We start from the raw sequence: 55,437 nt of genomic DNA, 5'->3' as shown, positions 1-55,437 counted from the left end.
CGACGGCGCGTTACGCGGCCGGGTCACCCGGGTCGCGGTGCTGGTGAGCTTCGCCCCGTCCGACGCGTCGCAGCTGGACTGGTTCGCCGGGATGAACAGCGACAACGTGCGCGGCTTCGGCGGTGACGGCGACCGCGGCACCGCCTCGGTGATCGAGCAGATCCGGCGCCGGGCCGCGCGCGCGGTCGAGGATCCCCGGTTCCTGCTGGAAGAGCTGATGGTGGAGATGAGTGCGGCGGACCGACGGGTGGTCAACGACGCGGCGCTGCGGCGGCTCATCACCGACACCTACGAGGAGGCGCTGCGCGCCGGCCCGTACGGGTGGATCGACGACGTGCTGGCGCTGCGGCGGAGCTGGAAGTTCGACCTCGGCGCGATCGACACCACGGTGACGCCGGTGCGGCTGTGGCACGGCGCGGAGGACACCTTCGCCCCGGCCAGCCACGCACGGTGGCTGGCCGGGCAGATTCCGGGCGCCGAGGTGGAGGTCCAGCCCGGCGCGGCGCACTTCGACGCCGTGGAGGAGCTGCCGCGCATGCTGCGCTGGCTCACCGACGTCGGCGCGCCGGTGGGCCGGGACGTGCTGATCGGCAGCCGCCCCGATCAGTAGGGGTGCGGGTCGACGACCCGGCGCACCAGCCGGCCGTCGCGCAGCACCAGCACGCTCGGGTGCCGCTGGCCGATCCGGTCGGCCAGCCGGTCGGCGATCCGGGTCCGCCCGATGCTCACCAGTCCGCCCGAGGCCAGCTGGTGGACGACCTCGAGGTTGCCCAGGCCACGCAGGGTGTCGGGGTGATCGGGGCCGAGCACCTCGGTCATCCGGTCGACGACCGCCCGCAGCCGCGCCCGGCCCTCCTCCAGCTCCCCGGAGTAGATGTCGAAGACCGCCACGTTGTTCGCCGCCGCCAGCACGAACGGGTGCCGCTCGTCCAGCGCCGCGCGCAGCGCCTCCGCGGCCGACTCGGCGAGCGTCCGGGCCGTGCCGGTCTCCCCCGCGTCCCAGGTCGCCACCGCCAGGTTGTTGCGGCAGACCAGCGCGTACGGGTGGTCGGCGCCGAACACCTGAGCGAACGTCTGGCCCACCTCGGCCAGCTCGGCGCGGGCCCGGCCGCCCTGGCCCTGCAGCATGAGGTTGGCCGTCCGGCTCAACCAGCTGAACAGGGTGTCCGGGTTGGCCGGGCCGAAGCTGGTCCGCAGCCGCTCGTAGGCGACGTCGAGCAGCTCGGCCGCCTCGTCGATCTCCCCGGTGCTGCGCAGCGATACGGCGAGGTTGGCCTGGGCGACGAGCGCGTCGCGGGAGTGTTCACCGAAGAGCCGGCGGTAGCCCTCCACCACGCCGCGCAGCAGCGACACCGACCGCTCGTACTCGCCGACCTCGCGCAGGTCCCGGGCCAGGTTGCTGGCGGAGAAGAGGGTCCGCGGGTGGTCGGTGCCGAGCACCAGCCGCAGCCGGCGGTAGGTGCTCTCGTCCAGCTCCCGGGACCGGGTGAACTGCCCCATCAGCTGGTACGAGGCGGCCAGGTTGTTGGCGGCGGCCAGGGTGCGGCGGTTGTCCTCGCCGAACACCTCCACCGAGGCCGCGTAGGTGCGCAGGTCCCGCTCCAGCGCCTCCCGGTAGCGGCCGAGGGCGCGCAGATCGCCGGCGTAGCTGCCGGCCGTCATCAGCGTGTACGGGTGACTGGCGCCGATCAGCTCCTCCTGCTGGCGCAGGGTGTCCTCGTCGAGCCGGCGGGCCTCCTCGAAGCGGCCCAGGCCACGCAGCAGGTTCGCCCAGTTGAACCGCAGGTGCAGCAGCTGCACCCGCAGCGCCCGGTGCGGCGGTGAGTCGGGTGAGAGCTCCTCCAGCCGCGTCGACCAGGTCTTGTCGGCCTGGCGCGCGTACTGCTCGCCCTGCTCGAAGCCGCCGTTGAGGTAGATGTACCGGATCCGGTCGATGACCAGCTGGCGGACGTTGTCGTCCTGACAGGAGACGGCGTCGGAGCCGTCCAGGTGCGGCCAGAGGATGCGGAACCGGTCCTGCACGGCCGGGTCCTCCACCTCGCCCGAGGGGCGGGAACCGGCGAGGATCCGGTGCACGTCGTGCTTGATCTCGTTCAGCTCGGTGTCGGACATGCGCACCCGCAGCGCGGCCTGGAGCAGGCGGTGCACCTGCACTCGCTGGGCGTGCAGGTCCACCTTGATCAACGCGAGCCGGTTGATCCGCTGCACCAGCGCCGCCGCGATGTCCCGCTCGGAGACCCGGTCGGCGACCCGGGCCGCCACCACCGGGTCGTGCGGGGCGATGACCCGGGCCACCTGGTCGCCGTAGAGCAGGTCGAGGGAGATCTCCGGGGCCAGCACCGAGGAGAGCTGGAGCAGCCGGTACGCCCCGGCGGACTGCTCCTTGAGCCGTTGCAGCGAGTGCCCCCAGACGTCGGTCTCCGGGCCGGTGCGTTCCAGCCCGGCCAGGTAGTCGACCACCGGGGTGCCGGTGTCGGCCAGCCAGGCGCCGGCCATCGCGACCAGGATCGGGATGTTCTCCACCGCCTCGGCGACCTGCTCGGCCTCGGCGACGCTCATCAGCTGCTCACCGATGCGGGCACGCAGGTGCGACACGCTCTCGCCCCGCTGGAACGCCTCCACGTCCACCGCCCGGGCCAGGTCCCCCCAGTCCGGGTTCCGGGTGGTCACCAGCACGTGCCCGTTGCCCTGCGGCAGGAAGTCCTTGACGTGCTCGTACTGGTCGGCGTTGTCGAACACCAGCAGCCAGCGCGGCGGCTGGCCGCCGTCCTCGTGGCGCTCGGCGCGGCTGAGCCACTGCCGCACGGCCCGGGTCTTCTCCGGAATGGTCGGCAGCTCCGGCAGGCCCAGCTCGCGGCCGAGGTCGGCCACCTGCACGTCGACGAACTGCGGCGGGTCCGCGTCGATCCACCAGACGATGTCGTACGCACCCCGGAAGCGGTGGGCGTACTCGATGGCCAGCTGGGTCTTGCCGATGCCGGCGCCGCCGAGCAGCGCCACCGGGGTGCGCTCGCCGCCGCCGGCCTTCAGCTCCTCGCGCAGCCGGCGCAGCAACTGCTCCCGGCCGGTGAAGCGGACGTTGCGGCCCGGCGGGTTGAACACCTCCGCGTCGACGGCCGGGAAGCGCGCGCCCGGCAGGCCCCGCCCGCCGTCGCCGGTCGGCCGCCCGACGAGCTTGAGCAGTTGCTCGGTGGCAGCCTCCACGCCCCGGTTGTGCACCGAGGTCCAGCTGCCGACGGGGACGTCCGGGGCGGGCGCGGTGTCGTCGAGGTGCACGGCGAGGGTGGTGCCGCCCCGACCGGCGGCGTCCGGGCCGAGCCGGTCCTGCGCGGCCACGTACGCCCGGGAGACCAGCCGCAGCTCGCGGGAGGCGGTGTCGGCCTTCACCGGCGCCACTGCGCCCGGCGGAACGGTCAGCACCCGCAGGTCCGCGCCGGTGAGCACCGCCTGCACCCACTCCGCCCAGGCCTGGTCCTCGGCGGCGTGCCGCAGCACGATCAGCTCGTCGGGGACGGCCGGCTTGCGCTCGAAGCGCTGCACGGTCTGCCGGCGCAGCGCCTCGTCGAGCCGGGGCAGGGCGGCGATCCGGCCGTTGGTGATGTGGCTGGTCAACGTCTCGTACGCGGACAGCAGGGTGGTACGGCCCCCCGGCTCGTCGCCGAAGGTCGCCAGCGTCTCCTCGTAGGCGTAGTACGCCCGGTAGGGCACCTCGACGGTCAGCCAGTACTCCTGGCGCTCGGCCTCGGTCATCCCGCTGGGCAGGCCGGCGAAGCGCTGCATGGCCAGCGTCCGGCCGGCGTCCCGCTTGCCCTTCTCCCCGTCGTCGACCCGCATCGGCACCGGCAGCACCCGCCGCGCGCGGCGGCCCTCGTAGCCGCGGACCCGGCGGGCAACCGCGGAGGCGCCGTCGATGCCCTGGTCGCTGAGGGTGAAGCAGTCCACCAGCACGTCCGGCAGGTGGATGGTGCAGATCTCGGCGACGTCGCTGATGCCGGTGCGGCTGTCGATCAGCGTGTAGTCGTAGTGCCGCTTCATGTCCTCGCGCAGCGCGTCGAAGAACTGCGCGCCGCCGAGCCGGTTGTAGAAGTTGTCCCAGTTCAGGCCGGTGACGCTGGTGGCGTAGTCGGGGTTGTGCCGGCCGGCGAGCAGCAGGTCGAGGCTGCCGCCGCCGGGGAACTCCCAGTTCACCGAGAAGGCGTACTTGTGCACCCGGGCGAACTGGCGGTGCCAGTCGGCGGGGCGGGCGACGGCGTCGGACTCCGTGCGCCGCCGCGCGTTCTCCCACTCGTACTCCAGGATCAGGTCCATCACCCCGCCGGTGGAGGCGACCTGCTCGGGGTCGAGGAACGGCGCGTAGAACCGGTGCAGGCCGGGCGATTCCAGGTCCCAGTCGGCGACGAGCACCCGCTGCCCGTTGGCGGCCAGGATCCAGGCCGTGTTGGCCAGCGCCATGGTGCGGCCGGTGCCACCCTTGTATGAGTAGAAGGTGACGACCTGGCCCTCGCGCGGTCGCGTCATCGGTCTTCCTTCCCTCGCCCTACGTCTGATGCCCCGGCCGGACGCAGGCTCGGCCGGGGCACGGCCGGACCCTCGGGCGGATCGACCGGGCCGTGCCGGAGGAACTGCTTGCGGGCCTCGATCACCAGCTGCGGCGCGCAGCGCTCGAACTCCGCGATGTCGCGCACCGGCAGCACCTGCGGAAAGCGCGCGTCCTGCAACGTACCGGCGATCGCCTCGGGCGTCGTCTCGCCACGCGCACCGTCGGCGGCGATGACCAGCGGCACCGCCCAGCGGGGCAGCCCGTCGACCGCGTCGCGCGCCGCCTCGGCCCCGATGGCGGCGTCCACCAGCACCACGGTGGGACAGTGCGGCGCCTGGGCGCGGGCGTCGGCGAAGGCGACCACCCGGGTGGAGAGGCCCAGCCGCTCGGCGGTGGCCGCGACGTAGTCGGCGACGGCCAGCTCGTGCTGGTCGCCGTACGGCCGCCAGCCCGGCGCGTGCGGGGTGAGCGTGGTGACCACCAGCGCGGTCTCGCCGCTGTCGGCGACCGGGCTGCTGGTCACCGTCGCGGCCCGGGACGGGGCGAGCGGCTCGCTCTCCGCCACCGCGATGATCCGGTCGGCGAGCACCGCCAGGATGTTCTCGTACTGCCGGCGGTAGGCGCTGAGCTTGCACAGGGCCCGCAGCCCGTTCTCGGCGTAGTCGGCGCGTTCGGCGGCGTCGCCGACCAGCGCCAGCGCCTGCGCCGTCTCGGGCCGCTCCTCCCAGGGCGACAGGGGCAGCCAGAGCACCGGCAGGATGTGCCGGGCGGCCCGGCCGGGCGCCAGCCGGGCGAGCCGGCTGCGGAAGGAGTCGCGCTCGCCGACCGCCCAGGCGTTGCTGAAGTACTTGGGCGAGTAGAGCGGCACGAAGACGTGGGCGAGGCTGAGCGCGTCGGTGAGCGTCTGCTTGAGGTCGGCACCCGGACTGACCAGCCCGTCGAAGAACCCCACGTCGAGCTCGCCGGTGCGGCGGGCGCCGCGCCGCACGGCGGCGCCGAGGTCGTGGAAGAACCGGTTGACCCAGAAGTCGGTGTCGGGGCGGGCCGCCGCGGACAGCGGCACGGAGTGGGCGTAGCTGAGGAAGAAGTAGGTCTGCCGGCCGGGCGGCGCCGCGGTCGAGGACGTGTCAGACCAGGTCATGCCCGACCTCCTCGAACGTCGCGCGCAACTGCTGCATGTCGGCCGGGACCTGCGCCTGCACCCAGTGCGTGTGGTACGCCCGGGCGACGCGCTGCGCCAGGCGCCACACCACCGCGTCGTAGGCGTCCTTGCCGTTCTTGCCCAGGCTGAGCAGGCCGTAGATGCCCTCGTCGTGGTACTGCGGGGCGATGTCCGAGGGTAACCGGGTGGGGGTGAACATCTGCCGCTGCGACACGACCGGCGGCACCCGGTGCCGCTCCACCACCGACCAGTTCACCGGGATGATCGGGGTCTCCCCCGGCGAGGCCACCGCGCCCGGGCGCAGCCTGAACGGGCGGCGGGCGAAGGCGTCCCACTCGCGGGCGCACCAGGCGCTGTTGAGGTACTGCGGCGAGATCAGCGGGATGAAGACCTGGCTGTGACCGGTGGCGAAGGCCAGGTCCTCCGTCCAGAGCTGCCCACCGTCGATCACTCGGTCCATGAAGCCGGCGGGGCGCCCCGGCGGCAGGCCGAGCAGCTCGACCACGTGGTCGGAGAGGTCGACGAAGAGCTGGAAGACCCGATGGTTGGTGTCCCGCGGGGGCGCGGCGACCCGGTTCTTCGTGCGGGCGTAGCTGAGGAAGAAGACGGGCGCCGACGGGTCGACCCGGAACTCTTCCTCGCTCACCTGCCGCTCCCGCCCGCCGTGGGACATCCTCGACCGTCCACAGTATCGGCGTACGCAATACCGGGGCGTCCCCGTCAGCCGCGCCGGAGCCGGTCGGTCCGTCCGGCGGCGAGCTCGGCGGCATCGGGGGTCACGACCAGCTGTCCAGCGTGTCGCGCATCCGGTGCGCGAACCGCTCGCCCGCGGCGGTCAGCGCGCCGAGGCCGAGCAGCGCGTCGAGGGCGCCGTCGGTCCAGTCGCGGTAGCGGCGGTAGGCGGCCGCCGCCACGCCTCCGGGCCGGCGGCGCCAGACGTCGGCCACGGCCAGGTGCGCGTACGTGCCGTGCAGGACGCCCTCCACCGGCCGGGGGTCCGCCCGCCACGGCACGCGCAGCCGGCGCCGGTCCTGGCGGTCGAACAGGTCGCACACGTCCAGCACCGCGTGCATCTTGAGATGCTGCACCTCGTGCACCAGCAGCACCGCGAGCGCCGCGTCGTCGGGGGCCGGGGCGACGGCGACCGCCCCGAAGGCCGCCCCGGCGGCGGCGCTGCGCTGCATCCCGCCCTCGTCGGGGCGCAGCGGCACCACCGCGCGCAGCAGCGTCCGCAGCCCCGGCGAGTAGCCGCCGGCCTCGACGTCGACGCGGCACAGCGCCCGGGCCAGCTGCCGGGTCCACCCGTCGGCGGCGACGGCCGGCAGCCGGGCCGCGACGGGCAGGTCGAAGCAGTCCCGGTACGGGTCGGTGTCCTCCAGCAGGACGTGGTACCCGTCGGCGGTGGCCGCCCGCACCGGCCACCAGCCGTCCGGGGCGCCCGGCCGGTCGGGCCGCACGGTGAGCCGACGCCGGCCGAGGCGGGTCGTGAAACCGCCGTCGCGAACGGCCAGCGTGGCCGTCCGGTCGTCGGCGTCGCCGGTCAGCGCGCCGAGCGTGGGCAGGCTGATCGTCCCGTCGCGCACCGGCACGGCGAGCTCGGCGTCCACTCCGGCGCGGATCGCGGCGGCAGCCGCCACGCACGCCAGGTACGACAGGTCGGCCGTCGCGTCGTCGCGGCAGCGCTGCGCCCACCGGCGGACGAACGGGTGCTCCAGCACGGCGCACACCGCCTCGGGCGCGGTGAGGTCGAGGTCGACCAGCAGCTGCCAGCCGGCGGCGGCCGCCTCGTCCTGCGCCACCCGCGGGCTGAGGTCGACCAGCAGCGCGCGCACCAGCCCGAGGTGGACCGAGGCGAGGTGGCGGGCGGACTCCACGGTGCCGTAGCCGGAGCCGAGGTCGTCGAGGACCGCAGGGCTCAGCGAGTCGGTGGGCTGCCGCTGGGCCGGCACGTCGGTGGGGGTCATCGCGTGGATCAGTTCCTTCAGGTCCGCGCAGTACGCCGAGGGGTTGTCGAAACCGGTGCCGGGCCGGTACCGGTGGGCGAACAGCCCGCCGCCGCACTGCCGCACCACCGGGCAGGCGCGGCAGGTGGCGCAGAGGCCGGCCAGCCCAGTCTGCCGGATGGCGATCATCGGGTGGGCGGCGGCGTCGTCGACCCGGTGGCGGAAGACGTCCAGGCCGGTGGCGGGGGCGCCGTCGTACGCCGACTTGAGGGAGTCGACCTGCTCGAAGGTGCCGTCCGTCTCGATGACCACCAGGTCGGCGAAGCCCAGCCCGACCGCCTCGGTGCGGCTGGCACCGCCGGTGGCGGTGGCGAGCAGGGACTCCAGCAGCCGGATCGGCACCGGCCGGCCGTCGGCCAGCCAGCGGCGGTGGACCGCCAGCAGCCAGTCGGCGTACGGGGTGGGCACCCCGTCGGGACGGGCCGGGGGGCGCTCCCAGTTGGCGTGCGGGAGCAGGAAGTCGATCTGCGGCGGCTCCTGGGCCAGCAGCGCCTGGTAGACGGCGACCGGGTCGTTGGCCAGGTCGATGGTGCAGAGCAGGCCCGCGTAGCTGGACCGGTATTCGGGGCTGCGCAGCAGCGCCAGCCCGCGCAGCACGGCGGCGTGGCTGCTCTGGCCGCTGGCGTAGCGCCGGTGCAGGTCGTTGGCGGCCAGGTCGCCGTCGAGGGAGATGCCGACCTTCACGTCGTACGCGACGAGCACGTCGCAGATCCGCGGGGTGAGCAGCACGCCGTTGGACTGCATCCGCAGGTCGAGCCGGGCCACCGGCTCGATCCGCCGGCGCAGCTCGGCGGCGGCGGCCAGGCCGTCCGCGCCGGCCAGCAGCGGCTCGCCGCCGTGCAGCACGACGCGGACGGTGTCGAGCCCGTGCGCGGCGGCGTGCTCCGCGATCCGGCGCGCCGCCTGCTCCAACGTGGACGCCGCCATCACGTGCGGCTGGCGACGCCAGGACTGGTCGGGATGCTGGTAGACGTAGCAGTGGTCGCAGGCGAGGTCGCAGCGGCTGGTCAGCTTGAGCACGTACTGACTCAGCGGGCTGACCTGCCCGGTCGGCTTCCGGCCCGGCCCGCCGGCGTCAGATCGAAGAGCCGAAGCCTGCGACATCGACGCCGGTAGGGCGGTCCACCCTGCGGTCGTGGGTGCGGGCGACGGCGCGCGCCCGGGAGAGGGAGATCTGGCCGAGCGGCGTGTGCCGCAGGTCGTGAAGTGGTGGTGAGTTCGGGGTCGGGGTCGGTTCGGGACGGACTGCGATGCGATCCACGTCGGTTCCCCCAGTTACGTTGATGGGCGGTCGACATCCACGGCAGTGACGGTCAACGAGACGCCATCGAAGATAATATATTGCACAGGCTGTGATGTCACTGCTGCGCTGCGCCATCTTCTTCGATCATCTTCGCCATCCAGCCCTCGTTGCAGACCGAGATGATCCGCTCGGCCTCGGCGACGAACGCGTCGTCGTCGGTCCAGCCGTGACCGGTCTCGCGGGTCAGGCAGAGCCGGGTGAGCTGGTCGGCGGTCCGGGCGAACTCGATCTGCTGGGCCTCGTACTGCTGCGCCGCGCCGTAGCCGACGAGGGCGGTCGTCGTGGTCGCCGCGACGCCGAGCCACGCGGTCAGGCCCAGCCCGTCGCCGAGCACCCCGACGGTCGCGGCGAGCAGGGCGCTGGCCACCGTCACCGCCGTCGCGGCCCACCGGATCCGCGACGCCAGCCGCCCCATCCGCTCCGCCATCGGTGCGTAGTAGCCGGCCACCTGCCCCCGGACCCGGGCGGCGAGATAGCTGGGCACGTCGCGCACGTCGGGCAGCGGCCGGGCGACCGGCGCGACGCCGAGGGTGCGCGCGGCCAGGTCACCGGCGTCGTCCAGCACGGTGTCGGCGCGGCGCAGCAGCACCTGGTCACGGTCGGCGCCGGCGAACGGCGCCACCCCGGCCAGGTAGCGGTGGACGTCGGCCTTCAGCGCCTCGGAGACCGACCGCAGCCGGGTCCACGCGTGCACCGATTCCCGCGAGGTCCACCGCGCCGCGACCGGCACCAGCAGCAGCGCGGCGCCGGCGAGGATCGCCAGGCACCGGCCGGCCGTCCGGTGCGGGTCGCCGAGCTGGGTCGCCAGCGAGCCGGCGACGGCGGCGCCGACGGTGAGGGCCGCGACGGTGCGGCGGGCGCGCACGACCCGGCGCTTCTCCGCCGTCGCGACCTGCGACCAGACACCCTGCCGCTGCCAGACCGTGGTGACCGCCGCCGACGCATCGAAGTTCGCCACGCCCGCATGGTAGGTCAGTGGCGCCCGCGCCCCGGCGCCTCGGCGCGGCGGGCAGTGGGCTAGCCGCGGGCCAGCCGGCCGAGGTGCTCCGCCTCGTGGGCCGACGGCTCGTCCGGGCCGCTGTGCCGCAGCCGCCACCGGGTCGTCGCGCCGCCGGGGCCGCGCAGCTCGCCACGCGCCAGCGCCCGGTCGATGCACTGCCGGACCTCCGCCTCCCGGTGCGGTTCGGTGGCGAAGAGGATGCGCAGCCGCACCTGGTCGCCGGACCGGTCGGCGTGGGTGTGGTGGGCCGCGACCGGGCAGGGCGGCGGGTGGTCCCAGTGGCCGCACAGGGCGGTGGTGACGGCCGCGCCCGGCGCGCCGGCGTCGGCGTCCGGCGCCATGTCGAGTACCGCGTGGTGAGCGAACCCCTGCCGCATGCCGCCATTGTGTCCCGGCCCGGCGGTCACGCGCGTCGGCCACGGGCCGGTTCGCGCGGAGGTCCCGGGCGAGATCACCACACCCGCCCGGCCGACCGGTACCACCGGCGGTCGGTCGCCACGTCCCGCGGCGGCGCCCGCCGGGCGCGCCGCCGCACCCGCAGATGCGGCCGTCCATCCGCCACCACCCTCGGGTACGCGAGGGAAGTCGCCGCTTCCGCCACGCAGACGCGAGCGGCTAGGGTGAGCCGGTGACCGTGTTCCGCATCAGCGAGGCCGCCGAGCTGCTGGGCGTCAGCACCGACACCGTGCGGCGCTGGGTGGACGCCGGGCGCCTCGCCGCGACCCGGGACGAGCACGGCCACCGGCTGGTCGACGGCGTCGAGCTGGCCGGCTTCGTACGGGCCCAGGCAGCCGAGCCGGACGGACGCGCCGAGTTCTCCTCGGCCCGCAACCGGCTGCGCGGCATCGTCACCGCCGTCGTCCGGGACACGGTGATGGCCCAGGTCGACATCCAGGCCGGCCCGTTCCGGGTGGTCTCGCTGATGAGCCGGGAGGCGGTCGACGAGCTGGGCCTGACGGTCGGCTCGACCGCGGTGGCCGTGATCAAGTCGACCACGGTCGTGGTGGAACGGTCCGCGCCGCCGGGCCCCCGGGGGAGGAACAGCTGATGACGAGGATCCGCGCGGCCCTGGCCGTCCTGCCGCTGGTGGCCGCCCTGGGGATCGCGGGCTGCGGCGACGACAACGACGACGGCGGCTCCGGCGGGATCACCGGGACGGTGACCGTCTTCGCCGCGGCGTCCCTGACCGAGTCCTTCACCACCCTCGGCCGGCAGTTCGAGAACGCCCACCCCGGCGTGCGGGTCACCTTCAACTTCGCGGGCAGCTCGCAGCTGGCCACCCAGCTCACCCAGGGCGCCCCGGCGGACGTGTTCGCCTCGGCCAGCCCGAGGAACATGGCCACCGTCACCGACGCGGGCGCCGCCGCCGGCTCCCCCACCGTCTTCGCCCGCAACCAGCTCGTCATCGCCGTGCCGAAGGGCAACCCCGACGGGGTCACCGGGCTGGCCGACCTGACCCGGCCCGGCGCCAAGGTGGCGCTCTGCGCCGAGCAGGTGCCCTGCGGGGCGGCCGCCACCCGGGCACTCGCCGAGGCCGGCGTGACGCTGACCCCGGTGACCCTGGAGCAGGACGTCAAGGGCGCGCTGTCCAAGGTGACGCTCGGCGAGGTCGACGCGGCGCTGGTCTACCGCACCGACGTCCGGTCCGCCGCCGCCAAGGTGGACGGGGTCGAGTTCCCCGAGTCCGCCCGCGCGGTCAACGACTACCCGCTGGTGGTGCTCAAGGACGCGCCGAACCCGGCCGCCGCCCGCGCCTTCGTCGCGCACGTCCGCTCCGACCAGGGCCGGGCCGTGCTCACCGACGCCGGCTTCCAGCCGCCCGCCGGGTCGTGACCGCCGCGCCGGACGGCCCGGCACCGCGTACCCGGCGACGGCCCGGCCGGCGCGTGCCGGTCGCGCTGCTCGTACCGGCCGGGCTGGGGCTGCTCTTCCTGGTGCTGCCGCTGGCCGGGCTGCTGGCGCGGACCCCGTGGGCCACGCTGCCGCAGCGGCTGACCGCACCGGGCGTGCTGACCGCGCTGCGGCTGTCGGTGCAGTGCGCCACCCTGGCCACCCTGCTCTGCCTGGCCTGCGGCGTACCCCTCGCCTGGCTGCTGGCCCGGGTGCCGTTTCCCGGCCGGCGGGTGGTGCGCGCGCTGGTCACCGTGCCGCTGGTGCTGCCACCGGTGGTCGGCGGCGTGGCGTTGCTGCTGGTCTTCGGCCGCAACGGGCAGCTCGGACGGTGGCTGGACGACGCCTTCGGCCTCACCCTGCCGTTCACCACCACCGGCGTGGTGCTCGCCGAGGCGTTCGTGGCGATGCCGTTCCTCATCATCGCCGTCGAGGGCGCGCTGCGCGGCGCGGACAGCCGCTACGAGGAGGCCGCGGCCACCCTCGGCGCCGGCCGGTGGACCACCTTCACCCACGTGACCCTGCCGCTGATCGCCCCCGGCGTCGCCGCCGGGGCGGTGCTCTGCTGGGCCCGGGCGCTCGGCGAGTTCGGCGCGACCATCACCTTCGCCGGCAACTATCCCGGCCGCACCCAGACCATGCCGCTGGCGGTCTACCTGGCCCTGGAGACCGACCTGGACGCCGCGATCGTGCTCAGCCTGATCCTGCTCACCGTCTCGGTGGCGATCCTCGCCGGCCTGCGCGACCGCTGGATCACCAGCCCGTGACCGGTCCGCTGCTGGACGGCCACCTGGTCGTCGACCGGGGCGCCTTCCGCCTGGACGTCCGGGTGAGCGTCGCCGCCGGCGAGGTGGTCGCGCTGCTCGGCCCGAACGGGGCCGGCAAGACCACCGCCCTGCGCGCCCTGGCCGGCCTGCAACCGCTCACCGCCGGGCACGTCACGCTCGACGGCGTCGACCTGGACCGGCCCGACCGTGGTCGCTGGATCCCGCCGGAGCGGCGCCGGGTCGGCGTGGTGTTCCAGGACTACCTGCTCTTCCCGCACCTGAGCGCGCTGGACAACGTCGCGTTCGGCCCGCGCCGCCAGGGCCTCGACCGACGGGCCGCCCGGGAACAGGCGGCCGGCTGGCTGGACCGGGTCGGGCTGGCCGGGCACGCCCGGAGCCGGCCGCGGCAGCTCTCCGGCGGGCAGGCCCAGCGGGTGGCCCTGGCCCGCGCGCTCGCCGTACGCCCGAGGTTGCTCCTGCTCGACGAGCCGCTCGCCGCGCTCGACGCCCGGACCCGGCTGGACACCCGGGCCCACCTGCACCGACACCTGGCCGACCACGACGGCGCCACGCTGCTGGTCACCCACGATCCGCTGGACGCGCTCGCCCTGGCCGACCGGCTGGTCATCGTGGAGGACGGCCGGGTGGTGCAGGAGGGGGACGCGACCACCGTCACGGCCCGCCCACGCACCGACTACGTCGCCCGGCTCGTCGGGCTGAACCTCTACCGGGGCCACGCCGACGGGCACGCGGTACGCCTCGGCGACGATTTCGTCCTGGCCACCGCCGACCGGCTCGACGGCGACGCCTTCGTGGTCTTCCGGCCCGCCGCCGTCGCCCTGCACCCGCACCGGCCCGACGGCAGCCCTCGCAACACCTGGCCGGCCACGGTCAGCGGGGTGCAGCGGCACGGGGACAACCTGCGGGTGCAGCTCACCGGTCCGGTCACCGCCGCCGCCGACGTCACCCCGGCCGCCGCCGCCCAGCTGCGCCTGGAGCCCGGGCAGCGGGTCTGGGCGGCGGTCAAGGCCAGCGAGACCCGGGCGTACCCGGCCGCAACGGCGCAACCGGACGGCTAGCGGCCCGCCTCGCGCTCGAAGACGTCCGGGACGCCGTCGTGGTCCTCGTCGACGGTCTCGATCTCGTGCACCCGCCGGTAGACCCGGGTGCGGGCGCGCAGGATCACCGTCGCCAGCAGCGCGGAGAGCAGCGAGCCGGTGAGCACGGCGACCTTGACGTGGTCGTCGCGCGCGCTGCCCAGGCCGAACGCCAGCTCGCCGATCAGCAGCGACACGGTGAACCCGATCCCGCCGAGCAACGCCAGGCCCAGCACGTCGAGCCAGTTCAGTCCCTCGTCGAGGTTGGCCCGGGTGAACCGGGACACCAGCCAGGTGGCGGCCAGGATGCCCACCGGCTTGCCGAGCACCAGACCGACCACGATGCCGACCGCGACCCGGTCGGACAGTGCGGTGGCCAGCCCGGCCAGCCCGCCGACCGTGACCCCCGCGGAGAGGAACGCGAAGATCGGCACCGCCACCCCGGCGGAGATCGGCCGGAACCGGTGCTCGAAGTGCTCCGCCAGGCCCGGCCCGGCGCCCGGCCCACCGGCGGCCGTGCTGCGCAGCACCGGCACGGCGAAGGCCAGCAGCACCCCCGCCACCGTGGCGTGCACACCCGAGGCGTGCACGAGCGTCCAGGTCACCGCCGCCAGCGGCAGCAGCAGCCACCAGGACCGGACCCGGCGCTGCACCAGCACGGCGAAGAGCGCGAGCGGCACCAGTGCGCCCAGCAGCGGAAGCACGGCGAGGCTGGTGGTGTAGAAGACGGCGATGATCACGATGGCGAGCAGGTCGTCGACGACCGCCAGGGTGAGCAGGAAGGTGCGCAGCGCCGACGGCAGCAGCCGTCCGACCACCGCGAGCACCGCGAGGGCGAACGCGATGTCGGTGGCCGTGGGGATCGCCCAGCCGCGGGCCCCGTCGGCCCCGGCGAACAGGAGGAACAGCACGGCCGGTACGACCACCCCGCCGACCGCCGCCGCCACCGGCACCGCGGCCCGGCGCGGGTCCCGCAGGTCTCCGGCGACGAACTCGCGCTTGAGTTCCAGCCCGGCGACGAAGAAGAAGATCGCCAGCAGCCCGTCGGCGGCCCAGGTCGCGAGGCTCAGGTCGAGGTGCAGCGACGCCGGGCCGACGGTGAGGTCACGCAGCGACCGGTAGCCGTCCGCCCAGGGCGAGTTCGACCAGACCAGCGCGAGCAGCGCCCCGACGAGCAGGAGCGCCCCGCCCACGGTCTCCTTGCGCAGGATGCCCAGGATGCGGCTGGTCTCGCCCCAGGAGCGGCGGGCGAACAGGCTGGTACGGCGCCGGGGGGCGTCGGTCACGGGGAGTCTCCTCGTCGGCAGGGATCGCGTCATCCATCGCCGACCAGACTTCCCGGCACACCAGGGCCAACCCTATCGGGTGTGCGGACCGGCGGCCCGGTGACCCGGACACGGCGACGCGTCAGAGGCTGAGCTTCTGGCCCGGGAAGATCAGGCCCGGGTCGCTGCCCACCACGCGCTTGTTGCGCTCGTACAGCGCGTGCCAGCCACCGGCCAGGTCTCGGGCCTCGGCGATCCGCGACAGGGTGTCACCCGCCCGCACCACGTACACGTCGCCGGTGGCGGCGGGGGCGCTGCGCCGCTGGCTGCGGCTGCTGTGCTGCTCGCCGCGCGAGGACCGCTCGGTGGCCTTCGACGAGCTGCGCGAGCCGGAGCGCCGCTCCGACTTCTGCGACTTCTGGGACTTCTGCGACTTCTCGGAGCTGCTCGCGTAGCTCTTGCTGGAGCCGCCCTTCTTGCCGCAGGTCGGCCAGGCGCCGATGCCCTGACCGTCGAGCACCTTCTCGGCGATGGCGATCTGCTCGCCCCGGCTGGCCAGGTCGGCGCGGGAGGCGTACTTCTTGCCGCCGTAGCCGGCCCAGGTGCTCTGCGAGAACTGCAGGCCGCCGTAGTAGCCGTTGCCGGTGTTGATGTGCCAGTTGCCGCCGGACTCGCACTGGGCGATCGCGTCCCAGTTGACGGCGGCGCTCGCCGGTGACGCCGGTGCCAGTACGGCAGCGACTGCGGTGACCGCACCGACGGCGAGCGTGCCGACGGCGATGCGGCGCGAGCTGACCCGTCGGTGACGGGCGGTGTATTCAGTTGCCATGTGGATTCCTCCACGCCGACGAGGTGAGCTGTCGGGTTCGGGCCGAGGAGCCCGGCCGCCGTGGCGGCTTCACCCCGAGGTGACGTGCACCGAGGAACGTGTGGGTCCCCCGCTCCATGCCCGGTGACAAGGTCCCAGCGGCCGGCGGCATGGATTAGGCGTTACCGGCCGTGGTGTCCGCGATCGCGAACACGAACGACGTTAGGAACCGTTTCGGGGGATTGCCCACTTCTTGTGAAGTTCTTCACCCGGCCGAGCGACGGCTTCGTCCGTCGAGTTGCGGGCCCGCCGATGATGCTCTACACGGCGGGCATTCGCATGTGGATCACGGTGCGGACCGGTCCCTTCCCGACCGCCGGGCGGTCGGGAAGGGACCCGTCGCAACCGGTCAGAGGGTGCGGGCCAGCCGGTCGGCGAGGAGCCGGGCGAAGCGGGCCGGGTCGGCCAGGTCGCCGCCCTCGGCGAGCAGCGCCATGCCGTACAGCAGCTCGGCGGTCTCGGTGAGAGCGTCGGAGTCACCGCCGCGCTCGTGCGCGGCGCGCAGGCCGGTAACCAGCGGGTGGGTCGGGTTGAGTTCGAGGATGCGCAGGACCTTCGGTACCTCCTGCCCCATCGCGCGGTACATCTTCTCCAGCGTCGGGGTGATGTCGTGCGCGTCGCCGACGAGGCAGGCCGGCGAGGTGGTCAGGCGAGACGAGAGCCGTACCTCCTTGACGCTGTCGGACAGCGCGCCGCCGAGGAAGCCGAGCAGGGCGGCGTACTCCTTGGTCTGCTGCTCCCGCTGCGTCTCGGCCTCCTCACGCTCCTGCGCGGTGTCCAGGTCCACCTGGCCCTTGGCGATCGAGCGCAGCGGCCGGCCGTCGAACTGCGCTACCCGCTCCACCCAGACCTCGTCGACCGGGTCGGTGAGCAGCAGCACCTCGTAGCCCTTGGCGCGGAACGCCTCCATGTGCGGGGAGTTCTCCAGCGCCGTCCGGGTCTCACCGGTGGCGTAGTAGATCTCTTCCTGGCCGTCCTTCATCCGCTCGACGTACTCGTGCAGGGTGGTCTGCTCGGCGGGGTCGTGGGTGGAGGCGACGGAGACGACGTCCAGGATCGCCTGCTGGTTGTCCGGATCCTCCAGCAGCCCCTCCTTGAGCACCCGGCCGAACTCCGACCAGAACGTCCGGTACCGCTCGGGGTGCTCGGCGCGCATCTCCTTGACCGTGGCGAGCACCTTGCGGACCAGCCGGCGGCGGACGATCTGGATCTGCCGGTCCTGCTGAAGGATCTCCCGGGAGATGTTCAGCGACAGGTCGTGCGCGTCCACCACGCCCTTGACGAAGCGCAGGTAGTTGGGCATGAGCGCGGCGCAGTCGTCCATCACGAAGACCCGCTTGACGTAGAGCTGCACCCCACGCCGGCCGTCGGCCAGGTACAGGTCGAACGGGGCGTGCGTGGGGATGAAGAGCAGCGCCTCGTACTCGAAGACGCCCTCGCCCCGCATGTGGATGGTCTCCAGCGGGTCGGCCCAGTCGTGGCTGACGTGCCGGTAGAAGTCGCGGTACTCCTCCTCGGCGACCTCGTCGCGCGGCCGGGCCCAGAGCGCCTTCATCGAGTTGAGGGTGGCTCGCTCGGCGTCCGCCGTGACCAGCCGGATCGGCCAGGCGATGAAGTCGGAGTACCGCTTGACGATCTCGCGGATCTTGCCGTGGTCGGTGTAGTCGGCGAGGTTGTCCTCGCTGTCGGCCGGCTTCAGGTGCACGGTCACCGACGTGCCCTGCGGGGCGTCGGTGACCGTCTCGACGACGTAGGTGCCCTCGCCGGTGGACTCCCAGCGGGTGCCCTCGGCCTGACCGGCGCGCCGGGTCAGCAGGCTGACCTTGTCGGCCACCATGAACGTCGAGTAGAAGCCCACCCCGAACTGGCCGATCAGGTCCTGCGCGGCGGCCTCACGGGACTCCTTCAGCTTGCGCAGCAGCTCGGCGGTGCCGGAGCGGGCGATGGTGCCGATCAGGGAGACGACGTCCTCGCGGGACATGCCGATGCCGTTGTCCCGCACGGTGAGGGTGCGGGCCGCGGGGTCGGTCTCGATCTCGATGTGCAGGTCAGCGGTGTCGGCCACCAGGTCCTTGTCGACCAGGGACTCCAGCCGCAGCTTGTCCAGCGCGTCGGAGGCGTTGGAGACGAGTTCCCGCAGGAAGACGTCCTTGTGCGAGTAGATCGAGTGCACCATCAACTGCAGCAGTTGACGCGTCTCGGCCTGGAACTCCAACGTCTCGGTCCGGCTGCTCACACCAACCTCCTCATTCCTTTCGGCACGGGCTCCCGGGTCGGGAGCCGCGGGAGAAGGATACGAGCCGGCGTGGTCGGCCGGTCACCGCCGGTCGTCACCGGCGACGGCGGGCCAGCAGGCAGGCCTGCGGGGTGGATTCGATCCGCCCGTCCCACTCCTGGGGCTCCCGGCAGAGCCGGGCCCGCACCTCCAGTCCGGCGGCGTCCAGCAGCCGCGCCACCTGCTCGGGCCGGCGGCGGTGGAAGGTGAGGGAGACCGGGCTCCCCCACGCGTCGGTGAGGTGCAGCGGCTCGTCGCCGACCTGGAAGGCCATCAGCAGGTGCGCACCGGGGGCGAGGACCCGGTGGAACTCGGCGAAGGCGGCCGGCAGCCGGTCGTCGGGCAGGTGGATGACCGAGTACCAGGCGACCAGCCCGGCGAGCGCGCCGTCGGGCAGGTCGAGGTCCAGCATGGATCCCTCGGTGAAGCGCAGGTCGGGGTGGTCCCGGCGGGCCTGCGCGACCATGCCCGGCGACAGGTCCAGGCCGGCGGCGTCCAGACCGAGGTCGTGCAGGTGCCGCGTGATCCGCCCCGGTCCGCAGCCGACCTCCAGCACCGGTCCGCCCCCGCCGGTGAGCACCAGCTCGGCGAAGGCCGCCAGCATGGCCCGCTCGAGCGGCCGGGCGGCCAGCTCGTTGCGGACGAACTCCTTGTAGTCGGTGGCCATGGTGTCGTACGAGGTGCGGGTGGCGGTGAGGAAGTCGGGCTCGGTCACGATCGCCGACCCTACCGCCCGACCCGCGGGCCACAGTGGACATCGCAGGGCCGCGTCGGCGGGAACCTAGAAACTCTTTCTTCGCATGACTGAAGTTCCAATGGTCTTCCAACTTCTTGCAGCGCTTCCTAGCGTGGTGCGGGGCCCGCGGTGGGCGGGCCCCGTCCGAGCGCAAGGAGGACCATGTCCGTCCGTACCCCGGTGCACCTCGCGGTGGCGGTCGCCGCCGCCACCGCCCTGCTCCCCACGGCCCCCGCCGCGGCCGACCCGCCCGCCGGGCCACCGACCACGTTCCTGGTCGGCGCCTGACCGTGGCCGCCGCCGGCACGGTGCAGACCGTGCGCGACCTGACCGGCAGCTTCCGCGGGGCGTGGCCGTGCGACCGGTGACCCGGTCACGTCGGTGCCGGCGGTATCCTGCACCCGGTCCGCAGCCCACCCGCAGGAGGTCGTGGTGTCCAGGGACACGGAGCGCCGGCTCATCGCCTCCAACAAGAAGGCCCGGCACGACTACACCGTCCTCAAGACCTACGAGGCGGGGATCGTGCTGGCCGGCACCGAGGTGAAGTCGCTGCGGGAGGGGCGGGTGTCGCTGGTCGACGCGTTCGCCCAGGAGCACGACGGCGAGATCATGCTGCACGGCCTGCACATCGCCGAGTACGGCTACGGCACCTGGACCAACCACCAGCCCCGCCGGACCCGCAAGCTGCTGCTGCACCGGGTGGAGATCGCCCGGATCCTGGAGAAGCTGCGCGACGGGGGCGTGACGCTGGTGCCGCTGTCGATGTACTTCAGCAACGGCTGGGCCAAGGTCGAGCTGGGTCTGGCCCGCGGCCGCCGGTCGTACGACAAGCGGCAGGTCCTCGCGGAGCGCGACGCCAACCGGGAGATCGCCCGGGAGCTGGGCCGACGCCTCAAGGGCCGCCGCCCCGCCTGAGTCACCGAACCGACCACCGTCCCGCAGTTCGAAAAGAACTCTTGTACATCATTTCTTGTACGTCTAGCCTGGCGGCATGCCGGAGGACGAGTCGACACTGCACCTGACCGACCCGCGGGCCATGCGCGCCCTGGCCCACCCGACCCGCCTGCGCCTTCTCGGCGAGCTGCGGGTGCGCGGCCCGCTGAGCGTCGGGATGCTGAGCGAACTCGTCGACGAGGCGGTCGGCTCGGTCAGCTACCACCTCGGCAGACTCGCCGAGCACGGCTTCATCCGGGAGGCGCCCGAACACGCCCGCGACCGCCGCGAACGCTGGTGGCGAGCGGCACACGACCGCACCAACTGGGAACCGGTCGAGGTGCTGCACGACCCGGAGCGCAAGCTCGCCTCGGACCTGCTGCGCCGGGCCGCCTTCCAGCGCTACGTCGAGCGGTTCCAGGCCTACCTCGACAGCGAGGCCACCCTCGACCCCGACTGGGTACGCGGCACCACCAGCAGCGACCAGATCATGCACCTGACCCCCGACGAGCTGATCGAGCTGCGCGCCGAGCTGGCGGCGCTGGGTGCCCGCTGGCGGGCGCGCAGCGACCCCGACCGGCCCGACGCCCGCACCGTCACGCTGATCTGGCAGGCCTACCGGGGGCCGCAGTGAGCGCCCCGCCGCGCCGGTGGGGTCCACTGCTCGGCCTGCTCGTCGGCCACACGGTCTCGCTGACCGGCAACATGCTCACCTTCATCGCCCTGCCCCTCTACGTGCTGGCCGAGACCGGCTCACCGGCGGCGACCGGCCTGACCGGGGCGTTCGCCGCCGCGCCGGTGGTCCTCGGCGGTGCCCTCGGCGGCGTGCTGGTCGACCGGATCGGCTACCGGCGGGCCAGCGTCCTGGCCGACCTGGTCTCCTGCGCGACGGTGGCCGCCATCCCGCTGCTCGACGCGACGGTCGGCCTGCCGTTCTGGGCGCTGCTCGCGCTGGTCTTCGCCAGCGGACTGCTGGACACCCCCGGGCAGACCGCCCGGACCTCGCTGCTGCCGGAGGCGGCGACCGCCGCCCGGGTGCCGATCGAACGGGCGATCGGCTGGTTCGAGGCCACCGAACGTGGGTCCCGGCTGCTCGGCGCGCCGGTGGCCGGGCTGCTGGTCGCCACCCTCGGCGCGCTGCCGGTGCTGGCCGTGGACGCCGCCACCTTCGCCGTCTCCGCACTGGTGGTGGCGCTGCTGGTGCCGCGCGGCATGCGCCCCGCCGGGTCGGCGCAGGAGGAGCCCGGCGGCTACTGGCACAATTTCGCCGCCGGAGTCCGGTTCCTGGCCCGGGAGCCACTGCTGCGGGCGGTGGTGCTGCTGGTGCTGGTCACCAACTGCTTCGACGCGACCAAGAGCAGCGTCCTGCTGCCGCTGGTGGCCGCGCGCGAACTCGGCGGGGCCACCGCGTTCGGGCTGCTGGTCGGCGCGATGGGCGGCGGCGCGCTGGCCGGCTCGCTGCTGTTCAGCGCCGTCGGTCACCGGCTGCCGCGCCGGGCCACCTTCGTCACCACCTTCGCCATCGCCGGCGGGCCGCCCTTCTGGGCCCTGGCCGCCGCGCCGCCGCTACCGGTGATGCTCGCGGTCTTCACGGTCTCCGGGCTCGCCGCCGGCGCCATCAACCCGCTGATCAACGCGGTCAAGCTGGAGCGGGTGCCCGCCCACATGCGGGCCCGGGTGTACGGGGTGGTGGGCGCGGGCGCCTGGGCCGCCATGCCGCTCGGCGCGCTCGGCGGGGGTCTCGCCGCGGACCGGTTCGGCCTCACCGCCACCCTGCTCACGGTCGGCACCGCCTACGTCCTGGTCGTGCTCGTCCCGCTGCTCGGCGGCCCGTGGCGGCGGATGGGCCGACCGGCGACCGCGCCGGAGAAGCGTCCCGACCTGGCCCCGGCCGGCTGAACCCCGGCGGGCCACGGCGGCCGACCCGCCTCGGCGCGGACGGCCGGGCTGCGCCGAACGGGCGGCAGCGGCATACACTCCCCGCATGAGGCGGAGAGCGTGACCAGCGGATCGGCGCCCGCCGTACCCTCGGGACACGTCTGCTGGAGCTACGACGACCCGGCGGTCTTCGACGCCCGGGCCCAGCGGTTCCTCCTCGCCGGTCTCGACGCCGGCGAACGGGTCCGCTACGTCACCGCCGAGCCGGAGGACGTCGCCGTCGCCCGCTGGCGCGCCGTCCCGCGACTGCGCGCGGCGCTGGGCAGCGGCGCGGCGGAGGTCGTCTCGGTACGCGGTACCTATGGCGAGCGGCACGTCGTCGACCCGGCCGGCCAGGTCGCCACCTACGCCACGCTGACCGACGCGGCGCTCGCCGACGGCCACGCCGGCCTGCGGGTGGCCGCCGACGCCACGACGCTCGTGGTGACCGCCGAGCAGCGCGACGCCTTCGCCCGCTACGAGCACCTGGTCGACCGGTTCATGCGCGACCGGCCGATGTCGGCCGCCTGCGGCTACGACCGGCGGGCGCTGGGCGACGAGGCGATCGAGGAACTGGCCTGCCTGCACCCGTCGGCCGACCCGGGCGCCACCCTGTTCCACCTGTACGCCGGGGCCGACGACCTGGTCCTCACCGGCGAGCTGGACACCTCCAACCACGACGTCTTCGACGCGGCACTCACCCGCGCCCACCTCGACGGCACCCCCGCCGACCTGGTGATCCACGCCGACGGGCTGCGCTTCGTCGACCACCGGAACCTGACGCACCTCAACCGGTACGCGGCGCGGCGCGGCGGCACGGTGACCCTGCACACCCCGCTGACCTCCGCCGCCCGGCTGGTCGAGCTGCTGGGGCTGCGCCGGATCAGGGTCGAGGTGGCCCGATGAGGACGGGCGCGGCCGCGGAGCACAGCGGCTACTTCCACGAGGCCGTCTGCTACGCCTCCGACGAGGAACTGCTCGCCGTCGTGCTGCCCTTCCTCACCGGCGGGGTGGCCGCCGGCGAGCCGACGCTGGTCGCCTTCGGCGAGCGCAACGCCGCCCTGGTGCGCGAGGCCCTCGGCCCCGACTCCGGGGTGTCCTTCCTCGGTGGCGGTGACGTGTACGCCCGGCCGACCGCGGCGATCAGGTCGTACCGGCAGCTGCTGGCCGAGCACGTCGCCGCCGGGGCGGGGCAGATCCGGATCATCGGTGAGCTGCCCCCGTCGGCGTTCGGCCCGACCTGGGACTGGTGGGCCCGCTACGAGTCGGCGATCAACCACGCGTACGACGACTTCCCGCTCTGGAGCATGTGCGCGTACGACACCCGGAGCACTCCGGCCGCGATGCTGGCGGACGTGGCGCGCACGCACCCGCGTACGGCCATGCCGGACGGGCGGCACGTGCCGAACGAGGGCTACACCGCACCCGAGGCGTACCTGCGGGAGAACCGGCCGATGGTGCCGGACCCGTTGCAGGCCGACGCCCCGGCCGTCGAGCTGCGCGACCCGACACCGGCGCAGACGCGCGAGGTGGTGCACGAGGCCGGTCACGGCCGGCTGAAGGCCGACGACGTCGAGGATCTGGCGGTGGCCGTGAGCGAGGTGGTCACCAACGCGCTGCGGCACGGGCGGCCACCGGTGCGGTTCCGGCTCTGGGCCGGCGAGGACCGGATCGTGGTGAGTGTCGACGACCGCGGTGACGGGCCGAGCGACCCGTACGCGGGCCTGCTGCCCACGCGGGGCGCGACCTCGGGCGGGCTCGGGCTGTGGATCACCCACCAGTCCTGCAACCACGTCGCGATGCACCGCGGCGCGGACACCTTCACGCTGCGGCTGACCGCCGGCAACCCGCACTTCACCGCCTGACGCGGCAACCGGCGGGACGCGCTGCCGCCGCACCCGGCGGCGGCCGGCGCGGGACGCGCTGCCGCCCAGCCCGGCGGCGGGTCGGTCGCCGCTGAGTCGGGGGGCGGGTCAGTCGCGCAGCAGGTCGGCGTGGACGGCGCGCAGCCGGTCGAGGGCGCGGTCGCTGCCCGGCGGGACCCGCCGGTCCAGCTCGGCCCAGACCTCGGCGAGGGCGGTGGTGACCGCCCGCAGCTCGGCGGCGTGCCGGCGGGCGCCCTGCCGGTGCGCCTCCTCCAGCCGCCGGGCCCAGCCGGCGGTGACCGCGGCGAGGCGCTCGCCGTCGGCCCGGGCCTGGGCCGCGGTGCGGGCCGCGGCGGCCGGCACGATCGCGGCGACCGGACGGGAGTCGCCGTCGCGGGTGACCAGGGTGACGGTGTCGGTCAGCTCGGCCATGGCGATCAGCTGGGTGAGCCGGGTGCGCAGCTCGCGCAGCGGCAGGGAGCGGGGTCGACCACTGTGGTGGGTCAGCGCGGGGGCAGCCATGCCATCCATGCTGGGACCGGGGTACGACATTTACCGTCGTGACGGTCCGGCGGGCGGTCGGTGCGGGCGCAAGGGGGGCGGGGCGGGCGGCGGCCCACCCCGCCCCCGGCCGGTCAGCTCGCCTGCAGGGTCACGTCGTCGATGACGAAGCTGGTCTGCAGGGACGAGTCCTCGGTCCCAGTGAACTTGAGGGTGACGGTCTGGCCGGCGTACGCGCCCACGTTGAACGAGCGCAGCACGTAGCCGCTGGCGGCGTTGAGGTTGGAGTACGTCGCCAGGGTGGTCGTGCCGACCTGCACGGTCAGCTTGTCGTACGCGGTGCCGGTGGTGGTCTCGGCGGTGTCGATGTGCAGGTAGAAGGCGAGGGTGTACGTCGAGCACCCGGCCGGCACGGTCACCGACTGCGACAGCGTGTCGGTGTGGGTGCTGCCGTACCCGTCCAGCCACGCCTTGTACGACCCGGTCCGGGCCGGCTGGTTGGCCGAGTTGGTGATCACGCCCGAGCTGGCGGTCCACGGGGACGTGCCGGACTCGAACCCGCCGTTGCCGATCACCTGACCGCCGGCGCAGCCACCGGTGCCGGTCACGGTGAGGGTGTAGGTGGCGGTGCGGGTGACCGAGCCGGTGCCGGTGACCGTGATGGTGAAGGTGCCGGTGGTGGCGGTCGCCGAGGCGCTGACGGTCATCGTGGCCGAGCCGCCCGAGGTGACCGACGACGGGCTGAACGACACGGTCACCCCGCTGGGCGCGCCCGAGGCGGACAGCGCCACGGTCTGCGCGCTGCCGCTGGTGGTGGCGGTGCTCACGGTGGCGGTGGTGGACGCGCCCCGGGCCACGCTGGCCGACGTCGGGCTCACCGACACCGAGAAGTCGTTGGTCGGGGTGCCGGTGCCGACGGCGAGCTGCCAGATGGCGTACGCGATGCCGTCGGCGTTGCGGTTGAGCACGGTCGCGCTGACGTTGCTGCTGGTGTCGCAGGAGCGGTGGTAGCAGGGGTCGTACGCGGAGTTGGCGGTGCCGCCCCACTTGGTCGCCTGGGCGCTGGTCTTGCGGGCGCTGGCACCGGCGGCGTACCCGGAGGTGGGGATGCCACCCTGCTGGAACGAGTAGTCGTCGGAGCGGCCCTGGCCCTCGACGTTCTCCTCGGGCTGCAGGCCCAGCGAGTCCCAGTACGCCTTCAGCGGGGCGGCCGTGGTGGAGGTGATCCGGTTGATGAAGTAGCCGCCGTTGGTCGAGCCGACCATGTCGAAGTTGTAGTAGCCCTTGATGTAGCCGCGCTGCGTGGCGTTGAGCGAGTTGACGTAGAACCTCGAGCCGTTGAGGCCCTGCTCCTCGTCGGTCCACCAGGCGAAGCGGACCCGCTTGGTCATCGACGGGTTCTGGCTCGCCAGGACCAGCGCGTTCTCCAGCAGGGCGGCCGAGCCGGTGGCGTTGTCGTTGATGCCCGGGCCGGCGGAGACGCCGTCCAGGTGCGCGCCGAACATGACGACCTGGTCGGCAGGGCCCTGCGGCCACTCGGCGATCAGATTGTTCGACGGGTACGTGCAGGAGGAGCAGTACTGCTCGCTGACCGTGTATCCGGCGGCCTGGAGCCTGGCCTTGACGTAGTTGACCGACGCGGTGTAGCCGGCCGACCCGGCCCGCCGGTTGCCGCCGTTGTTGGTGGCGATGCTCTGGAACTGGGTCAGGTGGGCCTGGATGTTGGTCACCGAGATGTCCGGCGCGGCCAGGGCGGCGAGCGGGGCGGCGGCCGGCGGGGTCGCCGTGGCGGGCGGCGCGGCCAGCGTCATCGTCAGGGCGGCGAACACGGCGAGGGCGAGACCCTTCGCCGGCGTGCTGCGTCTCATGCGAACTCCTCGTGGGGGTCGGCGGGCGTGGCCGGATCCCTGGCGGGGGTCAGGTCGGGGTGGACGGGATCTCGCGGCCCGGGGGTCAGGCCACGGCGGTCACGCCGGGGAATGAAACACTGACATGTATCAATCTCTCGGTCAACCGGCCGAACGGTGTCACAATCCCGGTCCGCTCGACCGACGGGGCCGCACCGCGCCACCCGGGCGGCCCCGGGCAGGATGGGGGCATGCGCCTGGTGTCCCTGCTGCCCTCCGCGACGGAGATCGTCTACGCCCTCGGCCTCGGCGACGATTTGGTCGGGGTCACCTTCGAGTGCCAGGTGCCGGCCGCCGACCGGGCGGGCAAGACGGTGGTGGTCGGCGGCACCGACACCCGCGGCATGACCCCGGGCGAGATCGACGCCCACGTCCGCGCCCGGCTCGCGGCCGGTGCCGACCTCTACACGCTGCACGCCGACGCGCTCGCCGGGCTGGACCCGGAGCTGATCCTCACCCAGGACCTGTGCCGGGTCTGCGCGCTGCCCTCCGGGCACGTCTCGGACGCCCTCGACCACCTGGGCTGCCGCGCCGAGGTGCTCTCGCTCGACCCGTACACCCTCGACGAGGTACTGGAGAGCATCCTCGCGGTGGGCGACGCGGCCGGCGTACCGGAGCGGGCGCGGACGCTGGTGGGCGACCTGCGCGAGCGGCTCGCGGCGGTGGCGGCGGCGGTCGCCGACCGGCCCCGGCCCCGGGTGGCGGTGGTGGAGTGGACCGACCCGCCGTTCACCGCCGGGCACTGGATCCCCGACCTGGTCCTCGCCGCCGGCGGCGAGCCGGTGGCCACCCGCCCCGGCGCCCGCTCGGTGCAGGTCGACTGGTCCGAGCTGCGCGACGCCGCACCCGAGGTCGTGCTGGTCACGCCCTGCGGCTTCCACCTCGACGGCGCGGTGACCCAGGCCAGGGCGGTGGCGGAGCACTTCCCGGGCACGCCCGTCTGGGCGGTCGACGCCGACAATCTGGTCGTCCGCCCCGGCCCACGCCTGGTCGACGGCGTGCAGGCGATCGCCGCCGTCCTGCACCCGGACGCGGTGCCCGCCCCGCCCGCCGACGCGGTCGCCCGGGTGGCCTGAGCCGGCCGCGGGCCGCGCCGGTCAGCCGGCGCCGTCGAGCAGCGCCTCGGCCGAGGTGGTCCGGGCGTAGAGCAGGAACCGGCCGGCACGGTGGGTGCCGACCAGCCCCGCGTCGCGCAACGCCGTCAGGTGCTGCGAGACGGTGGCGGGGGCCAGCGCGCAGCGGCGGGCCAGCTCGGTCGTCGAGGAGGGCACGTCCAGCTCGTACAGCAGCGTCGTCCGGGTCCGGCCGAGCACCCGGCTCAGCGCCTCGCCCGGCGGCAGCGCCGACCGTTCCCAGAGCGTCCCCACCGCGGCCGCCGGATAGCGCAGGGTCGGCTGCCCGGACGGCTCGACGAGATTGGAGAACGGCCGTGGCCAGGTGAAGACCGACGGCACCAGCAGCACGCCCCGGCCGTCCAGCCGCACCGAACCGGACGTCGTGACGTGCGCGACCGACAGCGTCCCGTCGTCCAGGGCAACGTAGCGGTCGAGGTGGTTGAGGAGCCCGTGCACGCCGTCGGCCGCCATCCGCCGGGCGCCGAGCAGCACCTCCCGCTCCAGCAGGGTCCGCATCCGCGGCCAGTACGGCGCGAGCGCCACCTCGGCGTAGTCGCGGATCTGCGCGGCGAGGCGGGCCAGCCCGGTCTCCGGGTCGGCATGCAGGGCGTCCAGCCGGGGCGTACGCGGCACCGGGTTCCGGTCGAGGCAGGCCCGCACCGCGTCCGGCGCGGTGGCGGTGAGGGCGGCCAGCTCCAGCTCCAGCGTGGGCTGGGAGGTGGTCGGTGGCGGGCACACGAAGGCGGGGATCACCACGGTGGGGACCGGCACCAGGTCGGCGAGGAGTCCCCACCGCACCGTCGCCAGTCGCGGAACAACCTGCCGTGCCCAGGGCAGATGCACCGGGAAGCGGTCCGGGTCCTTCACGATCCGGACGCTCGCCACCACCTCCCACAGCGGCGACACCGCGAACCTGGTGTTGGCCAGGTCCGCCACCGACAGCGCGGCGCGCAGCACTCCTCGTACCCCCCGTCCGTGGGAAGGATTCGGCCTGCGCCGAATCCTTCGCCCCCGGGCCGGTCGGTTGGCAGCGTGGTCGGCATGATCATCGATCGCACCACCCGTTGGTCCCCGGCCTTCCGCCAGTTGTACGCCGTCACCGTCGCCGACGGCATCGGCCACCAGGTCGCCCTGCTGGCGGTGCCGGTGCTCGCGGTCGCGGTCCTGCACGCCACCCCCGCGCAGGTGGGTCTGCTCGGGGTGCTCGGCACGGCGGCGTTCCTGCTGATCGGCCTGCCCGCCGGGGTCTGGGTGGACCGGTCCGACCGCCGCGCCGTCATGATCGCCGCGGACGTGGTCCGGGCGGCGTTGTTCGCCTCGGTACCGCTGGCCTGGTGGGCCGGACGGCTGACGATGGGCCAGCTCTACCTGGTGGTCCTGGTCGCCGGCGCCGGCACGGTCTTCGCCGAGATCGCCGCGCAGAGCTGCCTGCCCGCCGTGGTCGGCCGGGAGCGGCTGGTCGCGGCGAACTCGGCGCTGATGAGCACGCAGGCCACCATCCAGATCGGCGGGCGAGCCCTCGGCGGGTTCCTGGTGCAGTCGGTCGGCGCACCGGTGGCCCTGATCGGCAACGCCGTCGCGCACGCGCTCTCCGCCGTCGTCCTGAGCCGGTTACGACCGGACGCCGCACCAGGGCCGACCGCCCCGGCGCCTGGCAGCTTCGGCCGCCAGCTCGCCGACGGGGTCCGGCACGTCCTCGGCCACGCCCTGCTGCGGCCGTTGGCGCTCTCGTTGGCGAGCATCAACCTGACGGTCAACCTGATGACCACCATGCTGCCGGTGGTCTTCCTGCGCGACCTCGGGCTGGGGGCCGGCCCGCTCGGGCTCTTCCTCGCCGCCGGTGGGGTGGGTGCACTGCTCGGCGCGGTGACCGCCCGCCCCCTCGCCGCCCGGATCGGTCACGGGCGGGCACTCTGGCTGCCGGGACTGCTCGTCGCGCCGGCGGGCCTGCTCGTGCCGCTGGTCGACACCGGGGTGACGCTCTGGCTGGCCGGCTTCGGCTGGCTGGCGATCGCCTGGCGGACCGGCATCGGCAACGTGATCGGGGTGAGCCTGCGCCAGACGGCCACGCCGGACGCACTGCTCGGCCGGATGAACGCGGTGTTCCGCTTCCTGCTGTTCGGCGCGATCGCGGTGGGCGCCGCGCTCTCCGGCCTGCTCGGCCAGTACGCGGACGTCCGTACCCCGCTCTGGATCGGTGCCGTGGGCGCCGCGCTGACCTGGCTGCCGGTCTTCCGCTCCCCGCTGCGCGCCCTCGCCGCGCCACCAACGGCGGCGCCCCGGGACCGCGCCGCCGACGCGGACCGCGCCGCCCCGGCGACCCGGACCGGCCGGTGAGGACTCCCGCTCGACCGGCGGGGATCCCACGTCGAGCGGTCCCCCGGCACCGGCCGTTGCGCCAGGGCGTCGGGGCACGTCGCGGGGCTACCCTGAGGACGTCATGGACGGCCGCGTGCTGCTGGTCGAGGACGATGCCTCCATCAGGGAGGTCACCGCCCTCGGTCTGCGGCGGGCCGGTTTCCGGGTCGCCACCGCCGTCGACGGCCGCGCCGCACTCGCCGCCTGGCGGGCCCAGCCGGTCGACCTGATCGTGCTCGACGTGATGCTGCCCGGCCTCGACGGGCTGGAGGTGTGCCGCGAGATCCGGCGCACCAGCGCGGTGCCGATCCTGATGCTCACCGCACGCACCGACACCATCGACGTGGTCGTCGGGCTGGAGTGCGGCGCGGACGACTACCTGCGCAAGCCGTTCGACCTGCCGGAGCTGGTCGCGCGGGTCCGCGCCGGGCTGCGCCGGGCCGGCGCCGTCGTCGAGGAGAACACCCTGACCGTCGGCGGGCTCGAGATCGACCCGAACCGCTTCCTGGTCCGCAAGGCGGGCCGGGAGCTGACCCTGACCGTCACCGAGTTCCGCCTGCTGCTGGAGCTGGCCCGCCGGCCCGGTCAGGTGTTCACCCGCGAGCTGCTGCTGGACCGGGTCTGGAACCACTCCCACCTCGGCGACTCCCGCCTGGTCGACGTGGCGGTGCAGCGGCTGCGCGCCAAGGTGGAGGACGACCCCGCCGAGCCCCGGCTGGTCCGCACCGTACGCGGCGTCGGCTACAAGCTCACGGCCTGACGGGAGGGTGCCGCGATGGCCACGGGCACCGTAGCGCCGGGTCGGCTCCGCCGCCGGTTGACGGTGGCGTTCGTGCTGGTCGCCGGGGTCTCCGCCGGGGTGCTCGCCGGTGGGTCGTATCTGATGCTGCGCCAGGCGCGGCTGGACGGCTCGGTGCAGCAGGCGGCGGCCGACGCGCGCTACCAGCTCGTCCTGGCCGGGCAGTTCGTGCCGCTGACCGACGCCCGCCGCACCGAGCTGCTGACCAGCTTCGAGAGCAGCGGGCGGCACGTCCTGCTGATCGCCGGCGACACCCGCGCATCACACCCCTCGTACGCCCCGACCCCCGGCCCGCAGCTACGGGCCGCCGTCGCCGACGGGCAGCTCGGGTACGAGCGCCTGGCCGGCGCCGGCGGGCGGCACCTGCTGGTGGTCGGCGGGCGCATCCCCGGTTCCACCGCCGAGCTGTACGCGGTCACCGACGAGAGCGACCTGCGGGGCGGGCTGGACCAGCTGCGCACCGCGCTGGCCGTCGGGTGGCTGGCGGTGGTGGCGCTCGCCGCCGGCGTCGGGCACTCGCTGGCCCGCCGCACCCTGGAACCGGTGGGCCGGGCCAGCCGGGCGGCCCGAGCGGTGGCCGAAGGCCTGCTGGCGACCCGGCTGCCGGTGCGGGGCCGGGACGAGTTCAGCGACTGGGCCGCCGCGTTCAACGAGATGGCGCAGGCGCTCCAGACGAAGATCGACGACCTGTCCCGGGCCGAGGCACGGGAGCGGCGGTTCACCGCCGACGTCGCGCACGAGCTGCGTACCCCGGTGACCGCCCTGGTGGCGGCGGCCTCGCTGCTGGCCGACCAGCTCGACGCGCTGCCGGCCGACTCCCGCCGCGCCGCCGAACTGCTGGTCGCCGACGTCGTACGGCTGCGCACGCTGGTCGAGGAGCTGATGGAGATCTCCCGGCTGGACGCCGGCCGGGAGGCACTGAGCCCGGCGCAGGTGCCCGCCCTCGCCCCGCTGCGCGACCTGGTCGCCGCGCACGGGTGGGCCGCCCGGGTCGTCGTCGCCGGCGACGACACCGTCCTGCACACCGACCCGCGCCGGCTGGAACGGGTGCTGGTCAACCTCGTCGGCAACGCCGTCACGCACGGCGAGGGCGAGGTCCACGCCCGCGCCACCCGGGCCGGCCCGCTGCTGCTGTACGAGGTGAGCGACCAGGGGCCGGGCATCGCCGCCGAGCACCTGCCGCACCTGTTCGACCGCTTCTACAAGGCCGACCCGGCCCGCTCCGGGCGAGGCAACGGGCTCGGCCTGGCCATCGCCCGGGAGAACGCCCGGCTGCTCGGCGGCCGGCTCACCGTGCACAGCACCCCCGGGGTCGGGACCACCTTCCGGCTGGCCCTGCCCCTGACCGACGCCGACCCGGGAGGTGACCCGTGAACCGGCTGCCCACCCTCCTCGTCGCGCTCGCGCTGCTGCTCGCCGGCTGCGCCGACGCCCGCTCGGGCACCCTCGGGCCCGCACCGCGCGCCGCCGCGCCCGGCACCGCGACGCCGCCCGCGCCCACCCCGACCGCCCGGCCGGCCACCCACGCCGCAGGCACCCCGGGAGCCGCCGTCACCACCTCGCCGGGCACACCGGCGACCCCGCCCCGGACCGGCACCCCCGGCCCGGCCGGCACGGGGAACGTGACCGTGCAGCTCTGGTTCACCCGGGCCGGGGCGGTGGTGCCGACCCGGCGTACCCGGCCCGCCACCGTCGCCACCTCCCGCCTGGCGCTGACGGAACTGGCCGCCGGCCCCACCCCCGCCGAGGCCGCCACCGGCCTGGCCACCCTGGTCCCCGGCGGCGTCGAGATGGTGCGGATAGCCGACGGCACCGCCACCGTCGCCCCTCCCCCGGGCTTCGCCGACACCGACGCCCGCACCCTGCGGCTGCGGCGGGCGCAGGTGGTCTGGACGCTCACCCAGTTCCCCACCGTCCGGCGGGTGGCCTTCGCCGGCACCGGCGTCGTGCTGGCCCGCACCGACCTCACCGACCTGCTCCCGCGGATCGTGGTCACCGAACCGGCGATCGGCCAGCGGGTCACCGGCCCGGTCACCGTCGCCGGGACCGCCGACGTGTACGAGGCGACCGTCTCGATCCGGGTGCTCGACGGCGACGGCCGGGTCGTCGGCACCGGCTTCACCACCGCCACCTGCGGCAGCGGCTGCCGGGGCGACTACCGCGCCGGGGTCGCCTACCGGCTGGCGAGCGCCGGTCCCGGCACGGTCGAGGTGTACGAGGTGTCGCCCCGCGACGGATCGCGCACCCACGTGGTGGCCGTGCCGGTGGTCCTGGCCGCGACCGGCTGACCTCAGCACGAAACGGACCCGTTTCCCTACGAGATTGCGAGACATCTCATAAGTTTCGGCCCTGGCGGCCCTTCCGCTCTACTCTGAGTACGACATCGTTTCGCTCGGGAGGGTCATGCGCCACGGAAACGCCCCGGACCGGACCGGCACCCCGGCCGACGGGGAGCGCCACTCCGATCTGCTCGACACCGTCCTCACGCTGATCCGCGAGGTCGGCTACGACCGGATGACCATCGACGCCGTCGCCGCCCGGGCCCGGGTGAGCAAGGCGACCATCTACCGGCACTGGCCCGGCAAGGCCGACCTGGTCGCCGCCGCGCTGCGTCACCGGCACGTCGGCGTGCACATCCCGGCCGACACCGGCTCGCTCCGGGGCGACCTGCTGGAGCTGCTGCGCACGACCGCCGCGATCTGCACCGCCGACAGCGACCTGATGCAGGCCCTCACCCTCGCCATGCGGACCAGCCCCGAGCTGGGGCAGCTGATCCGGCAGCAGGTGATGCCCGCCGGCCGGGTGGCCAGCGTCGCGGTCGTCGTCCGCGCCGCGGCCCGCGGCGAGATCCCCGCCGAGGCCGGCGAGCGGGACCTCTTCCACGACCTCGCCCCGGCCATGGTGATGTCCCGGATCCTCGCCCACGGCCTTCCCGCCGACGACGACTTCCTCATCCAGCTCGTCGACCAGGTGCTCGTCCCGGTGCTCCGGTACCGCGCCGACTGACCTCCCGGCCGCGCCGGGTCACGACCCGCCCGGTGCGCCCCTCACCCCGCAACGCCACACCCACGTCACGGAAGGCTGCACCATGCCCGCTTCCACCTCGACCGCCCCCGGCGCGCCCGACGCCGCGGCGGCGGTCACGCCACACCCACGGCGCTGGCTGGTCCTCGCGGTCATCGCGATCTCCCAGCTGATGGTCGTGCTTGACGCCACCATCGTGAACATCGCCCTGCCGGAGGCCCAGGCCGACCTCGGCATCTCCGACGCGGACCGGCAGTGGGTGGTCACCGCCTACACCCTGACCTTCGGTGGCCTGCTGCTGCTCGGCGGCCGGATCGCCGACTACTGGGGCCGCAAGCGCACCTTCCTGGTCGGCATGGTCGGCTTCGCCCTGGCCTCCGCCGTCGGCGGCCTGGCCACCACCGGCGGGCTGCTCTTCGCCGCCCGTGCGCTCCAGGGCGCCTTCGGCGCGCTGCTCGCCCCGGCCGCCCTGGCCCTGCTCACCGTGCTCTTCACCGAGGCGAAGGAGCGGGCGAAGGCGTTCGCGGTCTACGGCGCCATCGCCGGCGGCGGGTCCGCCGTCGGCCTGGTGCTCGGCGGCGTGCTCACCCAGTACATCGACTGGCGCTGGTGCCTGCTGGTGAACATCCCGATCGCCGCGGTCGCCCTCTTCGCCGCCGTCCCGCTGGTGCCGGAGAGCCGCGCCCACGGCGACACCCGCTACGACATCCCCGGTGCCGTCGTGGTCACCGCCGGCCTGGTCTCCCTCGTGTACGGCTTCACCAAGGCCGCCGAGGACGGCTGGGACGCCACCGCCACCATCGGCTTCATCGCCGCCGGAGTGCTGCTGCTCGCCGCCTTCGTGGTGATCGAGCTGCGGTCCAGCCACCCGCTGCTGCCGCTGCGCATCCTGCTGGACCGCAACCGGGGCGGGGCGTACCTCGCCTCCACCCTGATCGGGGCCGGGCTGTTCGGGGCGTTCCTGTTCCTGACGTTCTACTTCCAGCAGACGCTCGGGTACTCGCCGGTCGAGGCCGGTCTCGCGTCCCTGCCCATCACCCTCGGCGTGCTGCTCAGCGCAGGCGCCGCCAGCCAGCTGATGCCCCGCGTCGGGGCGAAGCCGCTGATGGTGACCGGCGCGGTGCTGGCCGCCGCGGCCATGCTGTCGCTGACCCAGATCGACGTCGACAGCTCCTTCCTGGCGCACCTGCTGCCCGCCCAGGTGGTGCTCGGGCTGGGCCTCGGCTTCACCTTCGTGCCGCTGTCCAGCCTCGCGCTGGTCGGCGTCCCCGAGCACGACGCCGGGGCGGCCAGCGCCACCCTCAACGCCACCCAGCAGATCGGTGGCTCGCTCGGCACCGCCCTGCTCAACACCTTCTTCACCAGCGCGGTCACCGCGTACCTGGCCGGCCGGGTACCCGACCAGACGACCATGGCCCAGGCCGCCGTGCACGGCTACTCCGTGGCGTTCGCCTGGGGCGCCGCGCTGATCCTGCTCTCCGGCCTGGCCACCGTGCTGCTGATCAAGGTCCGCAAGGAGGACCTGGCCACCGGCGGGGCCGTACACATGGGCTGAGTGCCCGTACCGTCGCGGCGACCCGGCACTCGGGTCGCCGCGACGGCGGCCGGTCGCCGGACCCGGGGTCGAACCGGGCGGGCCACCGTTATGAGCAGCGGCTGGACCCACGCCCTCCGGCGGCACCACAGTGGACGGCAGTCGAGACCGAGACGGGAATCGAACCCGCGTGTGCGGTTTTGCAGACCGCCCCCTGGCCACTCGGGCACTCGGTCGGGTTGGTGGAGCAGCGCCGTCGGCCGAACTGGGCTGGCGATATCAGCACCAGCGCGACCGCAGGCTGGTACGCCATATCACCCGGGCCTGCCGCCAGAGCGCCGCATGTCATTCGTCATCAACCAAGTTATCCAGCTCCGGTGTCGCCGTTGCGGCATCCAACCCACGCCAGCCTGCCCTCCGCGCAGTGCGGAAACGATGGCACAGGCAGCAGACAACGTCGCACTTGGCGATCTCCTCCATCAGGCGAGCCATGCTCAGGCCATTCGAAGCGTTTGAAATAGAGAATGCCTTAAGCTCACCCTCGCGGTGATCGAACTCCATGGCGAAGAAGGGGTACTGGACGCCACAGTCCGCGCAGGGGCGGGCCTTCGTCGCAGCAATCAGAGCGGTGCGCTCCCTGCGACGCTTCGCGTTGCGCTCGCGATAGACATCTCTGTTCTTCTCATACCATCGGCGCTTGGCCGCTTGGGCGGCTGCATCATTTCTCCCCATGCCTGTGCCACGGTTCCAGCCTCTTCCCTTGAAGTGGGAGATGTCGAGGTGCAGAGACTCCGCCCTTGCCTTGAACGACACAAACGAGTTTCCACTCGGACTAACCCCAAGCCGCAGGGCAACTTGGCGCCAGGAACTCACCGCCGCGACCGCCGCCCTCAAGTCATCGTCGTTCCATCGGGGCTTAACACCTGGCATGCCTGCTCCAAGCGAAGGACGGGGCCTCAAATTGACGATTCAGCGTCACGTCTTTTGATCGACGATCTGGAGATCGTAGCGGAGATCGCGGAAGATTTCTGCCCCCGGTTTGCGGCAGGGGAAGCACTTGCAACATAGAGAGGCGAGGTCGTCCAAGGGCCACGATGCCCCCAGGGGACCCGAAGGGTTCCGTTGGCTCGCACCTATCGACTGACGCTCCCGTCCCTATACGTGACCGGCAAGTGCGCTGCCGCGCCGGCGGCGGATGACTTGCGTCCGACTTGTAACCTCGACCACCATGAACGGCGTATTGGCCTTCCTGGCCTTCCTCGGCGTGCCGGTGTACGCGAGCCTCGCCTTCGCCTTCTTGCGCCAGGTAGGCATAGCGCTAGCCTTCTGCACATCCCTGCGAGACTGGTATCGAATCTGGGCGGTACCTAAGGGAGACTTCCGATCTCTCATCTCACTGCCGCTACTGTCAGCGGGCGCTGGCGTTGGCGGGGGTATCGGCGTGAACGTCGTCACCGATGCGGAGATGGCGCCGTGGTGGGAGGCGGGGGTGCTAGCGGTCGCGCTTGGCGTCCTGGCGCCGCCCTTCTTCGGAGTGCTGGCGGCGATCGAGCAGCGACCTGTGTCGCCCGCTCGTCGGCTGGCCTGGCGTCTCTCTACGGTCTCGGCGCAGTTGGATGCTCCATTCCCACCCGTCGGCCACCTGTCCCGCCTGCGAGCGGAAGTGGACCGGTACGGCAGGGTCGCGGACCGCCTGATCGACCATCGCCTGTTACTCGGCCCTCGCCATCTCGGCAGAGACGCGTCCAAATTTGCTTCAGAATTCAAGGAGGTTCTCCGAGAGGCCGGCGGCACCGTCGGGCGTGCCGCCGTCGCTCTCATGACAGCGTCGCCCCTGGCCTGGCCGCTCATCGCCTTGGTCGACTACTCGCAGGGGCGGCGACCTCACCCCGCCTTGCTTCTGGCACCGGCCCTCTTGGTGGTGATCGCAGTGGGCATCGCAGTCCTCGCCAGGATCAATGACCACACCCGTCGGCGCCGCTTTGGCAGCTACCTGAGGGCGCAGTGCGGACAAATTCTGCTGCAAGTCGATCGCCTGTCGAGGCGTTATCCGGAAAACCGCGACGTTCGGGTCACCCGTTCCCTCGGGAAAGCACGATCAGCGGCTGCGCCACCAACCCTGATCCGGCCCGCGCGTCTGCGAAATCGGCCGGTGCGGTCGTCGCAGCGCCCGTGAGAACGCTGGCGGCATGATCTCTGGACACCGAGCGCCGTGGCCAGACTGCGGGCCGCTGGACCCAGGGCAGCCTCTTGTGCGCTGCTAGTCTCGCCGGTCAATCCGCGGCTTGGGCAGGCTGTCATGTCTGCGACCGATCGTTCAGCCACCCAAGTCATGAACTCCGATAGGCGGGTCTGCCGCAGGGAGGCAACGACGCACATGGTCGGCGTTTTCTGGCCACCATGGACGCCGGCGCGGATACGGACCGTGCCCCGACCAGGATTCGAACCTGGGCTCTCCCGCTTCGTAGACGGGCGCTCTCTCCGCTGAGCCATCGGGGCGTACGACCGGCGTCCACCCCCCGCGGACGCCGATCGTGCCTAACCCTTCACACAGACCACCTGCTTGAGGTGCGCCACCACCTCGACCAGGTCGTCCTGCTGCGCCATCACCTCGGTGATGTCCTTGTACGCGCCGGGGATCTCGTCGACCACCCCGGCGTCCTTGCGGCACTCCACCCCGGCGGTCTGCGCCACCAGGTCCGCGGTGCTGAACGTCCGCTTCGCCTGCCCCCGCGACATCCGCCGCCCCGCGCCGTGCGACGCCGAGCAGTACGCGTCCGGGTTGCCCTTGCCGCGCACGACGTACGAGCCGGTGCCCATCGACCCCGGGATGATCCCCAGGTCCCCCCGACCGGCCCGGATCGCGCCCTTGCGGGTCACCAGCACGTCCACCCCGTCGTAGCTCTCCTCGGCCACGTAGTTGTGGTGGCAGCTGATCGGCTCCCCGTACGCGACCTGCGGGAACTGCTCGCGGACCACGCCGCAGAGCAGCGCCAGCATGACCGCCCGGTTGCGCCGCGCGTACTCCTGCGCCCACCACAGGTCCCGGCGGTACGCGTCCATCTCCGGGGTGCCGGCGAGGAACACCGCCAGGTCGCGGTCGGGCAGGTCGGTGTTGTGCGGCAGCTTCCGCGCCACCCCGATGTGCCGCTCGGCGAGTTCCTTGCCGATGTTGCGGGAACCGGAGTGCAGCATCAGCCAGACCTGGCCGGCGTCCGGCCCGCCCTGCTCGACGCAGACCTCGATGAAGTGGTTGCCCCCGCCGAGGGTGCCCATCTGGTGCTGGGCCCGGCTCTCCAGCTGCGCCACCTTGCGGTCCAGCTCGCCGAACCGCTTCCAGAAGGCGTCCCAGCCGGCCTGCTCCAGGCCCCGGATCCGGCGCGGGTCGACCGGGTCGTTCCGCTTGGCGAAGCCGACCGGGACGGCCGCCTCGATCGCCGTGCGCAGCGGCGCCAGGTCGTCCGGCAGGTCGGCCGCGGTGAGCGAGGTACGCACCGCGGACATCCCGCAGCCGATGTCCACGCCGACCGCGGCGGGCGAGACGGCCTGCCGCATCGCGATGACGGAGCCGACGGTGGCGCCCTTGCCGAAGTGCACGTCGGGCATGACCGCGACGCCCTGCACCCAGGGCAGCGCGCCGATGTTGCGCAGCTGCTGCGCGGCCTGCGGCTCGATGCCGTACGGGTCGGTCCAGACCCGTACCGGCGCCCGGGTGCCCGGCAGCGGGGTGAATGCCATCGTCTTCTCCTGATGTCGTCGGGATGCCACCCCGTGGCGGGGCGGCGGAAGGCTCGTGGACCGCCCGGGAATCGAACCCGGCGGGAGTGGCTTGCAAGGCCTCTCTGCGCCCCAGCGCGCAGCCCGTGCCCCTGGAATGGGAGTGTTCCGAGCGGTTGGCCGGATTCGAACCGGCGATCTTCGCCCTGGCAAGGCGACGCGCTACCACTGCGCCACAACCGCATGTCGTTGCGTAGGCCGTACGGGGTTCGAACCCGTAACCGCCCGGTCGAGAACCGGGTGAGCTGCCAGCTTGCTCCAACGGCCCGTGCGGGGTGTGGTGTCACCCCGTGTCGTACCCCCGGCCGACGCGCTCACGGCGCCGGCCGGGGTCGTACTCATGCCATCCACTGTGGAGTTGAGAAGCAGCGACGTCGCCGGCTGTGCCGGGACAGGACGCAGGGGTGACAGGACTCGAACCTGCAACCGTCGGGTTTGGAATCCGGTGCTCTGCCAGTTGAGCTACACCCCTCGGACGGGTGCCGGGAGACGAAAAAGCCGCCCGGTCCCCGATGGGGTGGGCGGCTGCGCTGTCGCGCCGGCGCTATCCGCGCCGCCACCCTCGTCGCCAGCCACACCGGCCCTGGAGCAGGCCCCGGGCTCGTTCGCCCGCGGGCAGCATGGCACCGCCGCGCGGCATGGACCGCGTGGTCTCGGTGCTTGTCTGCTGCTGCACGGCGGGCTCCCCGGTTTTATCGGCGTGACGTTGCGGCATTGACGGTAGGCGAGGCGTCCGGGCGCCCGCAACGGATATTCCGAGAATCCTTCGGCGGTCTCGGAAGGGGTCCGCCCCGGCCGCCGCCGCCCGGCGCGCGAGAACCAGGCGCCGGGACGAGCTGACCGCGGCAGGTCGGCGGGGAGGCCGGGCGTCGGGTCCGCCCGGCCGGCGCCTCGCCTGTCACCCGTCTGTCATGACCGCTTCGCGAGCATCTCGAGGTAGTGCGGGTTGGTCATCACGCCCAGCACGTTCCCGAACGGGTCCACCACGGACGCGGTGACGAATCCCGCGCCCCGCTCCCGGATCGGGTCGTGCTCGCGGGCACCGGCCGCCAGCAGCCGGGCCACCGTGGCCGGCAGGTCGTCGACGTGCCAGTAGACAATCGCCCCGGCCGGGCCGGTGGTCGCGCCGGGCGGGGCGTACCGGCTGTCGATCAGGCCGAGTTCGTGCTGGTGGTCGCCGAGCCGGAACTCGTAGTACCCGGGCCGCCCGTCGGCGCCGGCCCGCTCGAAGTACGGCTCGACGCCGAGCAGGTCGGCGTACCAGGTCCTCGCGGCCGGCAGGTCGTCGGCCCAGAAACTGACGGTGGCGATGCCTCGCAGCATGGTGGTTCCTCTCCTCGATCGGTTCCTCGTTCCGCACGCTAGGACTGATTGCGGAAGGTGCGCTTCCGCGATGGCGGGCAGACTGTCCGGCATGGTGGAGACCTCGGTGCGGTTGCTGCGGTTGCTGTCGCTGCTCCAGTCGGGCCGGGACTGGCCCGGCGGCGAGCTCGCCGCCCGGCTGGGCGTGACCACCCGGACGGTGCGCGCCGACATGGAGCGGCTGCGCGCCCTCGGCTACCGGGTCGACTCACGCCCGGGCGCGGCGGGCGGCTACCGGCTCGGGCGGGGCAGCGCCCTGCCGCCGCTGCTGCTCGACGACGAGGAGGCGGTGGCGGTCGCCGTCGGCCTGCGGGCCGCGGCGGCGGGCACCGTCACCGGCATCGAGGAGACCTCGCTGCGGGCGCTGGCCAAGCTGGAGCAGGCGCTGCCGTCCCGGCTGCGGCACCGGGTGGACGCGCTGCGGGCGGCCACGGTCTCCGCGGCCGGGGGCGGTCCGACGGTGCCGGTGGCCACGCTGACCGACATCGCCGCGGCGATCCACCGGCGGGAGCGGCTGCGCTTCGACTACGTCCGCCGCGACGGCGCCGACAGCCGGCGGGAGGTCGAGCCGCACCGGCTGGTCTACACCGGACACCGCTGGTACCTGCTGGCCTGGGACCCGCAGCGGGCGGACTGGCGGACGTTCCGCGCGGACCGGGTTCACCCGCGGTCGCCGAACGGCCCGCGTTTTGCGCCGCGGGAGGTGCCCGAGGCCGAGGTCGACTGGCGGGTGCGGCGGGGCGTCGGCTCCGCCGCGTGGCGGCACCCCGCGCGGGTACGGCTGCACGCGCCCGCGGCCGTGGTCGCCGGCCTGCTCAGCCCCTCGGCCGGCCTGCTGGAACCGCTGGACGAGGCGAGCTGCCTGCTGGAGACGGGCGGGAACTCGCTGCACGACCTGGCCGGTTTCCTGGGCAGCCTGGACGTCGGGTTCGAGGTGCTCGACCCGCCGGAGCTGCGTGACCTGCTCGCCACCCTCGCCGCCCGCTACGCGGCGGCGGCGTCGGACCGGCCGGGTGGCCGGCCGTTGGTTCCGCCTCGGAACGGGTAACCGGCCCGGATGCAGCCGGACAGCGTGGACGTCGACGAGCCGCTGGCGGTGGACGTACCCCCGGCTCCGCACGACGCGAGCGGCGAGCAGGTGCCGATCCGCGACCTGGCGGGGCTGGCCCCGCCGCCGCGGCCGGCGCGGCGGTGGACACCGCGGCGGGTGGTGGCCACCCCCGCGGCGCTGGAGCATCCGCACGGGCGGCGGATCGCCGGGCGGGTCGAGGCGCTGGGCATCGAGGTGGAGCGGTTGCGCGCGAACCGGCTGACCGGACTGCGCGGGGAGACCGAGCGGGAGACGTACGCCCGGGCCAAGTCGACCATGGCGATCGTGGTCAGCCCGCCGTCGCGGCGCCGGCTGCAACCGATCGCGCCCAGCGCCGACTGGCGGGTCGACCTGGCCGAGGGCTGCCCCGCGCACTGCCAGTACTGCTACCTGGCCGGGTCGCTCACCGGCCCGCCGGTGACCCGGGTGTACGCCGACCTCGACGAGATCCTCGACGGGCTCGCCGACTACGCCGGGCGGGGCACGGTGACCAGCCGGAACGCCCGGCGTGCCGAGGAGGGCACCACCTTCGAGGCGTCCTGCTACACCGATCCGCTGGCCCTGGAGCATCTGACCGGCAGCTGGCGGCGGGCGGTGGAGCACTTCGCCGGCTGGGACGCCCCGGTGCAGCTGCGCTGGACCACCAAGTACGACGACGTCGGGACCTTCGTCGGGCTGCCGCACGCGGGCCGGACCCGGGTGCGGTTCAGCGTGAACTGCCTGCCGGTGAGCACCCGGTTCGAGGGCGGTACGAGCCCGGTGCCGGCCCGGCTGGCGGCGCTGCGCCGGCTTGCGCTGGACGGGTATCCGGTGGGGCTGACCATCGCGCCGATCATCGCGCTGCCCGACTGGCGGACCCACTACGGCGAGCTGTTGGACCTGGTCGCCGACGCGGTGGCCGGCGTGCCGGGGCTGGACCTGACCGCGGAACTGATCACGCACCGGTTCACGCCGGGCAGCCGGGAGGTGCTGCTCGGCTGGTACCCGCGGACGAAGCTGGAGATGGACGAGGCGAGCCGCAGCCGCAAGCACGGGAAGTTCGGGGCGGTGAAGTTCGTCTACCCGCGCGAGACGATGGCGGAGCTGCGCTCCTGGTTCACCGCCGAGCTGACCGCCCGGGTGCCGTCCTGCCGGATCCTCTACTGGACCTGAGGTTCGGCGCGGGCGAGGGCGGCCGACTCAGCGGACGATCTTGAATTGGAACTTCGCGGTGTTCAGGGTGCCCATCAGCCGCAGCCAGACCGGCAGCAGCATCTCGGTGCCCCGGGCGCCAGTGATGTCGCCGAGGTCGATGACGTCGGTGTGGCCGAAGCTCTCCAGCAGTGTGGTCACGGTCCGTTTGGCGTTCGCGTCGTTGCCGGCGACGAAGACGGTGTGCTCGCCGCCGGCGAGCGCCTTCGGGTCGACCATCAGCTCGGCGGTGAGGGTGTTGAGCGCCTTGACCACCTTCAGCTCCGGGTACCCGGCCTGGATCCGCTCGCCCAGGGAGTCGGTGTCGGAGACGAACAGGCTGGGCGGGAACCCGCGGGAGAAGTCGAGCGGGTTCGAGATGTCGAGCAGCACCTTGCCGGCCAGGTGCTGCGCGCCGGCGGCGGCGAGCGCGTCCAGCGACATCGCGCCAGAGGTGGCGTTGACCACCAGCTCGGCCCGCGCAACCGCCTCGGCGAAGGTGGCCAGGCTGACCTGCGGATGGGCCTGCGCCCACTGGATGTAGGGCGGGTTGCCCATGCCGTCGGGGTCGGTGCGGGCGAGGGTGGCGGCGATGTCCCGGGTGCCGACCGTGACCTCGTGGCCGAGCTGCGTCAGCCGTCCCGCCAGGGCCTGCCCGACCATGCCGGTGCCCAGTACCGCGATCTTCATCGTGCGCTCCTGTCGGTTACGCGGGAAGCCGGCCAGCCCGGCCGAGTGCGAAGCTAACAGACAGGTCTGTCTACCCGCAAGAGGCCTCGTGCGGAGATCCGCCCTCGCAGCGCCTGTGCCGCAGCGGACAGATCAGTCGGTATGCTGGCCGACCAGCAGCGACGGAGGTGGTGACCATGGCAGCGACCGGCCCGGCGACGGGATCGCGGCAGGGCGCGCGCGACCGCATCCTGGACACCGCCTTCCGGCTCTTCTACGCCCACGGCCCGCGCGGCGTCGGGGTGGACACGGTGATCGCCAGGTCCGGCGTGGCCAAGGCGACCCTCTACAAGCACTTCCCCCGCAAGGACGACCTCGTTCTGGCGTACCTCGACAAGGTGGACCAGGGCTGGTTAGGCGCGCTGCGCGCCGCCGCGCGCGAAGCCGGCGACGACCCTCGTGACCAGCTGATCGGGATGTTCGACGCGCTGGGCTCTGCCTGTCGGCGGGAGGGGTACCACGGCTGCGCCTTCATCAACACCGCTGCGGAGAGCGCACCCGGCAGCGACGTGCACGCCCGTACCGTGGAGCACAAGGCCGTGGTCCGGGCCTGGGTCACCGATCTGGCCCGCCGGGCCGGCGCCGCGGACCCCGACCGACTGGCCCGGCAGCTGACCCTGCTGCTGGACGGCGGGCTGGCCGCCGGGGTCCTCGATGCCGACCCCGCCACGCCGGCGGCGGCCCGGGCCGCCGCGGAGGCCCTCGTCGCGGCCACCTGCCCGCCGCGTCGCGCCGACTGACGGGGCGCCGCCGGGCCGACGGCCCGGGCGCGGCGCCGGCCGGGCCGGTGGAACGGACAGTCGCGGCGCGTAGCATCCACGCTCATGGCGCGGATCCGCTGTGACTTCTTCTCCGAGGCGCTGGGCGTGGGAACGTCGATGACGGTGCTCCTGCCGGAGCGCGGCTCGACGCAGATCGGCATGGCCGGCGCCGCCCCGGCCGGTGATCCGCCGGTGCTGTACCTCCTGCACGGCCTGACCGACGACGACACCATCTGGACCCGGCGCACCGCGATCGAGCGGTACGTCGCCCCGCTGGGGCTGGCCGTGGTCATGCCCCGGGCCGAGCGGAGCTTCTACACCGACGAGGAGCACGGCAACCGCTACTGGACGTTCCTCAGCGAGGAGCTGCCGCAGGTGTGCCGGTCCTTCTTCCGGCTCTCCGAGCGCCGGGAGGACACCTTCGTGGCCGGCCTGTCGATGGGCGGCTACGGCGCGGTCAAGTGGGCGCTGCGCCGGCCGGACCGCTTCGCCGCCGCCGCGAGCCTCTCCGGCGCGCTGGACGTGGCCAACCGCCGGGACCACCCGACCCGGCCGGTCGACCGGGCCGTCTGGCACACCGTCTGGGGTGAGCGAGAGGTGCCGGGCAGCGACGACGACACCGTCGCGCTGCTCGACCGGGTCGGCGGCGAGCCGCCCGCGCTCTACGTCGCCTGCGGCACGGAGGACTTCCTCTACGAGGACAACGTGCGCTTCGTCGAGGCGGCGCGGGCGCGCGACGTCCCGGTGACCGTGGACTTCTCCCCCGGCGACCACGACTGGGCGTACTGGGACGAGAAGATCCGTGACGTGCTGGCCTGGCTGCCGCTGGCCGGGGCGGGACCTGACGGCGGCCAGGCCCCCGCGCCGGGCAGCGCCCGGCACTGAGCCGGGTAGCCGCGCGTTCAGACGCCGACGGAACCGTCGACGCCCTCCCGCAGGAAGTCGGCGTGGCCGTTGTGCCGGGCGTACTCGTGCATCATGTGCAGCATCACCAGCCGCAGTGAGACGTCCTCGCCCCAGCGCGCCTGGTGCCCGGTGACGTCGAGGGACTCGGCCCGGCGCTCGATGCGGCGGGCGTGCTCCACCTCCCGCTGCCACACCTCGAAGGCCTCCGCGCCGGTCGAGCCGGTCGGGTCGTACGCCTCCTGGTAGTCGCCGGTCGCGGACCAGATCAGCGGCACGTCCTCGGCGGCGATCACCCGCCGGAACCAGGCCCGCTCCACCTCCGCCATGTGCCGCAGCAGGCCGAGCAGGGTGAGTGTCGAGGGTGGCATGGACCGGCGGCGCAGTTCCTCGTCGGTCAGACCCCGGCACTTCATCGCGAGGGTCGCCCGGTGGAAGTCGAGGAACGCGCGCAGCGTCTCCCGCTCCCCGGCGAGCAGGGGCGGGCCGATCCGTTCCATCTCCACGAAGGTCCTCCACCGGTGGCGACGGGACGGCGTCGACCTGCCCGCCGAGGGTTGGCAGTGATCAACGCGAAGCCTAGCCCCGGACCGCCTGAAGGGATCATGGGACGGGCGGCGCGTGGTTCAGCGCTTGCGGAGCGACGACACCGCCACCGGGAAGTCGAAGTAGGTCTCCGGGTACGGCTCGTCGGCGTAGCGGTAGTGCCACCACTCCCGGTCGTAGTTGACGAACCCGTTCTGCGCCATCAGCCGGCGCAGCAGGTGCCGGTTCCGCTGCGCGGTGCCGGTGACGCGCGGGTCGTCGGTGTGGGCCAGCGAGTCGAAGCAGTCGAAGCCGGTACCCATGTCGACACCGCCGTCGGCGAAGCGCCGGCCGGCCGGCGCGGTGCAGGCCACCAGCGGCTGCCCCGGGCGGTACGTGGCCCGCGGCGGTGCCGGCACCGGCTCCAGGGTCAGGTCCACGGTGCTGCCGCTGCTGTGCGAGGTGGGTTCGCCGATGTAGCCCTCGTCGAAGAGCTTCGACTTGGGCACCCGGGGATAGAACTCGGCCCTCGTCCGCTGGTCGGCGGGGTCCTTCGCCCAGCGGACGAAGTCGTCGGCCGCCCGTTGGGGCCGGTAGCAGTCGTACACCCGCAGGCTGCGGCCCTGGGCGCGGGCGGCGATCTGCACCCGGCGCAACGCCTCGGCCGCGGTGCGGGTGAGCAGGCAGAGCGGTTCGGGGTACCCGTCGACGGGCCGGCCGACGAAGTTGTGCGCGGTGGCGTACCGGATGTCCACGGCGATGCTCGGGTCGACCTCGGAGAGCAGCACGAAGTCGGCCGGGGCGGGTGAGCCGCTCGGCGACGGCGTGACCGCGCTGGGCTGCGGCGCCGGGCCGGGCGGCCGCTGGCAGCCGGCGACCGCCGCCACCGCCAGCAGCAGGGCCAGCGCCCGGACGACCCGCTGCGCGACCCGCGCCGGCACCGCGCCGGGCCGTTCCCGGGCGGGTGTCGCCGGGCCGGTGCGGGCCCAGACGGCTGGTCTGCCCGCGCCGGTGCGGGCCCGGACGGGTGTCACGCCCGGCGCCGGGCGGCGGCCCGCCGGCGGCGCCGTCCGATCAGCACGCCCGCCACCGCCGCGCCGAGCAGCGCCGACGCCGCCCCGGCCAGCGGCGCGGTCCGTGCCCACCGGTCGCCGAGCGGGTCCACCCGGGCCGGTCCGCCCGCCTCGGCCAGCGCCGGCGGGGTGGCGGTGGGCGCGGGCGGCGGCGAGGCCAGCTCGCCGGGGCGTACCAACCGGCCGACCGCGGCGTCGCGGGGCAGCGAGAAGCCCCAGTCCAGCAGGGCGGCACCCTGCTCCCAGCCGCGCCGCTCGGTCGCCTCCGCGCCGAGCAGGGTCACCACCAGCCGCCGCCCGTTGCGCTCGGCGGCGCCCACGTAGGTGTGCCGGGCCAGGTCGGTGTAGCCGGTCTTGCCGCCCAGCGCCCCCGGATAGCGGTAGAGCAACTGGTTGTCGTTCTGAATCTGGAACGCCTTCTCGCGCAGCGCCGGCTGCGCCGGGACGACCGCCGCCAGGGTGGCGTCGTAGCGGCGGAAGGCGGGGTCGGCGAAGCAGGCGCGGGCGATCAGCGCCAGGTCGTAGGCGCTGGTGAACTGGCCCGGCCCGTCCAGCCCGGACGGGGTCACCGCGTGGGTCTGCAACGCCCCGAGGCGCTGCGCCTCGGCGTTCATCGCCCGGACACCGCCGGCCTGTCCGTCGGGGCCGCCGCCGAGCCGGGCGAGGGCGTTGGCCGCCTCGTTGCCGGACTTCAGCAGCAGCCCCAGCCAGATCGTCTCGATCCGGTAGCGGCCGCCCTCGACCAGCCCCATCGCCGAGCTGCCCGGCTCGACGTCCAGGTCCTCGGGCGTCACGGTGACCACCTGCCGCGGGTCGAGCTTCGGCAGCATGGCGGCGGCGAGCAGCAGCTTCTGCACGCTGGCCGGGGTGGCGTACTCGTGCGGGCCGCACCCGCCCAGCACCGCCCCGCTGTCCAGGTCCGCGACCAGCCAGGAGGTCGCCGGCACGGCCGGCGGCGCGGGCGCCCGGGCGGGTCGCACCAGGCCGGCGGTGGCCAGGGCCGCCCCACCGACGGCGCGCTGCGCGGGGTCGGCACGGGGAGGCGCGGGCCGCGGCGGCCGGGACACCGACGGTACGGGTGGGCAGGGGCCGGTGGTGATCGCACCGGCCCCGGTGGCGGTGGTGGCCGGGCCGGCGGGGGTGGCCACGGCCGGTGGCCCCGCCGGCGACAGCAGGACGGCGGCGAGGACGGCGACGATCCGACTGCAAGCTCTCACTCTCCGAGACGGTAGTGAGACACTGCGGCCCGGTCCGCCGATCCGGGGAATCACCGTCGGCGGGGCGGACCGGGCCGGTAGCATCCCGGCCCGGCCGCCGTCCCGCTGGCGTCAGTGCCGCCGGGCGACCTTGCAGATCTCCACCGGCTCGGCCGGTGCGCCGTCGACCGGCGCCGGGTTCTCCGGGGTGGGCGCGATGCCGGCGGCGGCGATCCGGTCGAGCGTGGCGAGACCGGCCTCGTCGACCGAGCCGAAGACCGTGTAGTTGGGCCGCAGCGCCGAGTCGGCCTGCACCAGGAAGAACTGGCTGCCGTTGGTGTCCGGCCCGGCGTTGGCCATGGCGAGGGTGCCCCGGGCGTAGAGCCGTCGGACGCCGGTCGGGTCGGTCGGCGCGGGCGGCAGGTCGGTGGGCAGTTCGTCGGCGTACCGGTAGCCGGGGCCGCCCGAGCCGCTGCCGGAGGGGTCACCGCACTGGAGCACCTTCAGCGTCGGGTACGCGGTCAGCCGGTGGCAAGGCGTCCGGTCGTAGAAGCGGTGCCGGGCCAGGTGCAGGAAGCTCTGCACGGTGCACGGCGCCTGCTCGCGGTCCAGGGTCAGCCCGATCGGGCCCTGGTTGGTGCGCAGGGTGACCCGGACGGTGCCCCGGTCGGGCGTCCGCCGGGGGTCCGGCGGCAGCGGCACCGGCCGGGCCGCCGGCTCGTCGGGCGTCTCGGTGTACGCGCACGGCCCGTTGGTCGTCCGCGGCGGCGCGGACGCGTCGGTGCCCGGCGCGGCGATCGCGGCGGTGCCGCCGGTGACGACCAGCGCGGCCGAGGCCAGCGTCACGCCGGCGAGGCGGCGCAGCGTCGGGGCCATGGGCAGCCGCGGCTCGGTGGCGTGCGGTCGGGGTTCGCTCGACACGTGGGTCCTCCCTGGACTCGTGGTACCAGAAAGACCGGAGTCTATGGAGGTGTCGGCTGGTTGTCGACGTCGGTCAATCCCATCGGACCGCGCGCCGGCGGGGCCGGCGACGGCGCCGCCCGAGGGCCAGCAGCGCGGCGAGCAGCCCGACCAGTCCCGCCGAGCCGCCGACGACCGCGCCGCCGAGCCACTCCGGGGCGCCGCCGGAGGACCGGCCGGCCAGGGGCGCCCTGGCGTCCGGGGCCGCCGACGGGGTCGGGGCCGCGTCGTCCGCGGTCACCTCCCCGGGCTCCACCAGCCGGCCCACCGAGGAGTCCGGCGGCAGCGAGAAGCCCCAGTCGAGCAGCCGTGCCCCCTGCTCCCAGGCCCGTACCGGCCGTCGTTCGGCGCCCAGCAGGGTGACCACCAGCCGCCGGCCGTTGCGCTCGGCGGCGCCGACGTAGGTGTGCCGGGCCAGGTCGGTGAAGCCGGTCTTGCCGCCGAGCGCCCCCGGGTACTCGTAGATCAGGAGGTTCTCGTTCTGGATCTGGAAGCCGGGCTTGCGCAGGGCCGGCTGGGCGGGAATCTGGACCCGCTCGGTGAGCGCGTACCGCAGGAAGGTGGGGTTGGCGAAGCAGACCCGGGCGATCAGCGCCAGATCGTACGCGCTGGTGAACTGGCCCGGCCCGTCCAGGCCGGAGGGGGTCACCGCGTGCGTCTGCAGGGCGCCGAGCCGGCGCGCCTCGGCGTTCATCTCCCGTACCCCGGCCTGCGCGCTGCCGGCGCCGAGCCGGGCCAGCAGATTCGCCGCCTCGTTGCCCGACTGGAGCAGCAGCCCCAGCCAGGCGATCTCCACCGGGTACCGGCCGCCCTCCAGCAGCCCGACGGCCGAGCTGCCCGGTTCGATGTCCAGGTCGGCCCGGGTCACCGTGACGACCTGCTTCGGGTCCAGCTTCGGCAGCATGGTGGCGGCGAGCAGCAGCTTCTGCACGCTGGCCGGGGTGGCGTACTCGTGCGGGCCGCAACCACCCAGCACCGCCCCGCTGTCCAGGTCCGCCACCAGCCAGGAGGTCGCGGTCACCGGCGGCGGCGCGGGTGTGCCGGGCGGGACGACCAGGCCGGGGGTGGCCAGCGCCTCGCCGCCCACCCGCTGCTGGGCCGGCACCGCCGCGGGCGGCACGGGACGCGGCGGGCGGGTCACCGCCGGGGTCGGCAGCTTCGGGCAGGGCAGGGTCACGCCGGGGGCCAGGGCCGCCGGCGGCGCGGCGTCCGCCGGGACGGCGGTCCCGGTGCTGAGGAGTACGGCGACGGCGGCGGCCAGGACCCGGGCTCTCATGGTCAGGCACCATACCGAGCCCACCCCGGGTCACCGGCGCGCCGCACCCGTACCGCCGTCCCGCCGCGGGTCAGCCGGTTCGTCCCCCGCTGCCCGACTCCGCTGCCGCCCGGCCCCGGGTGGCCACCAGGCTCCACAGGATCGAGCCGGCGAGGGTGGCGACGACGACGCCGAGGGTGAGCGGGATCGGCAGCTTGCCGACCGGGGTCTCGGAGAGGATCAGTTTGACTCCGGCGAAGGCGAGCAGCAGCGCCAGGCCGTAGTGCAGGTGGGTGAAGCGGCGCAGCAGCCCGGCCAGGCAGAAGTAGAGACTGCGCAGGCCCAGCACGGCGAAGGCGTTGGCGGTCCAGACGATGAAGGTGCTGGTGGTGATCGCCAGCACGGCGGCAACCGAGTCGATGGCGAAGATCAGGTCGGTCGCCTCGACCGCGACCAGCACGACGAAGAGCAGGGTGGCCACCCGACGGCCGTCGATCCGGGTGACGAAGCGACCGCCGTGGTACGCCGGGTCGGTGGGGACGAGCCGGCGGACCAGCCGGACCAGGAGGTTGCGTTCCGGGTGGATCTCCTGGTCGTGCCGGAAGGCCATCTTCCAGCCGGTCCAGAGCAGGAAGGCGCCGAAGAGGTAGGCGGTCCAGAAGAAGGTGGCCAGCAGTTCGGCGCCGACGAAGATGAAGACCAGCCGGAAGGCGAGCGCGCCCAGCACGCCCCAGAAGAGGACCTTGTGCTGGTAACCGGCGGGCACCGCGAAGTAGCCGAAGATCAACGCGAAGACGAAGACGTTGTCGATGGAGAGCGCCTTCTCGATCAGATAGCCGGCGTAGTAGGCGCCCGCCGCCTCCTGGCCCTGCCACGCCCAGAGCAGCACGCCGAAGGCGAGCCCGGCGGCGATCCAGATGCCCGACCAGGTGGCCGCCTCGCGGAAGCCGATCACGTGGTCGTCGCGGTGCAGCAGCAGGTCGACGGCGAGCATGACGGCGATGCCCATGGCCAGCACCACCCAGGCCCACCACGGAACGGAAAGCGGAACCATCGGACTCCCTCCGACCAGGCCGGCCGTGGTCGGCCGGCGTACGGGCCGAAGGTCTCCCCGGACCGCCCGGTCGCGCGGCGGCCCGCGCGGCCGGGGCCCTGCGGGCCCGTACTGACGGCGGCGCGTCCGGTGGCGGGTACTCCCCCTCGATCTACGCTCTATTATTCACGATTTGTAGTTCATATGTCTAGGGCGCATCACGGCTCGTCTGCGGCAGCGCCCGACGGGCCGGGACCGGCCAGCCCGATCTCGGCGAGGTAGTCGTACAGGGTGGCCGACGCGCGCAGCCGCCGCAGGCTGCGCCGGTGCAGCTCCTGCTCACGCCGGGCCAGCTCGGCGTGGACCCGCTGGGGGCGGCCGGTGGTGCGCATCTCGTCGAGGACGGCGGCCACGATCTCGAACGGGTAGCCGCCCCGGCGCAGCAGGGCGACAACCTGCGCGGCGCGCAGCTCCGCCGCGTCGTACAGCCGGTATGTCGTGCCCGCCTCGCGGGCGGGCCGCAGCAGCCCCCGCTCCTCCCACAGCCGCAGCTGGGAGGTGCGGACGCCGACCAGGTCCGCGACTTCGCCGATCCGCGCGCCGCGCCGCGGCGCGGGCACCACGACCGGCGGGCTGACCACCACCGTCTGGAAGGCGCCGAGGACCCGGCGGATCTCCGTCCGCTCGCGGTCCAGTTCGGCATGGCCGGCGTCGAGCGCGGTGAGCGCCGCCGCCAGGTCGCGCCGGTGGACCGCGGCCATCACCTCCCGGGTACGCGCCCAGCCGTGCCCCTCGGCCATCCGGCGCAGCACGGCGAGCGCGCGCACGTGCGCGGCGGTGAGCACCCGGTAGCCGCTCGGGGTGCGGTCGGCCGGTGGCAGGACCCCCTCGTCGAGGTAGTTGCGCACCTGTTGCGCGGAGATCCCGACGGTCGCCGCGACATCGACCACCCGCAGCCGCCTCTCCGTCACCGGGTCACCCTAGCGGCTACGACGTGGTTTGAGACTTCAGGCGCCATATCGCACCGCCCAACTCGGCGAATCGCGCCGAAGCTTTCACACGGGCGTCAATGAGACGATCGAATCCATGGAGCAGCGAGGGCGGAACGCCGCCGACAGCCACGACGTCATCGAGGTACGAGGTGCCCGGGAGAACAACCTCACCGGAATCTCCATCGACATCCCCAAACGCCGGCTGACCGTCTTCACCGGGGTCTCCGGGTCCGGGAAGTCGTCCCTGGTCTTCGGCACCATCGCCGCGGAGTCGCAGCGCCTGATCAACGAGACGTACAGCGCCTTCCTGCAGAGCTTCATGCCGAGCCTCAGCCGCCCGGACGTGGACGCGCTGCGCAACCTCAGCGCGGCGATCGTGGTCGATCAGGAGCGGATGGGCGCCAACTCCCGCTCGACGGTCGGCACGGCGACCGACGCGTACGCGATGCTGCGCATCGTGTTCAGCCGGCTCGGGCAACCGCACGTCGGATCGGCCGGCGCGTTCAGCTTCAACCTCGCCGAGGGGATGTGCCCGACCTGCGAAGGGCTGGGCCGGGTCTCCGACCTGGACGTACACGCCATGGTCGACGTGGAGCGGTCGCTCAACGACGGGGCGATCCTGGTGCCCAACTTCGCCGTGGACTCGTGGTACTGGCAGACCATCGTCGGCTCCGGCCTCTTCGACCCCGACGTCAAGGTGCAGGACTTCACCCCGCAGCAGTGGGAGGACTTCCTGCACAAGCCGGCCACGAAGATCAAGATGGGCAGCAACAACTGGACGTACGAGGGGCTGGCGGTGAAGGTGCGCCGGCTCTACCTGGCCAAGGACCGCGAGTCGATGCAGCCGCACATTCGGGCGTTCGTGGACCGGGCGGTCACGTTCACCACCTGCGCCGACTGCGGCGGCGCCCGGCTCAACCCGGCGGCGCTCTCCTCGCGGATCGCCGGGCGCAACATCGCCGAGTGCAGCACCATGCAGATCAGCGACCTGGCCGAGTTCGTCCGCGCGGTGGACGACCCGTCGGTGGCCCCGCTGGTGGCCACCCTGCGCGAGACGCTGGACTCGCTGGTCGAGATCGGCCTCGGCTACCTCAGCCTCGACCGCGAGTCGGCGACCCTCTCCGGCGGCGAGGCGCAACGGGTGAAGATGGTCCGGCACCTGGGCTCCAGCCTCTCCGACGTGACGTACGTCTTCGACGAACCGACCGTCGGGCTGCACCCGCACGACATCGCCCGGATGAACGACCTGCTGCTGCGCCTGCGGGACAAGGGCAACACGGTGCTGGTCGTGGAGCACAAGCCGGAGACCATCGCGATCGCCGACCACGTGGTCGACCTCGGGCCCGGCGCCGGGTCGGCCGGCGGCCGGGTCTGCTACACCGGCGACATCGCCGGCCTGCGCCGCTCCGACACCCTGACCGGGCGTCACCTCGACCACCGGGTCACCCTGCGCCACCCGGTACGCCACCCGACCGGGCAGCTACCCATCCGCGGCGCCGACCTGCACAACCTGCGCGACGTCGATGTCGACATCCCGCTCGGGGTGCTCACCGTGGTCACCGGGGTCGCCGGCTCCGGCAAGAGTTCGCTGATCCACGGCTCGCTGCCGCGCCGCAGCGGGGTGGTCGTGGTGGACCAGTCCCCCATCCGGGGTTCCCGGCGCAGCAACCCGGCCACCTACACCGGCCTGCTCGACCCCGTCCGGACCGCCTTCGCCAAGGCGAACGGGGTCAAGGCGGCCCTGTTCAGCGCCAACTCCGAGGGCGCCTGCCCGACGTGCAAGGGCATCGGGCTGGTCTACACCGACCTGGCGATGATGGCCGGCGTCGCCACGGTCTGCGAGCGGTGCGAGGGGCGGCGCTACACCGACGAGGTGCTGACGTACACGCTGCGCGGCAAGAACATCAGCGAGGTCCTCGCGATGTCGGTCACCGAGGCCCGGGAGTTCTTCCCCGGCGGCCAGGCGCGGACCGTGCTGGACCGGCTGGCCGACGTCGGCCTGGGCTACCTGGGCCTGGGCCAGCCGCTGACCACCCTCTCCGGCGGCGAGCGGCAGCGGTTGAAGCTGGCCATCCACATGGCCGAGAAGTCGAGCACCTACGTGCTGGACGAGCCCACCACCGGCCTGCACCTGGCCGACGTGGACCAGCTGCTGGCCCTGCTGGACCGGCTGGTCGACGCCGGCAACACGGTGATCGTCATCGAGCACCACCAGGCGGTGATGGCGCACGCCGACTGGATCATCGATCTCGGCCCCGGGGCGGGGCACGACGGCGGTCGGGTCGTGTTCACCGGCACGCCCGCCGACCTGGTGGCGCAGGGCGACACCCTCACCGCCCGCCACCTGCGCGAGTACGTCGGCGGGTAGCGGCCCGGCCGGTGGCCGTCGGCTGACGTCGCTCAGCCGGTGGTCACCGGCTCACCGGCGCTCAGCCGCGGGCCACCGGCCGCTCGGCCGGCCCGGTCCCGCCACCGCTGCCCGACCAGCACCACCGGACCGACCATCAGCATGCACAACGCGGCGGTGACCAGGAAGACGTCCAGGAAGAGCGTCGCCAGCACGCTGAGCACCGTCAGCGAGACGGTGGCCCGCCCGAGGTGGCCGGGGGTGGACAGCGGTCGGCGGTGCGTACCCCGATAGGGGGCGGCGGGTGCGGCCATGGTGGTACCTGCCTTGCCTGGAGAACGACCGCGACGGCGACGGTCCCCCGCCGCCGGCCCGGTGCCGCGCCGACCGGGCGCGGCTGATCATGGTGGCCCCGGTGATACCCGCGCTGAGCTGCGGGAACCCTGGAGTAACCAGTACCACAGTCGGTGCCCGCGCGCCGGGCACGCGCCGACGCGTCAGCCCAGCCGGCGCAGCCACCGCCGTTGCCAGGGCGTCTCCACCGCCCTCGGGTGGTACCGCTCGCGTACCCAGCGCACCGCCCGGTCCGGCGGCAGACCGTCCAGGATCGCCAGCGCGGCCAGCGCCGTCCCGGTCCGGCCGACGCCGCCCCGGCAGGCCACCTCGACGCGCGCGCCGTCGTGCGCCCGGCGCAGGGTCTCCCCCAGCGCGTCGAGAGCGTCGGCGCGGTCCAGCGGCAACCAGAAGTCGGGCCAGCGGATCCGGCGATGCGGCCAGGCGGGTGCCGGGCCCGGGGCCAGGAGCAGGGCGAAGTCGGCGGGCGAGGCAAGATCGCCGACGCGGCGGCCGCGCGCGGTCACGCCGCTGGGCAGTACGACCACTCCGGTGGTCTCGGACCAGTCCACCCCGTGATTGTGCGCCAACGACAACGCCGCCCCCGGCCCTGGTGGGTCGGGGGCGGCGCTGGGGTGTCGGTGTGCAGGTCGCCTCTCGGCGAGTGGCGCGACGCGGCTCCAGCCGAACGGTATTCCGCGAAGGCAATTTAGGTGAGGCCCGGGGACACTGGACACACCGACACCCGAGTCAACAGGCTACCCCTCCCACCTGTTCCAACACCCCTTGTGACCACCACCACTGAACCGCCGCCACGGACCGCGCGTGGCCCCCGGTCACTGCTTCCCGGTACTGCTTGCCCTCGATCGGACGCGACGACGGGTGGAACACCATGGGTGTCTCCGGCAGCGGGAAACACCCCTGGTGTTCCACTCGCTGCTCCTCACGCCCAACTCCGGCCAGCCAGCCGCGCCCTACGTCCGGTCACCGCCATCCGCCCCTCCAGCGGTTGGGGCACGGTCGAGCAGATCACCGACCCCGAGTACTCCACCAAGGCGTTCCTCAAGGGCCT

Annotated in this window: 50 protein-coding genes, 5 tRNA genes and 1 riboswitch (1 of these 56 only partly in view); of the genes, 24 read left to right on the top strand and 31 right to left on the bottom strand. The window is 73.8% G+C overall.

All coding sequences use genetic code 11. The features are described 5' to 3' along the window. Positions 1 to 610: the 3' portion of an alpha/beta fold hydrolase gene (locus tag ACSNN7_RS11800; RefSeq protein WP_436680774.1), read on the top strand. Its footprint begins 344 nt before the window's first position; 610 of the gene's 954 nt are visible here — the last part of the coding sequence; the start codon falls outside the window, past its left edge; it ends in the stop codon at positions 608 to 610. Here ACSNN7_RS11800 and fxsT read toward each other — a convergent pair. The 6 genes from fxsT to ACSNN7_RS11770 all read right to left on the bottom strand — a co-directional run bounded on the left by fxsT (position 604) and on the right by ACSNN7_RS11770 (position 10,385). Next, positions 604 to 4,518 (bottom strand): FxSxx-COOH system tetratricopeptide repeat protein, encoded by a 3,915-nt coding sequence (gene fxsT, locus ACSNN7_RS11795; protein WP_436680773.1) that lies wholly within the window; start codon positions 4,516 to 4,518, stop codon positions 604 to 606. The genes ACSNN7_RS11800 and fxsT overlap by 7 nt on opposite strands. After that, the gene (locus ACSNN7_RS11790) at positions 4,515 to 5,681 is read right to left on the bottom strand and encodes a TIR-like protein FxsC (protein WP_436680772.1); all 1,167 of its coding nucleotides are present in this window, start codon (positions 5,679 to 5,681) and stop codon (positions 4,515 to 4,517) included. Before ACSNN7_RS11790 ends, fxsT begins: the two co-directional genes overlap by 4 nt. Next, positions 5,668 to 6,348 (bottom strand): TIR-like protein FxsC, encoded by a 681-nt coding sequence (locus tag ACSNN7_RS11785; protein ID WP_436680771.1) that lies wholly within the window; start codon positions 6,346 to 6,348, stop codon positions 5,668 to 5,670. Before ACSNN7_RS11785 ends, ACSNN7_RS11790 begins: the two co-directional genes overlap by 14 nt. A 130-nt stretch (positions 6,349 to 6,478) precedes the next feature. Further along, entirely contained in the window at positions 6,479 to 8,809 is a 2,331-nt protein-coding gene (locus tag ACSNN7_RS11780; protein ID WP_436680770.1) for an FxsB family cyclophane-forming radical SAM/SPASM peptide maturase, read from the bottom strand. 254 nt (positions 8,810 to 9,063) lie between these two features. Next, a complete protein-coding gene (locus tag ACSNN7_RS11775; protein ID WP_436680769.1) occupies positions 9,064 to 9,966 on the bottom strand; it encodes a DUF4231 domain-containing protein in 903 nt (300 codons plus the stop codon). Between the two features lie 59 nt (positions 9,967 to 10,025). After that, a complete protein-coding gene (locus ACSNN7_RS11770; RefSeq protein WP_436680768.1) occupies positions 10,026 to 10,385 on the bottom strand; it encodes a hypothetical protein in 360 nt (119 codons plus the stop codon). 251 nt (positions 10,386 to 10,636) lie between these two features. Here ACSNN7_RS11770 and ACSNN7_RS11765 point away from each other — a divergent pair, with 251 nt between their 5' ends. The 4 genes from ACSNN7_RS11765 to ACSNN7_RS11750 are packed head-to-tail and all read left to right on the top strand — an operon-like array spanning position 10,637 to position 13,744. Continuing rightward, positions 10,637 to 11,056 carry a TOBE domain-containing protein gene (locus tag ACSNN7_RS11765; RefSeq protein WP_334457078.1) on the top strand — a complete coding sequence of 140 codons (420 nt, stop codon included), beginning with the start codon at positions 10,637 to 10,639 and terminating at the stop codon, positions 11,054 to 11,056. A gap of 8 nt (positions 11,057 to 11,064) precedes the next feature. Next, positions 11,065 to 11,841, top strand: a complete 777-nt coding sequence (gene modA, locus ACSNN7_RS11760; RefSeq protein WP_436680787.1) for a molybdate ABC transporter substrate-binding protein — start codon at positions 11,065 to 11,067, stop codon at positions 11,839 to 11,841. Then, positions 11,838 to 12,665 carry an ABC transporter permease gene (locus ACSNN7_RS11755; protein WP_436680767.1) on the top strand — a complete coding sequence of 276 codons (828 nt, stop codon included), beginning with the start codon at positions 11,838 to 11,840 and terminating at the stop codon, positions 12,663 to 12,665. Before modA ends, ACSNN7_RS11755 begins: the two co-directional genes overlap by 4 nt. Further along, complete coding sequence (locus ACSNN7_RS11750) at positions 12,662 to 13,744, top strand: ABC transporter ATP-binding protein (RefSeq protein ID WP_436680766.1); 1,083 nt, start codon at positions 12,662 to 12,664, stop codon at positions 13,742 to 13,744. The genes ACSNN7_RS11755 and ACSNN7_RS11750 overlap by 4 nt, the downstream gene beginning before the upstream one ends. On the opposite strand, the gene nhaA is transcribed toward ACSNN7_RS11750, so the two are convergent. The 4 genes from nhaA to ACSNN7_RS11730 all read right to left on the bottom strand — a co-directional run bounded on the left by nhaA (position 13,741) and on the right by ACSNN7_RS11730 (position 18,885). Further along, positions 13,741 to 15,081, bottom strand: coding sequence for a Na+/H+ antiporter NhaA (gene nhaA / locus ACSNN7_RS11745; RefSeq protein WP_436680765.1), 1,341 nt, complete (start codon positions 15,079 to 15,081; stop codon positions 13,741 to 13,743). The two genes, ACSNN7_RS11750 and nhaA, sit on opposite strands and share 4 nt — an antisense overlap. Before the next feature lie 88 nt (positions 15,082 to 15,169). Continuing rightward, positions 15,170 to 15,856 (bottom strand): transglycosylase family protein, encoded by a 687-nt coding sequence (locus ACSNN7_RS11740; protein WP_436680764.1) that lies wholly within the window; start codon positions 15,854 to 15,856, stop codon positions 15,170 to 15,172. Continuing rightward, positions 15,855 to 16,027: riboswitch (cyclic di-AMP (ydaO/yuaA leader) on the bottom strand. (Overlaps the previous gene by 2 nt.) Positions 16,028 to 16,244: 217 nt before the next feature. Continuing rightward, entirely contained in the window at positions 16,245 to 18,131 is a 1,887-nt protein-coding gene (htpG, locus tag ACSNN7_RS11735) for a molecular chaperone HtpG (protein ID WP_436680763.1), read from the bottom strand. 94 nt (positions 18,132 to 18,225) lie between these two features. Continuing rightward, on the bottom strand, positions 18,226 to 18,885 hold the full coding sequence (locus tag ACSNN7_RS11730; protein ID WP_436680762.1) for a class I SAM-dependent DNA methyltransferase: 660 nt from the start codon (positions 18,883 to 18,885) through the stop codon (positions 18,226 to 18,228). Between the two features lie 183 nt (positions 18,886 to 19,068). On the opposite strand from ACSNN7_RS11730, the gene ACSNN7_RS11725 reads away from it, so the two are divergent. The 6 genes from ACSNN7_RS11725 to ACSNN7_RS11700 all read left to right on the top strand — a co-directional run bounded on the left by ACSNN7_RS11725 (position 19,069) and on the right by ACSNN7_RS11700 (position 23,621). Next, positions 19,069 to 19,194 (top strand): hypothetical protein, encoded by a 126-nt coding sequence (locus ACSNN7_RS11725; protein WP_436680761.1) that lies wholly within the window; start codon positions 19,069 to 19,071, stop codon positions 19,192 to 19,194. Between the two features lie 144 nt (positions 19,195 to 19,338). Next, the gene (gene smpB, locus ACSNN7_RS11720) at positions 19,339 to 19,821 is read left to right on the top strand and encodes an SsrA-binding protein SmpB (protein WP_334457054.1); all 483 of its coding nucleotides are present in this window, start codon (positions 19,339 to 19,341) and stop codon (positions 19,819 to 19,821) included. A 76-nt stretch (positions 19,822 to 19,897) separates the two neighbouring features. After that, positions 19,898 to 20,473 (top strand): ArsR/SmtB family transcription factor, encoded by a 576-nt coding sequence (locus tag ACSNN7_RS11715; RefSeq protein WP_436680760.1) that lies wholly within the window; start codon positions 19,898 to 19,900, stop codon positions 20,471 to 20,473. Beyond that, on the top strand, positions 20,470 to 21,738 hold the full coding sequence (locus ACSNN7_RS11710) for an MFS transporter (protein WP_436680759.1): 1,269 nt from the start codon (positions 20,470 to 20,472) through the stop codon (positions 21,736 to 21,738). The genes ACSNN7_RS11715 and ACSNN7_RS11710 overlap by 4 nt, the downstream gene beginning before the upstream one ends. Positions 21,739 to 21,837: 99 nt before the next feature. Continuing rightward, a complete protein-coding gene (locus ACSNN7_RS11705) occupies positions 21,838 to 22,662 on the top strand; it encodes an MEDS domain-containing protein (protein WP_436680758.1) in 825 nt (274 codons plus the stop codon). Next, on the top strand, positions 22,659 to 23,621 hold the full coding sequence (locus ACSNN7_RS11700; protein WP_436680756.1) for an anti-sigma factor RsbA family regulatory protein: 963 nt from the start codon (positions 22,659 to 22,661) through the stop codon (positions 23,619 to 23,621). The genes ACSNN7_RS11705 and ACSNN7_RS11700 overlap by 4 nt, the downstream gene beginning before the upstream one ends. A 108-nt stretch (positions 23,622 to 23,729) precedes the next feature. Here the strand turns inward: ACSNN7_RS11700 and ACSNN7_RS11695 are convergent, their stop codons facing one another. Both ACSNN7_RS11695 and ACSNN7_RS11690 read right to left on the bottom strand, forming a co-directional pair. Then, positions 23,730 to 24,143, bottom strand: a complete 414-nt coding sequence (locus ACSNN7_RS11695) for a type II toxin-antitoxin system Phd/YefM family antitoxin (protein WP_436680754.1) — start codon at positions 24,141 to 24,143, stop codon at positions 23,730 to 23,732. Between the two features lie 113 nt (positions 24,144 to 24,256). Continuing rightward, positions 24,257 to 25,990 carry a M28 family peptidase gene (locus ACSNN7_RS11690; RefSeq protein WP_436680752.1) on the bottom strand — a complete coding sequence of 578 codons (1,734 nt, stop codon included), beginning with the start codon at positions 25,988 to 25,990 and terminating at the stop codon, positions 24,257 to 24,259. A gap of 230 nt (positions 25,991 to 26,220) precedes the next feature. Between ACSNN7_RS11690 and ACSNN7_RS11685 the strand changes: the two genes are divergently transcribed. Then, a complete protein-coding gene (locus ACSNN7_RS11685; protein WP_436680750.1) occupies positions 26,221 to 27,105 on the top strand; it encodes an ABC transporter substrate-binding protein in 885 nt (294 codons plus the stop codon). 21 nt (positions 27,106 to 27,126) lie between these two features. On the opposite strand, the gene ACSNN7_RS11680 is transcribed toward ACSNN7_RS11685, so the two are convergent. Continuing rightward, on the bottom strand, positions 27,127 to 28,101 hold the full coding sequence (locus tag ACSNN7_RS11680) for a DUF5937 family protein (RefSeq protein ID WP_436680748.1): 975 nt from the start codon (positions 28,099 to 28,101) through the stop codon (positions 27,127 to 27,129). 84 nt (positions 28,102 to 28,185) lie between these two features. On the opposite strand from ACSNN7_RS11680, the gene ACSNN7_RS11675 reads away from it, so the two are divergent. From ACSNN7_RS11675 to ACSNN7_RS11650, 6 genes are all read left to right on the top strand, one after another. Next, complete coding sequence (locus tag ACSNN7_RS11675; RefSeq protein WP_436680746.1) at positions 28,186 to 29,481, top strand: MFS transporter; 1,296 nt, start codon at positions 28,186 to 28,188, stop codon at positions 29,479 to 29,481. 103 nt (positions 29,482 to 29,584) lie between these two features. Then, complete coding sequence (locus ACSNN7_RS11670; RefSeq protein WP_436680744.1) at positions 29,585 to 30,262, top strand: response regulator; 678 nt, start codon at positions 29,585 to 29,587, stop codon at positions 30,260 to 30,262. Between the two features lie 15 nt (positions 30,263 to 30,277). Then, positions 30,278 to 31,675, top strand: coding sequence for an ATP-binding protein (locus ACSNN7_RS11665; protein WP_436680742.1), 1,398 nt, complete (start codon positions 30,278 to 30,280; stop codon positions 31,673 to 31,675). After that, positions 31,672 to 32,589 carry a Gmad2 immunoglobulin-like domain-containing protein gene (locus ACSNN7_RS11660; protein WP_436680740.1) on the top strand — a complete coding sequence of 306 codons (918 nt, stop codon included), beginning with the start codon at positions 31,672 to 31,674 and terminating at the stop codon, positions 32,587 to 32,589. Before ACSNN7_RS11665 ends, ACSNN7_RS11660 begins: the two co-directional genes overlap by 4 nt. Positions 32,590 to 32,704: 115 nt before the next feature. Further along, a complete protein-coding gene (locus tag ACSNN7_RS11655; RefSeq protein WP_436680738.1) occupies positions 32,705 to 33,307 on the top strand; it encodes a TetR/AcrR family transcriptional regulator in 603 nt (200 codons plus the stop codon). A gap of 82 nt (positions 33,308 to 33,389) precedes the next feature. Then, positions 33,390 to 34,880, top strand: coding sequence for an MFS transporter (locus tag ACSNN7_RS11650; protein ID WP_436680736.1), 1,491 nt, complete (start codon positions 33,390 to 33,392; stop codon positions 34,878 to 34,880). Positions 34,881 to 35,024: 144 nt separating this feature from the next. Here the strand turns inward: ACSNN7_RS11650 and ACSNN7_RS11645 are convergent. Further along, positions 35,025 to 35,095 (bottom strand) — tRNA-Cys (locus ACSNN7_RS11645). Between the two features lie 109 nt (positions 35,096 to 35,204). Next, positions 35,205 to 35,672, bottom strand: a complete 468-nt coding sequence (locus ACSNN7_RS11640; protein WP_436680734.1) for a hypothetical protein — start codon at positions 35,670 to 35,672, stop codon at positions 35,205 to 35,207. 415 nt (positions 35,673 to 36,087) lie between these two features. Here ACSNN7_RS11640 and ACSNN7_RS11635 point away from each other — a divergent pair, with 415 nt between their 5' ends. Next, on the top strand, positions 36,088 to 37,035 hold the full coding sequence (locus ACSNN7_RS11635; RefSeq protein ID WP_436680732.1) for a hypothetical protein: 948 nt from the start codon (positions 36,088 to 36,090) through the stop codon (positions 37,033 to 37,035). A gap of 250 nt (positions 37,036 to 37,285) precedes the next feature. Here the strand turns inward: ACSNN7_RS11635 and ACSNN7_RS11630 are convergent. The 6 genes from ACSNN7_RS11630 to ACSNN7_RS11605 form a co-directional block, all read right to left on the bottom strand. Next, positions 37,286 to 37,358, bottom strand: a tRNA-Arg gene (locus tag ACSNN7_RS11630). Between the two features lie 39 nt (positions 37,359 to 37,397). Then, a complete protein-coding gene (locus ACSNN7_RS11625; protein ID WP_436680730.1) occupies positions 37,398 to 38,597 on the bottom strand; it encodes an RtcB family protein in 1,200 nt (399 codons plus the stop codon). A 150-nt stretch (positions 38,598 to 38,747) separates the two neighbouring features. After that, positions 38,748 to 38,819 (bottom strand) — tRNA-Gly (locus tag ACSNN7_RS11620). Between the two features lie 11 nt (positions 38,820 to 38,830). Beyond that, positions 38,831 to 38,904: transfer RNA gene (locus ACSNN7_RS11615), tRNA-Glu, on the bottom strand. A 131-nt stretch (positions 38,905 to 39,035) separates the two neighbouring features. After that, positions 39,036 to 39,108, bottom strand: a tRNA-Trp gene (locus ACSNN7_RS11610). Between the two features lie 437 nt (positions 39,109 to 39,545). Then, on the bottom strand, positions 39,546 to 39,959 hold the full coding sequence (locus tag ACSNN7_RS11605; RefSeq protein WP_436680728.1) for a VOC family protein: 414 nt from the start codon (positions 39,957 to 39,959) through the stop codon (positions 39,546 to 39,548). A 91-nt stretch (positions 39,960 to 40,050) separates the two neighbouring features. On the opposite strand from ACSNN7_RS11605, the gene ACSNN7_RS11600 reads away from it, so the two are divergent. Further along, complete coding sequence (locus tag ACSNN7_RS11600) at positions 40,051 to 41,046, top strand: helix-turn-helix transcriptional regulator (protein ID WP_436680786.1); 996 nt, start codon at positions 40,051 to 40,053, stop codon at positions 41,044 to 41,046. Positions 41,047 to 41,055: 9 nt separating this feature from the next. After that, positions 41,056 to 42,240 carry an SPL family radical SAM protein gene (locus tag ACSNN7_RS11595; protein ID WP_436680726.1) on the top strand — a complete coding sequence of 395 codons (1,185 nt, stop codon included), beginning with the start codon at positions 41,056 to 41,058 and terminating at the stop codon, positions 42,238 to 42,240. 27 nt (positions 42,241 to 42,267) lie between these two features. Here the strand turns inward: ACSNN7_RS11595 and ACSNN7_RS11590 are convergent, their stop codons facing one another. Further along, positions 42,268 to 42,948, bottom strand: coding sequence for an NADPH-dependent F420 reductase (locus ACSNN7_RS11590; RefSeq protein ID WP_436680724.1), 681 nt, complete (start codon positions 42,946 to 42,948; stop codon positions 42,268 to 42,270). Between the two features lie 176 nt (positions 42,949 to 43,124). Between ACSNN7_RS11590 and ACSNN7_RS11585 the strand changes: the two genes are divergently transcribed. Both ACSNN7_RS11585 and ACSNN7_RS11580 read left to right on the top strand, forming a co-directional pair. Next, positions 43,125 to 43,727, top strand: coding sequence for a TetR/AcrR family transcriptional regulator (locus ACSNN7_RS11585; protein ID WP_436680722.1), 603 nt, complete (start codon positions 43,125 to 43,127; stop codon positions 43,725 to 43,727). 84 nt (positions 43,728 to 43,811) lie between these two features. Beyond that, the gene (locus ACSNN7_RS11580) at positions 43,812 to 44,633 is read left to right on the top strand and encodes an alpha/beta hydrolase (RefSeq protein ID WP_436680720.1); all 822 of its coding nucleotides are present in this window, start codon (positions 43,812 to 43,814) and stop codon (positions 44,631 to 44,633) included. 17 nt (positions 44,634 to 44,650) lie between these two features. Here the strand turns inward: ACSNN7_RS11580 and ACSNN7_RS11575 are convergent, their stop codons facing one another. The 7 genes from ACSNN7_RS11575 to ACSNN7_RS11545 form a co-directional block, all read right to left on the bottom strand. Beyond that, complete coding sequence (locus ACSNN7_RS11575; protein WP_436680785.1) at positions 44,651 to 45,151, bottom strand: DinB family protein; 501 nt, start codon at positions 45,149 to 45,151, stop codon at positions 44,651 to 44,653. A gap of 126 nt (positions 45,152 to 45,277) precedes the next feature. Continuing rightward, positions 45,278 to 46,210: a M15 family metallopeptidase gene (locus ACSNN7_RS11570; protein WP_436680718.1), complete on the bottom strand. Its 933-nt coding sequence runs from the start codon at positions 46,208 to 46,210 to the stop codon at positions 45,278 to 45,280. Next, on the bottom strand, positions 46,207 to 47,466 hold the full coding sequence (locus tag ACSNN7_RS11565) for a D-alanyl-D-alanine carboxypeptidase family protein (RefSeq protein ID WP_436680717.1): 1,260 nt from the start codon (positions 47,464 to 47,466) through the stop codon (positions 46,207 to 46,209). Before ACSNN7_RS11565 ends, ACSNN7_RS11570 begins: the two co-directional genes overlap by 4 nt. Before the next feature lie 111 nt (positions 47,467 to 47,577). Further along, positions 47,578 to 48,366, bottom strand: a complete 789-nt coding sequence (locus ACSNN7_RS11560; RefSeq protein ID WP_436680715.1) for a peptidylprolyl isomerase — start codon at positions 48,364 to 48,366, stop codon at positions 47,578 to 47,580. Between the two features lie 73 nt (positions 48,367 to 48,439). Continuing rightward, positions 48,440 to 49,681 (bottom strand): D-alanyl-D-alanine carboxypeptidase family protein, encoded by a 1,242-nt coding sequence (locus ACSNN7_RS11555; RefSeq protein WP_436680713.1) that lies wholly within the window; start codon positions 49,679 to 49,681, stop codon positions 48,440 to 48,442. A gap of 70 nt (positions 49,682 to 49,751) precedes the next feature. Beyond that, a complete protein-coding gene (locus tag ACSNN7_RS11550; RefSeq protein ID WP_436680711.1) occupies positions 49,752 to 50,714 on the bottom strand; it encodes a TerC family protein in 963 nt (320 codons plus the stop codon). 197 nt (positions 50,715 to 50,911) lie between these two features. After that, positions 50,912 to 51,664 (bottom strand): MerR family transcriptional regulator, encoded by a 753-nt coding sequence (locus tag ACSNN7_RS11545; RefSeq protein ID WP_436680710.1) that lies wholly within the window; start codon positions 51,662 to 51,664, stop codon positions 50,912 to 50,914. 115 nt (positions 51,665 to 51,779) lie between these two features. Between ACSNN7_RS11545 and ACSNN7_RS11540 the strand changes: the two genes are divergently transcribed. Then, complete coding sequence (locus tag ACSNN7_RS11540) at positions 51,780 to 54,053, top strand: ATP-binding cassette domain-containing protein (protein ID WP_436680708.1); 2,274 nt, start codon at positions 51,780 to 51,782, stop codon at positions 54,051 to 54,053. A 32-nt stretch (positions 54,054 to 54,085) separates the two neighbouring features. On the opposite strand, the gene ACSNN7_RS11535 is transcribed toward ACSNN7_RS11540, so the two are convergent. Both ACSNN7_RS11535 and ACSNN7_RS11530 read right to left on the bottom strand, forming a co-directional pair. Next, entirely contained in the window at positions 54,086 to 54,346 is a 261-nt protein-coding gene (locus ACSNN7_RS11535; RefSeq protein ID WP_436680707.1) for a hypothetical protein, read from the bottom strand. A 183-nt stretch (positions 54,347 to 54,529) separates the two neighbouring features. Then, on the bottom strand, positions 54,530 to 54,937 hold the full coding sequence (locus tag ACSNN7_RS11530; protein WP_436680705.1) for a protein-tyrosine phosphatase family protein: 408 nt from the start codon (positions 54,935 to 54,937) through the stop codon (positions 54,530 to 54,532). Positions 54,938 to 55,437: the final 500 nt, after the last annotated feature.

The organism is Micromonospora sp. URMC 105, from assembly GCF_051386295.1.
GTDB lineage: Bacteria > Actinomycetota > Actinomycetes > Mycobacteriales > Micromonosporaceae > Micromonospora.
This window is presented reverse-complemented; position numbering and strand designations above follow the sequence as displayed.

What these genes read in the sequence shown, in the direction of transcription:
- ACSNN7_RS11740 (WP_436680764.1), bottom strand. Translation starts at nt 15,856, where the DNA reads ATGGCAACTGAATACACCGCCCGTCACCGACGGGTCAGCTCGCGCCGC.
- ACSNN7_RS11675 (WP_436680746.1), top strand. Translation starts at nt 28,186, where the DNA reads ATGATCATCGATCGCACCACCCGTTGGTCCCCGGCCTTCCGCCAGTTG.
- ACSNN7_RS11600 (WP_436680786.1), top strand. Translation starts at nt 40,051, where the DNA reads ATGGTGGAGACCTCGGTGCGGTTGCTGCGGTTGCTGTCGCTGCTCCAG.
- ACSNN7_RS11550 (WP_436680711.1), bottom strand. Translation starts at nt 50,714, where the DNA reads ATGGTTCCGCTTTCCGTTCCGTGGTGGGCCTGGGTGGTGCTGGCCATG.
- ACSNN7_RS11580 (WP_436680720.1), top strand. Translation starts at nt 43,812, where the DNA reads ATGGCGCGGATCCGCTGTGACTTCTTCTCCGAGGCGCTGGGCGTGGGA.
- ACSNN7_RS11715 (WP_436680760.1), top strand. Translation starts at nt 19,898, where the DNA reads ATGCCGGAGGACGAGTCGACACTGCACCTGACCGACCCGCGGGCCATG.
- ACSNN7_RS11555 (WP_436680713.1), bottom strand. Translation starts at nt 49,681, where the DNA reads ATGAGAGCCCGGGTCCTGGCCGCCGCCGTCGCCGTACTCCTCAGCACC.
- ACSNN7_RS11790 (WP_436680772.1), bottom strand. Translation starts at nt 5,681, where the DNA reads ATGACCTGGTCTGACACGTCCTCGACCGCGGCGCCGCCCGGCCGGCAG.
- ACSNN7_RS11595 (WP_436680726.1), top strand. Translation starts at nt 41,056, where the DNA reads ATGCAGCCGGACAGCGTGGACGTCGACGAGCCGCTGGCGGTGGACGTA.
- ACSNN7_RS11590 (WP_436680724.1), bottom strand. Translation starts at nt 42,948, where the DNA reads ATGAAGATCGCGGTACTGGGCACCGGCATGGTCGGGCAGGCCCTGGCG.
- ACSNN7_RS11655 (WP_436680738.1), top strand. Translation starts at nt 32,705, where the DNA reads ATGCGCCACGGAAACGCCCCGGACCGGACCGGCACCCCGGCCGACGGG.
- ACSNN7_RS11780 (WP_436680770.1), bottom strand. Translation starts at nt 8,809, where the DNA reads ATGTCGCAGGCTTCGGCTCTTCGATCTGACGCCGGCGGGCCGGGCCGG.
- ACSNN7_RS11575 (WP_436680785.1), bottom strand. Translation starts at nt 45,151, where the DNA reads ATGGAACGGATCGGCCCGCCCCTGCTCGCCGGGGAGCGGGAGACGCTG.
- ACSNN7_RS11665 (WP_436680742.1), top strand. Translation starts at nt 30,278, where the DNA reads ATGGCCACGGGCACCGTAGCGCCGGGTCGGCTCCGCCGCCGGTTGACG.
- ACSNN7_RS11695 (WP_436680754.1), bottom strand. Translation starts at nt 24,143, where the DNA reads ATGGCTGCCCCCGCGCTGACCCACCACAGTGGTCGACCCCGCTCCCTG.
- ACSNN7_RS11650 (WP_436680736.1), top strand. Translation starts at nt 33,390, where the DNA reads ATGCCCGCTTCCACCTCGACCGCCCCCGGCGCGCCCGACGCCGCGGCG.
- nhaA (WP_436680765.1), bottom strand. Translation starts at nt 15,081, where the DNA reads ATGACGCGATCCCTGCCGACGAGGAGACTCCCCGTGACCGACGCCCCC.
- ACSNN7_RS11700 (WP_436680756.1), top strand. Translation starts at nt 22,659, where the DNA reads ATGAGGACGGGCGCGGCCGCGGAGCACAGCGGCTACTTCCACGAGGCC.
- ACSNN7_RS11685 (WP_436680750.1), top strand. Translation starts at nt 26,221, where the DNA reads ATGCGCCTGGTGTCCCTGCTGCCCTCCGCGACGGAGATCGTCTACGCC.
- ACSNN7_RS11625 (WP_436680730.1), bottom strand. Translation starts at nt 38,597, where the DNA reads ATGGCATTCACCCCGCTGCCGGGCACCCGGGCGCCGGTACGGGTCTGG.
- ACSNN7_RS11725 (WP_436680761.1), top strand. Translation starts at nt 19,069, where the DNA reads ATGTCCGTCCGTACCCCGGTGCACCTCGCGGTGGCGGTCGCCGCCGCC.
- ACSNN7_RS11635 (WP_436680732.1), top strand. Translation starts at nt 36,088, where the DNA reads ATGAACGGCGTATTGGCCTTCCTGGCCTTCCTCGGCGTGCCGGTGTAC.
- ACSNN7_RS11690 (WP_436680752.1), bottom strand. Translation starts at nt 25,990, where the DNA reads ATGAGACGCAGCACGCCGGCGAAGGGTCTCGCCCTCGCCGTGTTCGCC.
- ACSNN7_RS11540 (WP_436680708.1), top strand. Translation starts at nt 51,780, where the DNA reads ATGGAGCAGCGAGGGCGGAACGCCGCCGACAGCCACGACGTCATCGAG.
- ACSNN7_RS11605 (WP_436680728.1), bottom strand. Translation starts at nt 39,959, where the DNA reads ATGCTGCGAGGCATCGCCACCGTCAGTTTCTGGGCCGACGACCTGCCG.
- fxsT (WP_436680773.1), bottom strand. Translation starts at nt 4,518, where the DNA reads ATGACGCGACCGCGCGAGGGCCAGGTCGTCACCTTCTACTCATACAAG.
- ACSNN7_RS11585 (WP_436680722.1), top strand. Translation starts at nt 43,125, where the DNA reads ATGGCAGCGACCGGCCCGGCGACGGGATCGCGGCAGGGCGCGCGCGAC.
- ACSNN7_RS11670 (WP_436680744.1), top strand. Translation starts at nt 29,585, where the DNA reads ATGGACGGCCGCGTGCTGCTGGTCGAGGACGATGCCTCCATCAGGGAG.
- ACSNN7_RS11770 (WP_436680768.1), bottom strand. Translation starts at nt 10,385, where the DNA reads ATGCGGCAGGGGTTCGCTCACCACGCGGTACTCGACATGGCGCCGGAC.
- ACSNN7_RS11535 (WP_436680707.1), bottom strand. Translation starts at nt 54,346, where the DNA reads ATGGCCGCACCCGCCGCCCCCTATCGGGGTACGCACCGCCGACCGCTG.